The sequence below is a fragment of the Psychrobacter sp. 4Bb genome, from assembly GCF_002836735.1.
Taxonomy (GTDB): Bacteria; Pseudomonadota; Gammaproteobacteria; order Pseudomonadales; family Moraxellaceae; genus Psychrobacter.
The window spans coordinates 1-57671 of sequence record NZ_PJAS01000057.1 but is presented as its reverse complement, the minus strand read 5'-3'; the positions used below and the strand labels follow the sequence as shown (position 1 = coordinate 57671).

Below are 57671 nucleotides of genomic sequence, written 5' to 3'. Positions count from 1 at the left end.
GTTTGCGTATCTGTTTGACGGAACTCTGCAACCATTTTTAATGCATCACGAGTACTCGTACCTGCTGCTAATGCACGCTCGCCAGCCAAGGCAACGGTTGGGCCATCGGCCATTGGGTCAGAAAACGGCAAGCCAACTTCGATCATATCGGCGCCGTGTTTCACTAAGTCATGCAACAGACCTACAGTAGTGGTCGGATTAGGATCGCCTGCCATGACATAAGGAATCAGGGCTTTTTTGTTTTGTGATTTTAAGGTTTCAAAGGTACTTTCAATTCTGGTCATAGTGGTCTCTTAATTGTTATAAACTGGCTTGTTTGACCTTTCATTTAATAATCTATATTGAACAATAAAAGGTCAAATAATTTTTCTTATAAAGAAGAATCTAGTAACTTATAAATTTGATAACTTATAAAGATACTCGTTACTACAACTCAATCCCTTCAGCCTTCATCACTGAATGCAGATCCTTGTCACCGCGACCTGACATATTAACGATAATCGTCTGATCAGGAGTCATGGTTTTAGCCAGTTTCAATGCATAAGCGACAGCATGAGCAGTTTCAAGCGCAGGGATAATACCTTCTTTGCGAGTTGCTTCATGGAAGCCTTCTAGCGCTTCTTTATCCGTACAGCCAACATACTCAACACGCTTCATGTCTTTTAGGAAGCTATGCTCTGGACCGACACCAGGATAATCAAGACCCGCTGAGATAGAATGCGTCTCTTGAATCTGACCATCATCATCTGCCATTAGGTAAGTACGGTTACCATGTAGCACGCCGATACGACCAGCAGCCAATGGTGCTGAATGACGACCTGAATCGATACCATCGCCTGTTGCCTCAACGCCGTACATCTTAACTTCAGTATCGTTCAAGAAGTCAAAGAACAAACCAATCGCGTTTGAGCCACCGCCAACACAGGCAACCAAGGCATCAGGCATTTTACCTGTTTTTTCTAGATGCTGAATACGCGCTTCTTTGCCAATAATCGCTTGAAAATCACGAACCAATAGCGGATAAGGATGCGGGCCTGCCACAGTACCAATAATATAGTACGTGCTATCTACATTGGTCACCCAGTCACGCATGGCTTCATTCATTGCGTCTTTGAGCGTGCGTGAGCCAGAAGTGACGGGCACAACTGTTGCGCCAAGCAAGCGCATACGATAGACGTTCATTTTTTGACGCTCGACATCGTCAGCACCCATATAGACGATACACTCTAGCCCTAAGCGTGCCGCAATGGTTGCCGTCGCTACACCATGTTGTCCTGCACCAGTCTCAGCGATGATACGTTTTTTACCACACATTTTGGCAAGCAGTGCCTGACCAATGGTGTTATTTACTTTATGCGCGCCTGTATGGTTTAGATCTTCACGTTTGAAGTAAATTTGCGCACCGCCAATCTCATCACTCAAACGCTTAGCATGATACAACGGCGTTGGACGACCGACATAATTGACCAAATCGTTGTGATACTCTTCCCAGAATGCTGGGTCTGCTTTTACTTTGGTATAAAGCGTTTCTAGCTCTTCTAGGGCAGCCATTAGCGTCTCAGAGACAAAACGCCCCCCATGTACACCGAAATGACCGCGTGCATCAGGATACTGGTTAAAGTCCTGTACATTTTCAGGATTGGTAAAAGTATTAACCGATTGTGCGGTAGCAGATAAATCTTTGTTCTCGACATGACTCATGATAATTCCTACTGTAATAAGTGGTATTTTTTAGATAACTTTAGATAAATAGAGAGAAAATAATAAAAGGGATAACAATCTAATAAGATTCAAGCAGAAAAATCGGAATAACGATCAACTAAGCAGATTACGTATAGCGAATAGCTTGATACAAACTCACTTAGATGGCGCCAGTGACCGTAGCGTTTTGCCATCGATCGCGCTTGACCGCTTTCATAAAGGCACGCATTTTGGCAGCGTCTTTTTTACCTTTATCAACCTCAATACCACCGCTCACATCGACGCCATAAATAGGCAAATCTAATGTAGCGGCAACATTGTCGGCATCAAGTCCACCGGCCAAAACGATCGGCAGTGCGCTGTCATGTGGAATGAGACTCCAATCAAAACGTGCGCCTGTACCGCCATACTTATGCTGATGATAAGCATCCAGTAAAATACTACTGGCACCTGCGGTCGCAAATTGAGCAATCTGGGCGCGAACGCTATCGAGACTGTCTTGCTCTGTATTGATACGCAATGCTTTGATCCAACGTTTATTGACCATACCTGCCAGCTGTTGGCATTGCTCAGGCGTTTCATCACCATGGAACTGGATAATATCAAAAGAGACGTTGCTTGCTAAGTTAATCAGCTCATCTTTGGGCATATTGACTACCAGTGCCACCACGCTGACAAAAACAGGTACGGCAGCGCTCAGAGTTTGTGCCTGCGCTATCGTGACCGCACGTGGACTTGGTGGATAAAACACCAAACCCACTGCATCTGCACCTAACTGTGCTGCAGTCTGTATATCACTAAGCTGAGTAAACCCGCAAAACTTAACGTGCATTTTGTGACCTTGCGTTTCATGGTACTGAACATGACACCGATTATAGCGGCATCAGATAGGTTCAAGCTAAAGATAAGTTGTTAGATGTGATGAGGTTTTGTTAACCAAACGGCAAAGCCATTGCATCCAAAAACTTATCCTAGCATACTTTTATCCTTAGTTTTGTTTATGATTGCGATTGATTAATATAGGGATACTTTGATGTCTAAGACTGCACAGACAGCCGCTACTGATACTGATACTGATACTGATACTGATACTGACGACAATGCTACTAGCAAAAATCCACCGCATTACTTGATGTGGTTTCGTCGTGACCTACGTATCCATGACAATACTGCTTTAGCAGCGCTTTGCGAACGTGCAAAAGAAGACAACGCCTCAGTGTCTGCCGTATTCTTTTTGACACCTGAGCAGTGGCAAGCACACGATACATCCCTTGTACAAGTCGATCATATTGCTCGCACGCTCCCTATTCTAGCGAAGGAATTACAATCAAAACTGAACATCACTTTAACAGTACAGCTCTGCCCAAGCTTTGCTGACTGTATAGAGGCGCTCACGACTTTATGCAATGACAATGAAATCAGCTGCATCATGGCCAATCACGAGTACGAAGGCAATGAGATTGATCGTGATGAACAGTTAAGCAACCAACTTGCAAAAGGCGATATCGAGTTCGTCCGCTGGCATGACCAATGCATTTTGCCACCGCAAAGTATCACGACCAATGATGGCGATAGCATGTATAAAGTCTTTACCCCATTTTATAAAAAATGGCGACATACGTTGGACGTCAGCACCATTCAAATGCATGAAGCATCCGCAGTGGATAGCGATTATAAAATCAAACTACCATCATCGCAAACGTTTGCCAATACAATCGACGATATCAAAGCACTAAATGAAAAGATGCTCAGTGACTATCAGCAGACATTAGAAAAGAAAGAGTCATTACAGCATATCGATATGATAGCTCAGCTTGACCAAGCAAGAGACGCCTATCCTGCAGGTGAGTCGGCCGCTTGCCAGCGTCTAGAGGCATTCGTCGATAATGATATTAATGATTATGATGTGAGCCGTGATGTCCCCCATCTGCATGCAACCAGTCAGCTATCGGCTTACCTCACCATAGGCTCTATCAGTCCTAGATTATGCTATCTACAGGCGAGCAAAGCACAAGAAAATCTACACGGTAATGACGGTGATAATGAAGACATCAATCGCTGGATAAGTGAGCTTGCGTGGCGAGACTTTTATCGCCATGTGCTAGTAGAAAAACCAAATCTGATCCGTCATAAGGCTTATAAAGAAGAGACCGACAATAAGGTTAATTGGTCATATGACAATGATGATTTTGAGACATGGTGCACTGGTAAGACAGGCGTACCGCTCGTAGATGCAGCAATGCGTTGTCTAAATGCGACGGGATTTATGCATAATCGCCTGCGAATGGTCACCGCGATGTTTTTGACGAAGGATTTATTGATTGATTGGCGCTTAGGTGAGCGCTACTTTATGCAGCAGCTCATAGATGGCGATTTTGCCTCCAATAACGGCGGCTGGCAGTGGAGCGCCTCAACAGGTACTGACTCAGCGCCCTACTTCCGTATTATGAATCCCTTTAGCCAAGCCAATACGCACGATCCTAAAGCTCTGTTCATTAAAACTTGGCTACCAGAATTAAAAGATATTCCTAACAGTATCTTGCACAACGAAGATAAGATGCGTAAAGAATTGGCAAAAGGTGGCAAGTTTTCTGATGTTGACTACCCTGCACCGATGGTCGAACATAAATCGGTACGCAAGTTGGCTATTGCTGAGTTTAAAAAAGAAGCTTAAGTTCAAGAAAACAAATAGCAGACTAGCCATTGGTAGTGACTGGCAATTGACACGCGCCTGCGCCCTGAGTGGTAACCGTCACTACCGCTCCTGTGAGTGCAAACAGCTGCTGCAACTGGGTTTGCGCATTTTGCAATGCCATATTCATGACATCACCTCGGCAGGCACGTTCAAGCACTTCTTTCTTTGCCATAGTCTGTGCCTGTGCCAATATCTTAGGGTCAACTTGCATCATGCCAAAAGCCCCTGTCTGCCAGTCGTAAATCTCAATATCATCCAGATATACTGAAAATATCTCTGTAGGCGGCAAAGTAATATTGATTTGCGGCATAGTGGCAACTGATGAGTTAGGGGCAACTGATGAGTTAGGGGCAGCTACTTGCTCTTCGTCTGCATTAGCAGGAGCAGGTTGCACCACTTGTACCATCTCAGGTGTCAGTGCACTCAGATCAACGCCTGCCTCTACGCGACCATGAGCGATAAACAATGCCTTTTGCTCATCCTGCCACAGTTTCATCCAGCTCCCAGGTCGCTCGCTCGTAATCACTGTATCAACGCTGAATGCGACGGTATGTAAGCGATTTAACTGCTGAATTTGCGTAACCACCCCTTCGCGAGTAATAGTTTCTATCGGCGCTTCTTCTGGTTTGTTTTGCGCACTATAAATAGCAAAAACAATCGCTGCTAGACCGATAAGTAATATCACCCACGACATTGTAGCAATGGGACGTTTCGCAGGCTTTTGAATGGCATTAGCGTTATTCATATCAGGATTATCCATAGAAGCTACCTTTATAATGTTGCATCGTTTGGTAAGGCTAAGAGCGTTGTAAAAATAGAACAGATGCTTAGTCTATAGATGCGACTATTGTGCAGTAACTTCAAGTAATTGCTACCATTCCTCTACATAACTTTATCTATAAACCTCTACGCAACCACCTCAATAAACTGTTGCCAAAATAAGCAGTACTTTCGCTATAAAATCATATGAATAGTTCAATTATTTATCCCTTATTGAACCCTTTGCGTCACGTTCGGTCTGAAAAGACAAAAAGTCATTGCGTCTTAGGCGAACTTTACCTAACATAGTCAGATTGTATGAATAAAATGTCAGTCTTGAAGCATTTATCAGGGTTTTGACCTGAATATATTGCGTTTTTGGCATATTAATACATCAAATCAAATTTGCCTCTCTTTTATGAGAGTGGTTTTTACTGATGTGCTTTGTATATAAGCAGATTGGTAACTAGGAAATACCCTAGATTATTGCTAAGTGATAAAGGTAAGCTTGCGGCGGCAATGAAACGATTAGCCATACGCTCAACATCCTACTATTTCTTATTTTTTTATCGTTGATAAGGTTACGCTTTATTTATGAAAGCCAGTCAATTTTTATTTGCCACACTAAAAGAAACCCCAAGTGATGCCGACATCGCCTCAAGCCAATTGATGGTGCGTGCTGGTCTTATCCGCAAGATTGCTTCTGGATTGTATATTTGGTTGCCTATGGGTCTGCGCGTCTTGCAAAAGGTCGAACGTATTGTTCGTGAAGAGATGCAAAATGTCGGCGCACAAGAAGTGCTTATGCCGATGACTCAGCCTGCTGAACTTTGGCAGACGACCGGACGTTTTGATGATTATGGTCCTGAGCTATTGCGCTTCAAAGACCGTCATGATCGCGACTTTGTGCTTGGTCCAACGCACGAAGAAGTCATCACCAATCTAGCACAAGGTGAGCTACGTAGTTATAAACAACTACCGATTACTTTCTTTCAGATTCAAGGTAAGTTCCGTGATGAGATTCGTCCACGCTTCGGTGTGATGCGTGCTCGTGAATTCACCATGAAAGATGCTTACTCTTTCCATGTGGATCAAGCCTCATTGGCCAAAACTTACCATGACATGTATGACGCTTATACACGCATCTTTACCCGCTTGGGCTTAGATTTCCGTGCGGTACAAGCAGATACCGGCTCTATCGGTGGCTTTGCTTCACATGAGTTCCATGTATTGGCAGATAGTGGCGAGGACGATATTGCGTTTTCGGACTCATCTGACTATGCAGCCAACGTTGAGCTAGCAGAATCTGTCAGCACCGCTGAGCGTCAACCGCCGAAAATGGAGCGTGAAGACGTTCTGACCGAAGGCATGACCAGCTGTAAAATGGTTGCTGAACACTTGGATATCCCGTTAGAAACGACGGTTAAAACCTTGATCGTTCATGGTCATACTGAGAATGATGAGCCACAACTGATTGCTATCGTGTTGCGTGGCGATCATCAGCTCAATACTATCAAGGCTGAGAAAATCGAAGAAGCCAACGTACCATTGACGTTAGCATCTGACGAAGAGCTAAAAGCGGCAGGCCTACACAAAGGCTATATCGGTGTTAATTTAGATATGCCTGTATTCGTTGATCGTTCGGCAGCGGCGTTGTCAGATTTTGTTTGCGGTGCGAACCAAGTGAACAAACATACTATCGGTATGAACTGGGCGCGTGATACTCGCATTACTCGTATCGTTGATGTGCGCAATGTACAAGAAGGCGACCCTTCTCCTGATGGTAAAGGCAGCCTGAAAATCAAACGCGGTATCGAAGTCGGTCATATCTTCCAGTTGGGTGATAAATACTCACAAGCGATGAACTGTACGGTTTCTGGTGAAGATGGCAAACCTGTTACCTTGATGATGGGCTGTTATGGTATTGGCGTTAGCCGTATCATTGCCGCTGCTATTGAGCAGAACAATGATGAAAACGGTATCATGTGGCCAAAAACACCAACGGTTGATGATTCGATCGCTCCTTTTGAAGTCGCCATCATCCCGATGAAGTCTAAAGAAGAGACGGTCATGCAGACGGCAACCGCCCTGTATGAAGAGTTAAAAGCTCAAGGCATCAACGTACTACTGGACGATCGTAATGAGCGCCCAGGCGTTAAGTTTGCTGATCTTGAGTTGATTGGTATTCCGCATCGTATTGTCGTTTCTGATCGTAACTTGGCGGAAGACAAGTATGAGTACGTCAATCGCCGTGAAGCTGAAAAACAAATGCTGAGCCGTGAAGAAGTCATGGCAAAAGTAAGCGGTAAATAGTCTTATAATTAAAGACTATATAACAAAAAGTGCCTATTTCATCATGTGAGATAGGCGCTTTTTTATGGGCTTAAAAACTATTTAACATTGTATTTTTATTCACATTGTATTTTTAGCGAGAACTTACTGGCGGATTAAACGGCTTGGCTTAGGCAATAGACTGATATCACTAACACGGCAAGGATTGATATCGATACCACCGCGGCGCGTATACCATGCCCGTACCATCAGCTCACTCGGCTGGTAGTATTGGCTCAAATCAGCAAATATCTGCTCAACACACTGCTCATGAAAACCATTGTGCTGACGGAAGCTCAATATATAGCGCAGCATATTTGCATTATTAAAAGGCTTGTCAGTCGTAATCGATACGGCCAACGTACCCCAATCTGGTTGATTGGTCACTGGGCAATTACTACGCAGTAGATTGGAATAAAAGATATACGGCTGCATACCATCACTTGCCACACTTTCGTCGCTCGCCTCTACTTCGTTATTACTCAGCAATGACGCATCAGGATGTTCCGTTAATGCAACTTTATCCGTGCTATCTGCTAATGCCTCATCAATACAAACACCATCAGGCTGAGCAATCAATAACGCTGTTTCGTTACCATTTAAATCATCGTTTAGACCAAATAACGCTACCTGTACGTCTGCTTGTAAACAAGCTGACAAGTCTTTCGCAATCAACGCTTGTACGTCATTCCAACTGGCGAATTCGGTAAAGTTAATACTATTCAAATACAGCTTAAGCGATTTTGATTCTACGATAAACGGTGAGCTAGCAGGAATACTAAAGCGTGCGATAGCCACTTGCGAGATACCTTGCGGGTTCAACCAAGATATCTCAAAAGCCTGCCACCAATCGACACCAACGGTTAGCTTATCGTCTTGCCAACCAATCGCATCACGCCCCATGCTACGCGCAATCGGATATAGCGTCTCTGGGCTATACTCAGTTGGATAGTCTGTGGTTTGCTCACCCAAGATACCGTGAATACTCATCTGTCTTCCTAATATTAAACCGTTTAAAATTTGCTCTAAATAATATGCTTAGCGAATAATACACACTACAAACGTACACGTGAACCGTTACTTAGCAAGCGATAAGCGATGGTATAAAATATCGCACAGAACACAAAAATAGCCGCCATCGAATACCAAACATTGACATCAGAGTAGCCAAGAATACCGTAACGGAATGAGTTGACCATATAGACGATAGGGTTCAGTAACGAAATGTTTTGCCAAAATGGCGATAAATTCTCCATCGAATAAAACACACCGCCAAGATAGGTCAATGGCGTCAATACGAAGCTTGGGATGATAGAGATATCATCAAATGAGCGTGCAAATACCGCATTGATAAAGCCGCCTAATGAAAACAAGATAGACGTGCCAAGTACCGTAAATATGGTCACAAATAAATGCTCGATACCAAGATCGGTAAAAAACAGCGCCACTATCGATACAATCACACCGATAGCCAGTCCACGGAAGATACCACCACTGATATAACCCATCAAAATAGCATGCTTGGATACTGGCGAGACCAAAAGCTCTTCGATACTAGACGTGAACTTAGCACTAAAGAAGCTTGAGACGACGTTAGAGTAACTGTTGGTAATGATCGACATCATGATCAAACCAGGCACGATAAACTGCATGTAAGGCACGCCGCCCATCTCACCCACACGCGAACCAATCATCTTACCAAAAATGACAAAATACAAGCTCATCGTGATAACTGGTGGTAGTAATGTCTGCGGCCAGATACGTAAAATACGGCGCACTTCTTTGAACCAAATAGTACGAAACGCAATCCACTTTTTACTCAATGACATTGTTTTATTATGATCGATTAGTTCCTGACTCATAACCCCGCCTCCTTCATGCTATCTGCACTTTGAATGTTTTTGTCTACCAAGCGCATAAATAACTCTTCTAGTCGGTTGGCTTTATTGCGCATACTTGCCACACTGATACCTTTTTCAGACAACTGATCAAAGACACCGTTTAGTGACTCACCTTCTGTCAAGGTAACTTCTAGCGTTTGCTCATCTGGTTGCGAGACTCCTGTAACTCCTGTCAGAGCCAACTGATCAGTGAGCGGCGTATCCAAATCAAATACAAATGTCTCTACAGACAACTGCGCCAGTAGCTCTTTCATTTCTGTATTGATTCGAATCTCACCATGATCCAAGATCGCAATGCGTTTACACAATTGCTCAGCTTCTTCGAGATAATGAGTCGTCAGAATAATAGTGGTGTTTTCTTCGATATTAATCTGCTGCATGAATTCCCACATTGAGCGGCGTAGCTCGATATCGACACCCGCTGTTGGCTCATCAAGAATCAATAATTTTGGCTTATGAATTAATGCACGGGCAATCATCAAACGGCGTTTCATACCACCAGATAGCTCACGTGATTTACTGTCGCGTTTATCCCATAATCCTAGCGCTGTTAATAGTCTTTTTGCGCGGGGTTTGGCTTCTTTTGCCGGAATACCAAAATAACCCGCTTGTGTAATTAGGATATCTTCGACTTTTTCGAACATATTAAAGTTAAATTCTTGCGGTACAACGCCAAGGTATTGCTTGGCAATCGAAGGGTTCTCTAATAGATCTGTACCAAAAATATGGACGCTACCGGTGGTTGGCTTAAACAATGAGCTGATAATACCAATCATAGTAGATTTACCTGCGCCGTTTGGCCCGAGTAACGCAAAGAATCCACCTTGTGGTACCGTTAAATCAACCCCTTTTAATGCCGAAAACCCATTATCGTAGGTCTTGGATAGGTTTTTTATGGAGAGTGCTGGTGCATCAGACATGAAGACCTCTTTATTTGTTATCAATTTATATAAAATGCGATTTTAGAATAATAGGCCGTGTTGAACATTCGACTATCATTATCATATAGGCAAAAGCCGTATAAGAATGTTCAACACACTCTACTATCTAAAGGTGACAATGTACGGTAATAAACGAACTAATCTCATAAAATGAGGCTACTCATGGCGAATTTCAACTGCCTTATATTCGAAGTAGCGTATTAATAATACTCATCATGAAAAAGCGCCTATCTCATCACTGAAATAGGCGCTTCATAGATAACTATCGTAAAAGCTTGGAAGGTAATCAACAAAGATTAGCTTGCTTCTGCAACCATATAATCTACGGCGTTTTGAACTTCTTCATCAGGAATATCCGCGCCACCTTTAGCAGGCATCGCATTGAAACCATTGATAGCATGGGTATATAGCGTATCTTTACCTTTTGCGATACGTGGGCCCCAAGCGCCAGCATCACCAAAGATAGGAGAGCCTAGCAAGCCTGCTGTATGACAAGTATGGCATACGGCGTTATATACCGCTTTACCGTCACGAGGACCGTCGCCAGCAGCTGGGCCAGATGAGCGTGCCGTTACGTCACAAGCTTCACCATCTTCAAAACAGATATTGGCAACAGGCTGGATACGCGCAATCAGATTAGGATACAAAGCAATTAGCTTCTGTACTTGCGGCGTATCTTGTGGAATTGGCTCTTCATCAGCGGCAGGCGCTGCAGCGGCAGTTTCTTCGCCTTCTGCTGGAGCGGCTTCGTCAGTGGGCGCAGCACCATCTGTAGTATCTGCAGCAGCTTGGGTATCGTCACCTAGCGTTTCAGGAGCAGCTTCTACGACCTCTTGGCCTTCTGCTACGTCTGACGCAGTTACAGGAGTGTCTACAACATCTTCAGCTTGGCTCACCGCGATACTAGCGATTCCTAGAATGGCAGCTGCCGATAACATAACTACTTTTCTCATTCGTCACGTTCTCTTATTACGTATACAAGGACTAGCACGGCTCGGACATTCCGTCTGTCCTCCTTTGACGACCTCTAAGTCTTCAATAGCAGACAGCCATCCCGCGTGCCAGCGCACTTGCAATCGGTGATTATAAATATGAATTCTCCCCAACATTATAAGGGAAAAGGCAGGTAAATTGCCATGCTTGTTTAATGACTTGACTGTTTTTTCTTAAAAAACCTCAATCGCGACTGTCATTTATTGGCTTTATGCTTTTTATTTGTTAGACTAAGCGGTCTTTATTTCTAGACACCTTATGCTAATTATCATGCGCATCTAAGCGTGACAGTCAGACATATCGTTATCGTATGCGCTCGTAGCTCAGTTGGATAGAGTATCGGTCTCCGAAGCCGAGGGTCGTGGGTTCGATTCCCGCCGAGCGCACCAATCATTATGTTCCAACCTCGCTCTATCACTTCCTTAGTACTATTTTAAACTACCTACACTTCAAAATGTTTGCGATTTTTCTGTGCTTGTATACTTCTGAGGCTCTTACCTATAGTCGATTCAGTATAATTTGGATACAAGGAAGCCGAGTGAAAGTACTACAAGTAGTAGACTGAGCGAGACTGAGCGAGACTGACACCGTAGCCAATTTATAGAGGATTGACTATATAGCAAAATTACTCTGCATCTTGCAAATTGGCAGTCAATTGAGCACGGCTAGGTATACGGTGATAATTAATCACTGGCACATCACCCAAACGGCGCTGACCCTCAGCAATCTTTTTATCAATCGTAATCATCGCAATTTTTTTATCTTGTTTGCTAACGAGCAAATGATTTGCCTTACGTGTGACTCGATAATCAGCAAAATGCTGTTTCAATATCGCTGATGTTTTTTGCAGCGCATCATTCGGTGTTGCATTTTTTGATTTTGCGCCGCTATGCTTTTCGCCTGCTTTTGCACCGCGCGATTTTGCCACAAACCATAAAACTGCGATGACAGCGAACAATATGACAAGCCACCAAATTCCGTCTATCATAAGTAAAAATATCCATTATTAGCAAGGGTTGGCTCATGTTAGCAGAATTATCACCAGCGTTAATAGCGGAAGTAAAACTTGCCGCACAACTGTTGTCATCGAAACAGCGTATTTGCATTTTGACTGGGGCTGGTATTTCAGCAGAAAGCGGCATCCCAACGTTTCGAGATAAGCAAACAGGACTGTGGGAGAATTACGGTGTCGAAGACTTGGCAACCCCTGAAGCGTTTACTCGTGATCCCAAGCTAGTATGGTCATGGTATCAATGGCGTCGGCAAATGGTCGCAGACAAAGCACCAAATCCAGCCCATCATGCGTTGGCCCAATGGCAGTATCATGCGCAAACATCCGATCAGCAAGTGACACTCATCACCCAAAATGTCGATGATTTGCACGAGCAAGCTGGTAGCGCAGTGACTCACCTGCATGGTCATCTGTGGCGCAATCGCTGTGGTCAGTGTGAGATACCCTATCAAGATCAATCGAGAGCATCGTACGATAATCAAGGCACCATGAGCTTTGATAAAACACTGCTTAGCTGTCCGCATTGCGACGGTTACATCAGACCAGATATTGTTTGGTTTGGCGAAGCTCTACCTGTACAGGCATGGCAGACCGCCGAAGAAGCTGCAGCTAATTGCGAGGTATTTATCAGTATCGGCACCTCAAGCTTGGTTTATCCTGCTGCTGGATTGGCACAACTAGCCAAACAAAATGGCGCGCAAGTTATTGAGATAAACCCTGACCCAACGCCAAATACTATCGTCGATATCACATTAGCAGAAAAAGCAGGAATCGTTTTGCCACTGCTTATAACAGAGATTACGGCTTTATAATTGCTACTACTTATAGATATTGCTGAATGAATGAGTGATAGACAATAAAAAAGGCTTAACGATTTATATAAATCATTAAGCCCTTGCTACTAATAATAAACTCGTGAAAGTTATTTCAATGCAAGATCCACTCTCGCCAAATAAGTTTCTTTTAACTCATCACTTATAAATGCCGATTTAAAAGAGTTCTTTACTAATGTAATTACATCATCTTCTGTAATTGGTAGGTTCTCATACAGATTGATGAAATTTTGATTCACGTAACCTTTGAAGTACGCAGGGTCGTCTGAGTTAACGCTAATATTCAGACCGTAGTCTAAAAGCTCTTTAATATTGTGCTCTTTATAAGTCTCAAAGACTTTTAGCTCGATATTTGAGTTCGGGCAAACGGTCAGTGGCATCTGCTCATCTTTGAGTCTTTGCATCAACTCTGGGCTTTTTATAGACTGCACACCATGATCGATTCTATTAATATTCAATAAATCTAACGCTTCGTAGATGTACGAGAAGTCTGCTTCTTCGCCTGCATGAGCAACCAACTTAAAGCCTTCTTCTTTGGCTTTTTGGAAGACTTCTTTAAATTTCGATGGTGGGTTACCCAACTCTGATGAATCAAGGCCAACACCGATAATGTCGTCTTTATAATCTAGTGCTTGTTCTAATGTCTTGAACGCTTCTTCTTGCGATAAATGACGCAAGAAACACATGATGATACATGACGTGATACCGTATTTTGCTTTAGCATCGGCGAGCGCTTCTTTGATACCTGTAATGACCGTTTCAAAAGGCACGCCGCGTTCAGTATGCGTCTGCGGATCAAAGAATATCTCTGTGTGAATGACATTATCTTCAACACATTTAAGAATATATTCCCACGTCAAATCATAAAAATCATCTTTGGTGAGTAGAACGTTGGCACCCGCATAGTAGATATCTAAAAAGGTCTGTAGATTGGTGAAGTTATAGGCACTGCGTACATCTTCGATATCTTGATAAGGTATTTCTACGTTATTCTTCTTGGCCAATCTAAACATCAGCTCAGGCTCTAGCGAACCTTCAATATGTAGATGAAGTTCAGCTTTCGGTAATTTCTTTATTAATTCAATCATAGTATTCCAATAATGGTGTTATCAAGACGAGCCCTAGTAAATGTTGCACAGTAGGATAATCAAACTGTATATATAAGGCGTTATCTGTCCCAAAAGAGTTATTTTAACATTAAAAGCATATCGCCTAAAACAAAACCCTTTGACCGTATAGATAAGCCACTTATAAAAGTAGCCTTCTTAACAAAACCGTATAAGGCGCAAACTACTTTAAAAATACCACTGTATCGGACAGCTCATTGCCTTCTGGATCATGCTCTAGATGATAGTATTGACGTAACACCTGCCCCACTTCGTCTAGCAGTTCAGCCAAGCTCTCTTCTGTCTTTTGAGTAGCAATACCAGATACTGCCTTTTCGCACATTGCATTCCATACCGTTGGACTAACGTGAGCGCTGATACCTCGGTCTGCGACAATCTCTAGTTTACGCTCGCATATATTGACATAGATCAAGACGCCCGTGTTTTCTTCCGTATCCCAGACGCGATATTCGCTAAACAAATCAATCGCACGCTCACGGCAGTTCATGCGATAGGCTTCTTGGATAGGCAGATGGTTTTCTACAATTAAGAACACCTCACCACGATGCCCACGCTCGGCTCGTGTCACAGCATCTGTTAGACGCGCCTTAGATTCTGTTGTTAGCCACTTACTATGTAATAAAGGGACGAACAAAACTTGACGCCACCAGCGGGCAAAACTGGGGTTTGAAGCGTTGTCTTCTACCATTATATTATTTCCTCAAGTACGTCGTTTTCGATGGTTATGTAGAGTTTATTTTGTTTGCGTATGTGGAATACTTACCACGAGCCACCTGCACCGCCGCCGCCGAAACCACCGCCGCCACCGCCAAAGCCGCCGCCTCCGAAACCACCACCGCCAAAGCCGCCTCCACTACCGCCGCCCATACCGGGTAAGAAAATCATGCCGCCTCTGCGCCCACCTTTACCGCCGCCGCCTTTTCCACCGCCACCACCGCGTGAGATCAAAAACATCCAGATGAATATCGCCATAATCAGCGTCATAAAGAAACCGCCGCCTAAAGCCATCGAACCTGCAAAAAACCCACCAGCGGTAATGATAGAACCAAATACTCGGCCCAATATATTAGTAATAAAGCTACCAAAAATCATCGCCATGATAAATAAGAAAATAGGTGACGGCAACTCGTCTGAGCTTTGCTGAGCAGTGCGTGCTGCAGCTTGCGCATCAGCACGGGCTAAAACTTCAGGATCAGCGGTCAGACGCGTGTTGAGCGCACCAATGCCAGCCAGTATTCCAGCACCATAGTTGTTTTGTTTGAATAACGGCGTGATATCTTCACGAATGATACGGTTGAGCGCAGCATCTGGCAACACCCCTTCTAGCCCGTAACCCGTTAGGATATACATATCACGGTCATTGACAGCAACGACAATTAGCAAACCATCATCGATAGCTTCATCACCCAATTCCCACTTCTCAGCAACTTGCAATGCATAATCAAATATAGGCACGCCATTGGTAGTTGGTACGATAACCACCGCTGCTTGTGCTAATCCCTGCTGATAGATACTTCGAAGCTGAGCCTCTAGACGTAGCTTCTCTTGGGGATTTAAAATATTGGCCTGATCAACGACTGGTTCATTAAGTATCAACTTGTCAGCGTCAACACCCTCGGCACTGGAGCCTACAGGTGGCTGAGCGGTTGTTTGAGCATTGGCAGTACCATTTGCTGTACTTTGGCTATCTGCGTTTTGATTGATAGCGTCGTTGCCGAGCACCGCTTCATTGATAGCATCGTTATTTAATACGGCATCATTGATTGCTTCGTTAGACTCGCCTGCTTTAGCAACAGCCACTAACTCTTCGACACTACGGTTTTGCAGATCCGAGGTGCTATCTGTCGCCACCGCTGTATCATTGGGTGCAGCGTGCAATGCAGGCACGCTGACGACACCTAACGTAAACAGTAATGCTGATAAGATTGCTTTTGAATTATTCATCTAATCTATACCACCTCAGATAACATCTTTACCAATTGATAGACTCTAACTAATCATTATCAAACCATTAGCTAAATAAACAGAGCTGCCTATGCCGCTCTGTCTTCACGTTCATTCTAAATTTTATTCAGCTGACTTTTCTGTAGAATCGCCAAAATCAACACTTGGTGCGGTTGAAATCGCTTCCTCATTAGCCACACTAAAGTTGGGCTTAATATCCATACCAAATACTTTTGCAGTGATGTTGGTTGGGAACTGACGTACCGTTGTATTGTAACCCTGCACTTCTTGGATATAACGGTTACGAGCCACAGCAATACGGTTCTCAGTGCCTTCTAACTGTGCTTGCAGGTCCTGAAACAGTGCATCTGACTTTAGATCTGGATAACGCTCAGATACTGCCATCAAACGTGACAATGCCCCTGTCATCTGCTCTTGCGCTGCTGCATAACGCTCCATCGCTTCTGGATCATTAAGCACTTCTGGCGTTACCGTGATACCGCCCGCACGTGAGCGAGCTTCTGCCACTTGGGTGAAGACTTCTTGCTCTTGCTCGGCATATTGCTGTACGACTTTGACTAAGTTTGGCACCAAATCAGAACGGCGCTGATACTGGTTAACCACTTCTGACCATGAAGCAGTGACCTGCTCATCTTGTGCTTGCAGGTTGTTGTAGCCACAGCCGCTTAGACCAACTGTAGAAGTTGTCAATAAAGCGGCTAGCAACATCGGCTTCATAATAGATTTACGCGTCATTGTTGATTCTCCTAATAATGATAAATAACAAATATCCAGTACCACGTTTTTAATATTTTTAAGTTTTCTTGGTATTCATACGGCAGTCATGCGCTCTATATATTGTATATCTGCGCATCACTCTATCAGCATGATATCAAAAGAAGTTGTCCTAATGATGGCGTTATATACGGCTTTTTACAATTGACCGTTACCAAAACACAACCGCATAGCGTCAACGATAACGCGTTTTTATCATGATAGATATAGAGCAAAAATCTAGCAGTCTAGAGTAATCAGACTAAATGTTATGAAAGTACAAACAATTATTTATATATTATGCAAATCTTGCTAATGTATCAGCCAAATAAAATACGAATATATCTACCGTCTATAAAGAAATTTCTAGTAATTAGTACAAAAATATGGCAAATTGCAGTTACGTAGCCGTACGGTTTGAATACATTTGGTAGTGGACTTATAGTTTGATTAGTATTAGCGAGTTGTTAATTTCTTAATAAAAACATCAATTAACTGTCAAATTATCGCTTAATACTGTTAATTCGCCATACCAGTCATGTATTTATTCAAGACAGCTCATAGTAAGTTGAATGCCATCATGGTGATGGATATTTAATTATATAACCGCCTGTTTTATCCGCCGGTCAACTTATGACTCATCTGATGTATAACATGATGATAGAAGACCGCAGTAGTTGAGGTTGTAGAATAATAGTAAACGCAGCTGATATTTATATTGTCAGTGATAAGCGCTATGCAAATAGTCCGTATTACTGACGAGATACGCGGGTAAATACAGACAACTACAGTCCATTCTTGGTGGCCAAGCACATGAGACTTAGACAACAAATAAGTCGATGCAGAGACTTTAACTGCTTAACTTAAATAAGTAAGTTAACCAGTTAGTTTACTCCTAGCAAACAGTGCCACCTTGAGACAGTACTAGGAACATAAATATGGAAGGTTTAGTTAACTTAGTAAATGGAATTATTTGGAGCCCAGCGCTGATTTATCTCTGCTTGGGTGCCGGTCTGTTCTATTCCATTATGACGCGCTTTGTACAAGTACGTCTATTCGGTGAGATGATCAAACTCCTATTCACTGGTAAATCTAGTGCACAGGGTATCTCATCATTTCAGGCACTTGCCGTCTCACTCGCCGGTCGTGTGGGTATGGGTAACATCGCTGGGGTAGCTGCTGCTATCGGCTTCGGTGGCCCAGGTGCCGTTTTCTGGATGTGGATCGTAGCCTTCCTAGGCGCATCTACAGCCTATGTCGAATCTACTCTTGCTCAAATTTATAAAGAAAAAGATGTGGTAACTGGCGAATATCGCGGTGGCCCAGCTTATTACTTTGAACGTGCCCTTGGTCAAAAGTGGTACGGCATCCTCTTCGCAATCGCTTCTATTTTATCATGTGGTATGTTCTTACCTGGTGTACAGGCGAACGGTGTTATCAGTGCATTTGCACAGGTAATGGGCGAAGGTACGATCATGAACGTTGCAGGCCTAGAAGTTGGCTCTATGCGTTTGGTCGGCTTGGCTATCATCTTAGTCGTGCTAGGTATCATCATCTTTGGTGGTATTAAGCGTATTGCAACCTTTACTGAGTTTGCAGTACCTTTTATGGCATTAGGTTATATTGCCCTAGCGCTAATCATCATGTTCAGCAACTTCAGCTTGATTCCAGATGTATTTGGTATGATTGTTGGTGATGCATTCACTGCACAAGCAGGTTTTGGTGCTGCTATCGGTTGGGGTGTGAAACGTGGTATCTACTCCAACGAAGCTGGTCAGGGTACAGGCCCTCACGCTGCTGCTGCTGCTGAAGTTGAGCATCCATCACAGCAGGGTTTAGTTCAGGCATTCTCAGTATATGTTGATACATTACTAGTATGTTCTGCTACTGCATTCATGATCTTGTCTACTGGTATGTATAACATTCAAGGTACGCTACCAGATGGTCAGTTCATCGTACAGAACGTCGCCGCTGCTACTGAAATCAATGCTCCTGCTTTCACGCAAATGGCAATGGAATCTGTATACGGTACGTTTGGTAATGTCTTTATCGCAATCGCTGTATTCTTCTTTGCCTTTACGACAATTCTGGCTTACTACTACATCGCTGAAGTAAACGTCGCTTACTTAACACGTTTCCTCGGTCGTAGTGCGAACAGAACTGGTCTATTCCTAGTGAAAGTGCTTATCATGGCGATGGTTGCTTATGGTGGTCTAAACTCAGCTGGTTATATCTGGGCAATCGGTGATATCGGTGTTGGTCTTATGGCTTGGCTTAACATTGTTGGTATTCTTGTCATCTTCATCGTGGCTCGTCCAACACTTACTATGCTTAAAGACTATGAAGCTCAGCGTAAAGCTGGCGTCACTCGCTATAGTTTTGATCCTGCTAAATTCGGTATCAAAAACGCACCGTATTGGGAAGAGCGTCATCTAGCACAGCAAAAAAGCATGAACGCTGATCCATTACGTAAAGATAAAGTGTAAGTCGATTTAGTAAGGTTACTATTTAATCTTATTGAATAAATAAAAAGCCCGAGACTATAGTCTCGGGCTTTTTTGTTTGGATAGTTTTCCACACCACTACAGAATAGCTTACCGAAAAAACATCAAAGCCCACGTTCATAAGAACTGATTTAATACCTTAAAACTGCCCTTTTATTCTCAAAATTAATCTGTATTCGAAATAACATCTGACTGTTATTTTGTATTTTGCCTGTCTTCTTGATAGAGCTCGCTTTAGCATTAAACTACTTTATATTAATTAAGTCGTCGTACCAGTATAGGTAAACCACAGTTCCCCTATTTTTAATTCATAGACATAAAAAAACCTAGCACGATGGCTAGGCTTTCTTTAAATAACTTGTAGATTACGAATCTACGCGTTAATAGACAGCTTATTCAGGCATTAATACTGCATCGATAGTGTGAACCACACCATTGGTTGCCATGATATCTGTACCAGTAATATTTGCTGTGTTACCAGTAGCATCAGTAATTATATTGTCTTCACTGATAGTGATGGTTTTACCATTCGCCGTTTCAATCTCAGTACCGTATGGGATATCAGCCGCTTTAACTTCCATTGCTAGTACATGGTAAGGAAGAACCGTTTTTAGCAAATCTGTATTGGCCAACAACTCTTCTTTAGTCACGCCTAGTTTTTCTAGTACTGGCGCAAATGCATCATCAGTTGGTGCAAATACAGTATGCTTAGTTTCTTCCATTAGCATAGTATCAAGACCAGCAGCCTGTAGCGCAGCGGTTAAGATAGTTAGGTTTCCATTTTCTGCTGCAATTTCAGCGATAGTTTGAGTCGCTTCCATATCCATTTCGGCCATTGGCTCTGCTTCAACAGCTTCTGTCTCAGCAACTGGCTCAACTGCCATTTCTTCAGTGGCTTCTGGTTCAGTTGGCTCTGCAACAGTCTCAGTATCGTTACACGCTGCTAGTGACATGGCTGCGGTTACAACTGCGATAGATAACAAATTCTTCTTTAACATAGGTAATTCCTTTTTGGATAAATAATTGATTAAGGGATTTATTTAAATTAATAACTTTCGATAAATATAATAGCGACTGACAACCAATAGATGTACCGATTACTCAGTCATACTATTTATACCGTTATATTGATAGTTCTCAGTCTAACTGTTTAATTTTTAAATGGTATTTACTTAGGTAGCAACACTGTATCAATCACGTATATAGCATTGTTTGCTTGTATATCAGTTATTGCGACGTTTAAGAAAAAATGGTGGTAGTTAACTACTTTTAGATTTCTGTTTTAAAATTTTAATCTGAACAGAAACTTATATAGATAAAGCTCTAAAGTCTAAAACAGCCGTTGTCTAATAGTGAAATCATCACAAACAATGGCTGCTTAGTCTTATAATAAATACAGTAGGTATGCCTCAGTAAATACTTATTTAGGCAACAATACTCTATCGATTACATGGACAACACCATTGTTGGCAGCGATATCAGTCTTCACGATGTTGGTTGTGCGACCATTCTCATCCATCAATTTGCCTTCTTTGGTTACCATCAACGTATCTTTGCTAGCGGTCATTACGTTACCAGGCTTCACATCTTTGGCATACATAGCCATATCACCAGCGACTACGTGATAACCCAATACTTTGGTCAATAGTGGCTTGTTAGCAAATAGCTGTGCTTTGGTCATACCTGTTTCTTGCAATGCTTGCATAAAGGCGGCATTGGTCGGTGCAAATACCGTATAGTGAGCGTTAGGATCAGACAACATATCGACTAGGCCTGCTGCTTGTACCGCTTCTACCAATACTGAAAAGTCAGGATTGCTTTGCGCAATTTGTACAACATTCATCTTAGCCATACTCTGACTATGCATTGGTGCTTTCATATCGCCCGTCTTTGCTGGCATCATATTATTACAAGCACTTAGACCTGCAATTGAGATAGCCAATGTACCGATGGTGGCAATTTTAGTAAGTTTCATAACATTTTCCTTAATGATTTGAATTTCTTTGACGTTGGTATTGTTTCGACTATGATATTACTGTCTTACAGATCATTCTGCCTGCTAATGCCATTTGCTCACCATACCGTACTGCTAATACCGATACTTTTGGTACCAGTTGCTGCTAATAAATGAGCCTATATTTATAAGTAGGACTTACTAAGACCTTGTATTTCTGAAATTAAATTAACATGTAAGCAATCTTTATCAACCTGACTTTGCGCAATTTTTTGTGGTATGGGTGTAAATTCTGTCTGACTTCTGGGCGTTCCCGTTGGCTTTCATTTACAAAAGAAAAGCTTTATGTAACCCCTTAGCGAAATGATATTCATTTGTGCGTATCTGCTTTATGAAATAGACTCTGATGTCTTACTTTGTTACTTAGCTCTCCTCTTATTTATCTATTGCCAAAGAGGAATATGCAGTATCCCTATGTAGCAAACTTTTCATGCTAAAATAATGCAAATTTGCGGTCCTCTTCGTGAGACTCTGCACGCTACTGGTTTGTTATTCCTTCTTTTTTTAATAATTACGATATAAGCAGCACACCTATGATTCCAACGACGACCTCACCAACCGATTCTCATACCGCTACCGCTTCTAGTTCCTCATCCGCTAATGAATTTATATTAACGCCGCCTGCTGTATTTCCGTTTAAAGAGCAGCAGCTAACCGCACGTGCACGTATCACTGAGCAGATGACATCACGCATTTTGATGTTAGACGGTGCGATGGGTACGCAGATTCAGACCTATAAACTAGAAGAAGCGGATTATCGTGGTGAGCGTTTTGCTGATATTGACCAAGATGTACGCGGCAACAACGACTTGCTGGTACTGACTCAGCCGCACATGATTAAAGATATTCATCACGATCATCTGCTAGCGGGCGCTGATATCATCGAGACGAATACCTTTAACGGTACGCGTCTGTCGATGGCTGACTATGACATGCAGTATTTGGTCCCAGAACTAAATAGGACAGCGGCCAAGATTGCTCGAGAAGCGGCGGATGAATTTACCGCAAAAACGCCTGAGAAACCGCGCTTCGTTGCGGGCGTCGTGGGACCGACGTCACGTACGTGCTCGCTATCGCCTGATGTCAATGATCCTGCGTTTCGTAATATTACCTTTGATGAGTTGGTACTCAACTACCGTGAAGCGACCTTGTGCCTGATAGAAGGCGGTGTCGATATTATTTTGATTGAGACGATCTTTGATACGCTCAATGCCAAAGCGGCGATATTTGCAATCACTGGTGTATTCGATGATATTGGCTTTGAGTTGCCAATCATGATTTCAGGTACGATTACCGACGCGTCAGGTCGCACGCTATCAGGTCAAACGGCTGAAGCGTTTTATAACTCTATCCGCCATGCCAAGCCATTATCTGTTGGCTTTAACTGTGCGCTAGGTGCTGATGCGCTGCGTCCACATATTCAGACATTGTCAAACATCGCTGATACCTTTGTCTCTGCGCATCCAAACGCTGGTCTACCCAATGAGTTTGGTGAGTATGATGAAACCGCTGAAGAAACCGCTGCCCTACTCGAAGGTTTTGCCAAAGCAGGTATCCTAAATATCGTGGGCGGCTGCTGTGGTACGACGCCTGAGCATATCCGTCAAATCGCTAAAGTCGTGGCGAACTATCCACCGCGTGTTATTCCTGAGATAGCCCCTGCCTGCCGCTTGTCAGGACTCGAACCATTTACAATCAACTCTGATAGCTTGTTTGTCAATGTCGGTGAGCGTACCAACGTTACAGGCTCTAAAAAATTCCTACGTTTGATTAAAACTGAAGCCTATACCGAAGCGCTCGATGTCGCTCGCGATCAGGTCGAGGGCGGCGCGCAAATCGTCGATATCAATATGGACGAAGGCATGCTCGACTCCAAGCAGGCGATGATTCATTTTGTCAACTTGGTCTCAGGCGAACCAGATATCAGCCGTGTGCCACTGATGATTGACTCGTCTAAATGGGACATTATCGAAGAAGGTCTTAAACGTACACAGGGTAAGTCGGTCGTCAACTCTATCTCGTTAAAGGAAGGTCATGCTGAGTTCGTTGAGCGTGCCAAATTATGCATGCGTTATGGTGCTGCGATTATCGTCATGGCATTTGATGAAGACGGACAGGCTGACACTTACGAGCGCAAGATTGAAATATCTAAACGCAGCTATGACGTACTGGTCAATGAAGTGGGCTTTCCATCAGAAGACATTATCTTTGACCCAAATATCTTTGCCGTTGCAACGGGTATCACCGAGCATAACAACTACGGTGCTGACTTTATCAATGCCACACGCTGGATTACGGAAAACCTGCCGAACGCCATGGTCTCAGGCGGCGTATCCAACGTCTCGTTTAGTTTCCGTGGTAACCCAATCCGTGAAGCGATCAACTCCGTATTTTTATACCACGCGATCAAAAACGGTCTGACCATGGGTATCGTCAACCCAGCCATGCTTGAGCTGTACGATGATATTCCAAAGGAAGCCCGTGACGCTATCGAAGACGTCATGCTCAACCGCAATCAAGGTGAGACTGGTCAAGATGCGACTGAACGTCTGATGACCGTCGCTGAAAACTACCAAGATGGCGGCAAGAAAAAAGACAGTACTGTCGATATGAGCTGGCGCGAAGGTACGGTAGAAGAACGCATTGCCCACGCACTGGTCAAAGGCGTGACCACCTTTATCGAAGCGGATACCAAAGAAGCATGGGAGAAGTACCCTAAACCGCTAGAAGTCATCGAAGGGCCACTCATGGACGGTATGAATATCGTCGGTGACCTATTCGGTGCCGGTAAAATGTTCCTACCGCAAGTCGTGAAATCTGCCCGCGTGATGAAGCAATCCGTCGCATGGCTAAACCCATATATCGAAGCGGAAAAAGTCGAAGGCGAAGTCAAAGGTAAAATCCTAATGGCAACTGTCAAAGGCGACGTGCATGATATCGGCAAAAACATCGTCGGCGTGGTGCTTGGTTGTAACGGCTATGACATTGTCGATCTGGGCGTTATGGTGCCATGTGAAAAAATCCTCGATACTGCCATCGCAGAAAAAGTCGATATCATCGGTCTATCTGGTCTGATTACCCCAAGTCTCGATGAGATGGTCTATGTCGCCAAGCAAATGCAAGAGCGCGGCATGACACTACCATTGATGATCGGCGGTGCAACGACGTCGAAAGCGCATACTGCCGTCAAGGTCGAGCCGCAATATCAAAACGATGGCGTCATCTATGTATCGGATGCTTCGCGCTCAGTCGGTGTGGTGACCAAATTACTATCAAAAGAACACCGTCAAGCGCTCATCGATGAGACACGCGAAGAGTATGTCAAAGTGCGTGAGCGTCTGGCTAAGCGTCAACCAAAAGCTGCCAAAGTCACCTATGCCGAATCAGTCAAGATTGGCTTTCAGTATGATTGGGAAACCTATGTGCCACCAGTGCCAAATAAACTAGGACAAGTGATATTGGATGACTATCCAATCGCGAATCTGCTGCCTTATATTGACTGGACACCATTCTTCATCTCTTGGGGTCTGACCGGTAAATACCCGAAAATATTGCAAGATGATGTGGTTGGTGAAGCGGCTCGCGATTTGTTTGAAAATGCAGAAGAGCTACTACAAAAGATGATTGATGAAAAATCAATCGTAGCGAAAGGTGTGTTTAAACTGATGCCAGCGCGCCGTACTGGCGCAGATACCGTCACTGTATATGACAATGACCCACAAAATGGTGGTAAACCGACCTACCAGTTTGAGCACTTACGTCAGCAAAGCGACAAGGCAAGCGGCAAGCCTAACTTTAGCTTGGCAGACTTTATCTCACCATCAGACACCCACACTGATCACTTGGGCGGCTTTACTGTTTCTATCGTCGGTACAGAAGCACTGGCTGAGCAATACAAAGCAGCAGGCGATGACTATAATGCCATTATGGTACAGGCGCTGTCTGACCGCTTAGCTGAAGCATTTGCCGAACATTTACATGAGCTAATACGTAAAGAGTACTGGGGCTACCAACCAACCGAATCACTTACCAATGATGAGATGATTAAAGAAAAATACGTCGGTATCCGCCCTGCACCTGGCTACCCTGCTTGCCCTGAGCATACGGAAAAAGGTAAATTGTTTGACTGGCTCGGTACGGTAGAGGCAATCGGTACGACTTTGACCGAAAGCTATGCGATGTGGCCTGCGTCATCGGTCAGCGGATTCTATTACTCGCATCCTGACAGTGAATACTTCAACGTCGGAAAAATCAGTCGTGATCAGTTAGAGAGTTATGCTGAGCGTAAAGGCTGGGATATGAAAACTGCTGAGAAGTGGTTAAATCCAAATTTATAGTCGATTGGCTAATAAAGTTATAGAAACCTGATAGTTATTTTTTGGCTTACTTATTTAATATGGGTAAGCCATTTTTTATGGCGCATCCTTTATTTGTTATCAGCAAACTTATCGCTACGTTCATAGCAAAATACTTTTATCATTTACTGACAAGAACCATGCTAGATTATTGTCTACTTTATTATTTTGAGACAGGCTATGAATCAGATTGCATTACTTTCTAGTTGGATTGGCAAAACTTTTGCAATTTGGGCATTGGTCAGTGCTGTTTTGGGATTTATTTTTCCTGAATTTTTTGCCTCGTTGGCTTTTTTAATCGTTCCCATACTTGGCATCATTATGTTTGGGATGGGCATGACACTCAAAACGGAAGATTTCCTAGAAATTGTCAAACGCCCCAAGCCTGTACTGGTAGGGCTATTAGCACAGTTCACGCTCATGCCTTTGATCGCTTACCTATTAACGGTCATCTTCAACCTTGATCCTTTAATAGCAGTCGGTGTTATTTTGGTTGGTTGTTGCCCTGGCGGTACTTCTAGTAACGTGATTACGTTCTTGGCAAAAGGCGATGTGGCGCTGAGTGTGGCGATTACCTCTATCTCCACCCTACTTGCGCCTTTTTTGACCCCAATTCTATTAAACGTATTCGCCGGTCAGCTGATCGATATCGATTTGGCCAGTATGATGATGACCATTACTAAGATTGTCATTTTACCGATACTGCTAGGCGTCGTCTTTCATAAGTTTTTGGGTAAAAAGATCGAGTTCGTTACCGAGGTATTACCGATGGTGTCGGTATTGGGTATCTCTATTATCATCGCGGCGGTGGTTGCCGTGTCTAAAGCAACCATCTTAGATAGCGGTGCTATCGTCTTTATCGTGGTTGCCTTGCACAATATGACGGGTTACACCTTGGGATATGTAATCGCTCGCTTGTCTGGCTTTACAGAGAAACAGCGCCGCGCCATTATGGTGGAAGTGGGCATGCAAAACTCTGGTCTGGGCGCTGCCCTTGCAGCGACTTATTTCAACCCTATCGCCGCCTTACCTAGTGCGATATTTAGTGTGTGGCATAACTTTAGTGGTGCGTTGGTTGCGAATATTTTTGCTAAGAGAGATGGTGATTAACCAGCGGTAAATTCAGTCGTGAACAATTAGAAATTTATACTGAGTGTGAAAATTAGAATATAAAAAATGGTTGAAACCCAATTTGTAGTAACTAACTTTCTTACGTTTAAATCGATTTCAAAAAACATATGTAGCTATGACGTTTAAATATACCGTCTCCTTTATCTTTTTCATTCAGTAGAAATGCAGTCAATAAAGGAGACGACGTTTAATTATATATCTGCCAATTTTTAAAATAGATACTTTTATTGTTCACTATCTTCCAGCAACAGTATCTCGAAAAAACACTTCAAATCTTCAATACTTTGACCTTTTCGCTAATAAATTTACTTTATACAGCTTCTTTTCGCTTTTATACTCTTTTTATTTCATAACCAACCTCTCCATTTTACTCATTTAGAAAATACTTTTTGGATTGGATTAACTGAAAAATGTTTGTTATATTCGTAAATGGTGATTTATATATTCTTTAATTAACATAATAAGGAGATGCAAGGCACTGACTTTCAGCTGAGTAAGATTTTATATTTTTAAATCAAGGAGAGATAAAAATGAAATCATTTAAACTAGCATTATTAGCCATAACAACTGCACTCATTTTACAAGGATGTGGTGAAGACTCTGATTCTGATGAATCACCAACATCGCCGCCTGATCAACCAGATATCACACAACCTGATCAGCCGGATATCGATACCGAAATCGTTGGAATGTGGAGTAGCGACGATGCTGGTAACGACTTATCAGTGATTGTCTTTACAGATGACGGTAATTATGTACAGACTCAAGTCAATGCCAGTCGCTCAAAGAGTGACCCTGAAAATGGTATGGAGTCAGGAACGTATAGCATTGATAGTAAAACAGGTAAACTCACCGCTACACCTATTTTTGACAAGAACGGTAACGCTGGATTATCAGACGCTCCCAATCCCTCTGCTAAAGTAGTGAATGGCAAGCTTATCCTCGAAGTCGATGAAAACGACAATGGTATCATTGATAGTAATGAAATCTACAGATTCTCAGAGGTCAAACCTGAAGGCATCTTAGGATCTTGGAGCTTTGATAATGCCGATGAAGATGAACTAGTCGGAGTGGCTTTCTTAGAAAACAATACTTATATCTATGTGCAAGTGGATGACACTGGTTTAACCAGCAATCCCGAAAATGGCATGGAATGGGGTACTTATGCTATCAACACTACGACTAAAGCGTTAACAACCACACAGTTTTATGACGACAATGATGGAGTTGGATTATCAGAATCGCGTACCCGTTACGCGCGTGTGACTGGTGACACCGATCTTACCATTGAGGTTGATAACAATCAAAACGGGGTAATAGACTATAACGAGAAGTTTATGTTCTCAAGAAACGGGTCTAGTACCGTTGTAGACTCCAAAATGCTCTCAGGGCTGTGGCAAATGAAGCAGGGTAACGAAGAGCTAGTAAGCTTATCCTTTTTAGACGATGGCACTTATGTACAAACCCAAGTGACTGGCCCTACTTCATCAAGAAATGAAGACAATGGTATTGAGTGGGGTAAATACTCTTTAAAAGCCAATGATGAATTGGTCATTGATAAAATTATTTATGACGCTAACGACGATTCTGGTTTGTCAGATGATGTGCTAAGAACGGTGCAAGTCTCTGGTGATACACTGACGTTAGGTGTAGACGATAACGATAATAAGGTCATAGACGATGATGAGTCCTTTACGTTTGTTAAGGCCAAGTCTGAAAACGAGTTAGGCATTTGGAAAGCAAGGGCTGGTGAGGTTAATGACGAGCTTGTACTGGTCGGATTCTTAGACAATCAGACCTTTTTTCACATAGAAGTAGATGAAAATCCACCTTTTGAAGATGGTACTGTACCACTCTCTGGTATGGACTGGAATCTCTATACTCTAGGTAACAATGGTCTATTTACCCTTGGACAGTCACTGTATACTAGTACTGGTGGTGATGATTTATCATTTTTTTATCAGATGAATGTTAAAGTCGCAGGTGACACACTCACCTTCAACGGCTATGAAGATCAGATGGAAGTACAAAATGACGATGGTGAAACGGTAATTTTTGATCGCCAGTAACTGTCAAAAATAAAAGTGCAAAAATAAAGTTCAGCTTATCAATGGATAGTCTGAACTTTATGTTGATCTAGTCATTTTTTGATTTACTCCGACGACACCGCTCAGAACAATAGATCACCTGCTCCCAGTCTTTCTCCCACTTCTTACGCCACGTAAATGGGCGCTGGCAGACGGGGCAAGTTTTTTGCGGTAGGTTTACTTTTTTATGTGCCATTATTTGCTCCCATCTACTTCTAACTACTTGTATTGTGGTGACATCTTACTTTTGATGATCCAGTCCTTCGTACTTTTTAACACGGCGACATTGGTCTGAGCAATAGACCATGCTCTCCCAGTTTTTATCAAGCTTCTTAGTCCAACTAAATTCGCGCTCGCAGACAGGGCAAAGTTTTTTGCGGACATTCTTCTTTTTGTGCGCCATACTTTTTTATCCTCAGATTTATCTTATTTTTGAATTAAGTATTAGAATTTCGATATGCGTTTAATACACTAACGACCCCATATCGGTGAGCGTACGACTCCACCATTTTGACCGCTAATGGCATAGCTGATATTACCTGACAGCGAATGGATAACTAGACTACCACCATTTTGGCTTGCTACTTGCCCGCCCACATTCAAACGGCGAGTTGGATAGACGGCATAATTGCCAGAGGGAGATAGACGTGCGGGTTCATCAAGCCCTGTTTCTGCCAAGTTGACCACTTGCCCAGTCATCAAGGTCATGACAGCCGCCTTGCGACCATTTAGATAAGCCATACGCTGACCATCTAAGCTAAGCTGAGGACTGGCCACATACCCATTTGTTGATACAGTTGTCGCATTGCCCGTAGCGAAGTCATAACGATAAATTCGCGGTCGTCCAGCACGGACTTTATCACTGGTATAGACAAAGCTCTTGCCATCGGCAGCATAACTGGGCTGTACCTCTGTACTCGGCAGAGTCGTTAACTGCTGGGTATTACCATCACTCAGACGCATCTTATAGATATCAGCATTACCACCGACAGTAGAGCTATAAAGCAAATCTTGACCATCGGGTGAAAATGACACTGACATATTGCTGCCTTCAGCATTTACCACTAGGTTGCGCGTATTGCTACTACGATCATAAATATAAATTTTGGGATGCTCACGCGGGGCTTGTTTGCTATAGGCAAGCAGTTGTCCGTCTGCCGACCATGCTGGCGCATAGATATAGCCATTAAGCTGATCGATGAGCTGACGATCGCTACCGTCAGGACGGATACTATAGAGTGACGATACTTTTGCCGTACCTACGCCCTGCTCTTCTATATAGGCAATATATCCTCGGCGATCAATCACTGGCATACGTGCAGTCATTGGATTGGTCTCGACTGTACTGGTTGGCTTTTTTACTGAGGTATTATGTAATGTCTGGCAACCGGTAAGTACAGCAAATACGCCGATGGCAATAGGTGCTTTTATCATTAGTCTATCTATGCTTGATTTAGATAGATTCTCTTTACACATGGTTGTTTTATTTATGGCAGTTTTCAGCATAGCGTCATATCCAACAGAGCTTGATGATAAAAGTCTTATAAATATCTAAGAAAGCGATCGTTATCGACATAAATTCAGAGCCATCACCATCAATTTAAAAAATCAAAGATATTACAGAAACATTACTCTAGTGTAACCTAAACTGGACTAAATTTTGGATAAAAAAATGCCCCACTTGATAGCGAGGCATTTTGCGTTTCAAAAAGAGCAACTTCACATGAGTAACTTCAAACGAGCAACTCTAATTACTTAAGTTCACGAACCAGTCAAACTGTTCACTCAATCATTAAGCTACTTCGCAACGGCTTTAAAATAAGCGACTTGATCATCGTTTTTAATGGTCAAAATAGGCACATTGTTGGCATTCTTACTAAGGCTGTACTTACCTTTTACAGTGGCTAATGCAGCAGTATCAAAGCTGGCTTGCGGTTCAGGACATGCCATCATAGTACTAATGCCGTTTTTAATCTCGACTTCACCATTTGCAACGCTATATCCAGCACCCATGTTATTACAGGTATTCATAAATGCCACGTAATCTCTACCGTTATCATTCATAAAATTTAACGTTAATGGCTTGGCTGGGTCAAAAAACAGCTGCGTTACTTTATCACCATTGCTATGTTTGGCATCAACGAGCTGCCAGTTGTGCGCTTGCAAGACATCTGCAGTGATTGGTTGGTTAACTGGCGCAGGCAAATTCGTCGTCTGACAACCTGCGGCAAGTGTGCCAACTGCCAATGTCGCGGCCATCATTACTTTAGTCATGTTCTTCATATCAACTCCTCGCTTTATTGCATCCGATACTTTTACTAAACATCCTATCTGCATGAGTGATTAGCGCTAATAAACAGGCGATAAGCTCTAATAAACATAGTAAAAGCTCAGATTTATTATGATTCATTTATTGTTTTATTTAATGCTCTAAACAATGACAATATTGTGCATGACTCACAGGGAAGTGTCATCATAAACTGGGTAGTTATTCGGAATGTATTTTGTACTACTTTGCAAATATCTGACTACTTGCTCTTGCCAGTACCTAAATGAGCTGCTAACTATAATCCGCTAACTCTATCCATCCGTATCAACGATGATTATTGATGATAGCTAGTGATGGTAACTATTGACGATAATTAGGGATTATTCACAGCTTGCTGTCGTTGCAATGCCGCATAACCATCTAAACGCTTACGCTCAGTATCATCAAATAACTGCTGTTCAAGCTGATTTATCTGAATTTGCGCTTGGGCTACATCGACACCTTGGCTTAATAGGAGATTTTTTTGAGTTTCATACTGGGTGAAGCGTTGGTCAAAATTAGCGTCTTCTTGATCTACTTGTGCCAGCCTTTCTGCTGCTGGTGCGCCTACTAGCTCTCGGCGCATATTATATAACTCCTCGGGCGTTGCACCGCGAGCTTTCATCTGTTCAGTGCGAGTCATCAACTCGCTAATATTGGCTTGTTGCATGATATTGCTTTTAGTAGCATTCTCTGGCAATCGACTAATATAGTCCTGACGGGCAGCTTGTTTCTGTGCGTCAGACATTTGCTTATTTTGGTCAATTCTGACCATCTCTATACTATAACTATCGTAATCATCCTCTGCGCCAAAAAATGCTGTAATAGTTTGCTTATCAAAGTACTGCTGTCGTAGATTAGCGATATCTTGTTTTTGTTGGGCAACTGCGTTCAAATCCAGCTCGCCACTTTTGGTCGCCTGTAATTGCAGATTACCATAGCGCTTTTCTATCTCAGGAAGTGCTTTAAGGTAAGCAACATATTGATTAAAAATAGTGACCGCTTGGCTAGCGGCAGGCTCTGGTGTGTGATGGCGAATATAACTCTCCACACGGGCAAATATAGTCGCTTCTTCTTCCTCACCTAGGGCGGATAAAAAATAATCAAACAAACGCCGCAGACCTTCAGTGACGACCAACTGTTTATTTTCATCGATGATAATTTCACCATCAATTTGGGTGCCCTTTAATGAGCGTGGTAAATTTTCTAATCCTGTGACAAATTGAGACTGGCTGGGTGTCATTGTCGCTTTTACGACTTGTCCCGCAGCCAACTCAATTATCACTGACTCGCTACTCTCATTATCAGAGACGGACGGTTTGGTTGAAGTTGAATTTACATCATTACTAGGCTTGAACCACAAAATAACCGCCGCTGTGGCAATGATAACCACGGCGATGATAGCAATTGTTGCATAGGCTGGACGGCGGTTATTTGACATAAACGATATTTCTCAATCAATGAGCATTATTATTTTGTAGTTCAGCTTATAGGTTGGCGTTTTTCAGACGGTTTACCTGGGTACGATAGATAGATTTTGGCTCAGACTCTCCCCATGCCGTCAGACCCAAGACTTGATCGGCGGAATCCAAATGATTCATTCTATAATTATCACGAATCACATAACCAAGACGACTTGAGCAAGCAGATACCAATCCATCATTAGACTCACCTGCAAACGGTACGCCCGTTGCGGCCAATAGATAATCGCTAGGGTCAAGTGCACTCGTTATTTGCCCAACGCCGCTAAATGAATAGTATTTGATGCCATTGACCGCAGTACTAGTCGGTTGACCACAATAGTTTTTTGGCATTGCTGCAGGAAATTTGGCATTGAACTTAGCAGCACCATCGGTCGATAGAGCCACGAGCGCTTGCCAGCCATCTTGTTGTTGAATTTGATTGAAACTTATACCAGAACCAATATCTGTAAAGCCACCAATCAGATTAAACACGCCTGATACTAGCTGGGTGGTGACATTAGATGGCTGTCCAGAAGTATTATTTGGCTCAAGGACATTTTTAACAAAATCAGCGGTTTTTGACCCTTGCTCTGGACTTGATACTGCGGTTACTGAGGCCACGTACTTTGGCGCGACGCCAGCGACATAACGGATATCTATACCGCCCTGACTGTGTCCAAATAAATTGACTTTAGACTCACCTGAAATGGCAGCAATGGTCTTGACCTGCTGTAGCAATTGCTCACCTCGAACTTCGCTGTTATTGACCGCTGACGTTTTGGTGGTATATACCTCTGAGCCACCTTTCATCAAGTCTTCTGGAATCCCGTTGAAATAATCAATGACTCCAAATAACGTCGTGAAGCCGCCAAGTCCGTGTGCTAAGACGACTGGATATTGAGTTTTAGTGTAACTAGAAGTGAAATATTTACTGTCCACCAACTTGCAACCGTTAGCATTGGCACAATTATAGTATTGTCCTGCAGCTTGAGCAGAAGTGGTTTGTATGGTCATTAGAAGTACACCAGCACTGATTGAACCCAGTATCGGTAACAATGTCTTTGGTGTGAGAGCTGCACGAATGTACAAAGAAAGCGTCATAACAACATCCTTGTTATCATTGATTTGGTTATTTTTACTGCACAACTACAGTAAAAATTGCTGCTAATTCCGTTAGCAGGCAAAATTACATTACTTATATATCCTGCAACATTCAACTAATTTGTCAAAATATGAATATATTAGTCTGACTAATGAGTCATATAAGCCCTTACCAAGCTGTAAAGCAATTATTATCAATGATAATGATAGGTACACTATCACTTAACGTAAAAGTGTCACTAGTACGTTTATGGTATAATCTATCTACAATGAACCCATAATTATAAGATATACGATGATGACTAAAAAATCCCTTATCCAGTCTCCAGAAGCCATAGAAAAAATGCGTGTGGCCGGTAAACTCGCTAGTGATGTCCTTGTCATGCTCGACGAGCATGTCAAAGTGGGCGTCAGTACCGAAGCACTCAATCAGATCGCCCATGACTATATTGTTAATGTGCAGCAGGCTATCCCTGCCCCACTTAACTATAATGGTTTTCCAAAATCTATCTGTACCTCAGTCAACCATGTTGTCTGTCACGGTATCCCAACTGAAAGCAAGCTGCTAAAAGATGGGGATATTATCAACATCGATGTGACTGTTATCAAAGATGGTTACTATGGCGATACCTCAAAAATGTGGATCGTCGGCAACGGCTCTATCATGGCACAGCGTATTTGCAAAGTGGCACAAGACGCCCTTTATGCAGGTATGAGCGTGGTCAAAAACGGTGCACGCCTAGGTGATGTTGGCGCTGCTATTCAGGCCGTTGTCGAGCCTGAGCGTTTTAGTATCGTTCGCGAGTTCTGTGGTCATGGTATCAGTGATGAATTCCACCACGAGCCACAAGTCATGCACTATGGCAAAAAAGGCACTGGTTTTGAGCTAAAAACAGGCATGACGTTTACCATTGAGCCTATGATTAACCAAGGCACGTGGCAAACTAAGATCTTGCCAGATGAGTGGACAGCGATTACTAAAGACCGCAAATTGTCTGCTCAATGGGAGCACACCATGGTCGTAACAGATAATGGTTGTGAGGTGTTTACCACTCGCCCCGAAGAAGATTTAAGTTTTTTGACGCAGTAGTACAATCAAAGATCGCTTAGGCGGTCTTTTTTTTGGTCTTTAATTAGGGCGTGTTTGATATTCAACCATGGCACTGACAGAGACTATTTTTTAGACAGTTCGACGTTAAAAATAGTAAATTTAGCCATTCTAACCGTCTATTTTTAACAATGAAATGGCAAAAAATAGCCCTGTCTCCTTCTATTAATATTGGAGCTGAGGCTAAAACTGCCCCATACTGCTTTGTAAACCTAGTTAAGGCACAAGCATTACCGTCGTTTTACGCCTTGTCTAGAACAGTTTTAGCAATCAGCAGTGCCTATTTGTGAATATCAAACACGCCCTAGTCCATATTGAGTATTGTGCTTATAGGCGCTTTGTCTTTATACTCAGATGACCTGATAACTTCTATTGATATATTTATCAGCACCTATATTGATATATGCTATTCGTGACTTTTATTAGCCATCAGCACATTAGATGCCCAATAGCGCTCAGCTCAAACGTTCTATTTCTAAACTCTTAACTGGATAACACTCATGTTTAATTGTGATATCGCCTCTGTTGATTTGACGCCTTTACCGATACTACCAAGTGAAGTGGCGACAGACTCATCCCCACTGTCAGCCAAAAATGTGACAGACAAGAACCTACTTGGCATTCCTGAATGGTTGGCCCAGATCAACGACGATATCAGCCGCTCACTAGAACGCGGCACCAATATTCGCCAACTGGTTGCAGCACGCGCTTGCGCTATCGACAGCCTATTGATTGCATTATTCAAATGGTTTGAGTTAGATAAGACTGATTTGGCATTTTTTGCGACTGGTGGCTACGGGCGCGGTGAACTATCGCTCTACTCAGACATCGATATTTTGCTCCTGTCTCCTGGTGAAATAGGTGCTGATGCCAGTAGTAAAATCGACAAACTGGTCGCTCTACTATGGGATATAGGACTAGAGCCTGCGCTTTCTGTACGTAGCGTCAATGATGCGCTAGAGGCTGCGCTTGATCATACGATTGCCAGTGCTCAGCTAGAGGCTCGACTCCTAATCGGCAATGAAACATTGCAAGACATGCCTGCTCAAATCGTCAATAAACAGTGGTCTCCTCGCGCCTTTTTTGATGTAAAAATGGAAGAATCCAAAGCGCGTTATTTGCAGCACAATGCCACCGAGTACAACCTTGAGCCCAATATCAAAACAGCACCGGGCGGACTACGTGATATCCATATCATCGGCTGGGTCACTAAGCGTTATTTTCGCGTGAGCAAGCTATATGATTTAGTGCAACAGAACTTTTTGACTGAAAAAGAGTTTGATGAGTTGAGCTTTGCCGAAGGGTATTTATGGCAGATTCGTCATTACTTGCATGTACTGACGGGCCGTAATGAAAACAAGTTGTTATTCGATTATCAGCGTGAGATTGCTCAGTTAATGGGCTACGAGACCCAGCCTGACGACCAGCCTAACGCTGCGGTCGAACGGTTTATGCGCGACTATTATCGCTGTGCTATGCAGATATCAACACTGTCTGAGATGCTGACCAATCATTATTATGAAACGATCATAGAGCCGCAGCTGCCTGACGATGAACGTCCAAAAAAACAGCCTATAAATGCGCGATTCAATCGTATTGGCAACCAGATTGCCATTGCGCATCATCGAGTGTTTGCACAGCACCCAGACTCTATCTTAGAGATGTTTTTATTGATGGGTCAGCATGGCATCGATAAAGTTCGCACCCATACCCTGCGCGCACTCAAAATTGCCGCACGCGGCATCGATCAGATATATAGAGACAACCCTACTCACAAAGCGTTGTTTTTATCGAATTTAAAAGAACAGAACTACCTATTTCATCGTCTACGTACCATGAATCGCTATGGAGTATTGGGTAACTATATTCCTGCTTTTGCGCAAGTCACTGGCCTCATGCAATATGACTTGTTTCATCGATATACTGTAGATGCGCATACCTTGTTTTTGATTAGAATTTTGCACCGATTTACAGATCCAACCTTCCATGAAGAGTTCCCTCTAGTCAGCTCTATCTTTCAGCGTATCGAGCGTAAAGAGATTTTGGTACTGGCAGCGATGTTCCATGATATTGCTAAAGGCCGTGGCGGTGACCATAGTGAGCTTGGTCAAACTGAATCGATTGAGTTTTGCTTATCGCATGGTATGAGCTTGGCAGATGCGAACTTAGTAGGCTGGCTCACGCGCTATCACCTTCTTATGTCGATTACTGCACAGAAAAAAGATATCTCAGACCCTGAAGTGGTGACTATTTTCTCTGATCTCATCGGTAACGTGACTCATCTAAACCATCTGTATGTACTGACGGTGGCTGATATGAATGCGACCAACCCACAGCTATGGAACAGCTGGCGGGCGACCCTCATGAAACAGCTATACTCACAAACTCGGCGTATCTTGCGCGCTGATATCGACGCGCCTACCAATCGTCAAGATATGATTAGTGCTACACGTAAGCAAGCGTTGACGATGCTAGATAATGTCAATAACCAGCATATGAACCGCGATGAAGTATTGCGTCTGTGGGACGACTTGGGCGATGAGTATTTCTTGCGAGAGATTGCAGAAGATATCTTATGGCATACCGAAGCTATTTTGAATCACCCACCGATTGGATTGGCCTCTAATGCTGACAGTCCACCGTTGGTCGTTTTGCGTGAGCATCGCGAATTGGCACTTGATGCGGTACAGGTCTTTGTCTACACCCAAGATCAGATGAATTTGTTTGCCGTTACCATGGCAGTATTTGATCAGATGAATCTAGATGTTTTAGATGCACGCATTATCACAGCGACCCGTGACTTTGCTTTGGATTCTTATGTATTGCTAGATCCTAGTGGCACATTGCTGGTCGATGAGGAGAGCCAACAAGAGCTAAAACAACGCTTAATTGATTCGTTCAAAGACCCTACTGTACTTAAACTGACGAACAAGCGTATGCCGCGTCAGTTAAAACACTTTGAAGTAAAAACGGTGATTAACTTTGAGTTCAATGAAGCCTCAGATCAGCACATCTTGAGCTTAGAAACGCTTGATCAGCCAGGGCTATTGGCGCGAGTTGGGCAAGTTTTCTTGCAAGAGCAAATCGAAGTACATGCTGCGCGTATTACTACTCTAGGTGAGCGTGCTGAGGATATGTTTTCTATCAGTGATCAAAACGATAAGCCACTCTCACCTGATAGACTGGAAGCATTAAAGGAAGCGCTATTAGCCAGTCTTACCGTTCAGAAAGAGCATAATAGCGTAATATATTTTTGATACGGCTAGATAGTTTTGGTTAGCCATTATTTTGAATATTAACTAGCAAAAGTAGTCTGATAGTCATCATAGAAGTACGTTTTATAACGTACTTCTATAAGTTATCTCGCTGGCATGTTCGTTCAATTCATCGTCAGCAAGATCTGGCGGCAAAACACCTACTTCAGGTGGCTGCTGCCCCATGATTAATCGTCCAGCATCGACTTCTTTTTGTAGCAGACATTGCAAGCTTGCTAGGTGAAACTGTCCGTCTAGATAATCATCTAACGCTTCCAAAGAGATAGGCGACTTGGCATGTACATCAGGATACAGGCTATCCTCTGCCAGAATAATCATCTCATTGAGCGCCTCTTCGCGCATTAGCTCGTCGTTGTCTATTTTGCGCTGGAGTTTGTTTTCCAATTGGCCTTTAGCAGCAAGTGCGCTGACAAAAAATATGGTCTGTATTACAAACAAAGAAACGTACTGCCATAGCGGTAATGAGATACCAAATATATTATTGAGCAGCATCAAGGCCATTGCCACTACCACGTAGCCGACCAATTGCCACAACAGCCACATAATGAGGCTGTTTTCACCATACCAAAACATTTTCTTTTCTTGACGCTCAATCAGTTGTTGGCGCGCTTGCCACCAGCTCTGTTCACGCTCTTTGAGCAGTTTATACAGGTTAGAGCGCTGTAAATTGTTATCAAGTTTTTCATTATTGATATCTTTAGCGATGAGATCATCATTATTTAACACACTAGACATATCAAACTATCCTTAAGACGATCTACCACGTTTGTGATGTAGTCATTTTTTATATTGTTATAGGTTATAAATTATGAAAGGTCCAAAAGACTTTTGAGCGACTACCTATTTGGTAGTCATATGATGAATAGCTTACGCTTGGTAAATGCCTATTCACGATATAAGAAGAAAAGGACAAAAAATTAGAGAAGTGCTACACTGCTCTAATGTAAATTTTCTTTATAACTTTATTATTAATTGTCTATTATAGTTATCACACTTATGAATCACAACTTAAAGCATCTACATCCTTATCCATTCGCAAAGATGGCAACCTTGCTTGCCGATAGCAAGCCTGCCAACGGTTACAGTGAAATTAAGCTCGGTATTGGTGAGCCAAAACATGAGCCTCCTGCATTTGTGCTGGACGTCCTACGCGAAAACTTGGACAAAATAAGTCGTTATCCAACAACAAACGGTATGTTTGAGCTCCGTCAAACTATCGCCCACTGGTTAGAGAAGCGGTTTTTTCTTAATCACGTCGATGCCAATACTCAAGTATTACCAGTAATGGGCACACGAGAAGCGATTTTTAGCTTTGTACAAGCAGTTGTTGATCATGAGGTAGCTGACACAGAGAGCAATGCTCCAGCGTCTAACACATCGCCTACAGTTGTTATGCCCAACCCGTTTTATCAGATATATGAAGGCGCAGCGATACTGGCACAGGCAACACCTTACTTTGTCCCTTGTACATCAGATAATGACTACAAAGGTGACTATCGCGCGGTACCAAAAGACGTTTGGATGCGCACACAGCTCTTGTTTGTCTGTAGCCCAAACAATCCAACAGGCGCGGTCATGACAATGGATGATTGGGAATACCTTATTCGTCTGTCAGATCAGTACGGTTTCATCATCGCCAGTGACGAGTGTTATAGCGAACTGTATTTTGGTACAGCACCGATTGGACTGCTCCAAGCTTGTGCGGCCCTTGGTCGCCGTGATTTCAAAAACTGTATCGTGTTCCACTCTCTATCCAAACGTTCAAACTTACCGGGTTTGCGCTCTGGATTTGTGGCTGGTGATGCCAAAATTTTGCAGGCTTATTTGCAATATCGTACTTACCAAGGTTGTGCGATGCCGATACCTCATCAGCTGGCCTCTATCGCTGCGTGGCAAGACGAAAAACACGTCGCTCATAATCGAGCGCTATATCAAGAAAAGTTTGCCCTATGGATGTCTGAGCTTGGTGAGTTGCTAGAGTTACGTATGCCTGATGCTGGGTTCTACTTCTGGGTCAAAGTACCTGAACAGTTCGATGGTGATGATGAAATCTTTGTCAAAGCGTTGTATGAGCAAGCCAATATTCATGCATTGGCAGGACGTTATTTGTCACGTGAAGTTGATGGTCATAATCCTGGACAAGGTTATGTGCGTATCGCTCTGGTCGCGAGTGTCGATGAGAGCCGAGAAGCAATCAGTCGTATCCGCAAATTATTAGGTGCTTAGAGCTAATTAGAAAAATCTAATGTAGCTGGGATAAATGACGCAGTAGCAAAAAGCCTTCAATAACCCTATTTATATTGTGGTTATTGAAGGCTTTTTGTTTTATTAATGCTATAGTAAAGTCTCTACCGAAAATATGCCATCAAGGATGATGCCATGCCCCATCTTGATTTTAGCCAACCGCCCTTTGATGTATTGAGCTTAGCCGAGCGTCAAAGCATTAGAAAAAACACCCAGATACGCTACCTTGCCAAAAACGAAAGCTTGCCTGCAGAAGAATTGCAATGTCTGTATGTGGTCATCAAAGGGCAAATCGAGCAATCACTAGATGGTGAGTTTGTCGCGTCCTATGTAGGTAGCAATCATGCTGACGGTCTGAACAATAATGATTGGTTTGATAGTCGCCGCCTACCTGAGTCACTTGCCAAGGATAATCAGCTAGAGCCTGAAAGTACGGCCATACAGCCCTATCAATTCCGAGCTAATGAAGAGACGTTACTGCTCCAAGTCGCTGGCACCGCTATTGATAAAATCAGTGCACAAAATCATTTGGTACGCCAAATGCTATCAGACAAACTGCCTGAACGATTAAAAGCATTGCGCCAACGACGTCATAATAAAACGCTAGATCCTGCCAGCTATACCAACCAACAAGAAGTACAGCAAATCATGCTGCAACCAGTGATAGATGTTCATCTATTGCCAGTGCATATCGTCGATGCCAATGATAGCTTGTACGAAGCGGCCCGCATCATGACCAAAGCTGGATTAAAACATGTACTGGTCCAACCGCTACATGGCTTAGATAGTTTGGATGGCTTAGATGACTTAGATAGTTCAAATGATTTAGATAGCTCACAAACAGCGCAACTTGAGACAAGATTACTCTTAGGGATTCTGACCGATACTGATATTTGTCGCGCTGTAAGTGATAAACAAGATCCTGCTACTACTCTTTGCCAGCGCTATGCAAATTTTAATCTCCGTACCATCAAAGCCAGTGATGAGATTGGCGATGCGCTGCTGACCATGACTCGCTATCGTATTCATAGGCTGCCAGTCATTGATAAGAGTGGCGATGTCGTCGGTGTGCTTGGGCAAAGTGATATGCTCGCGCACATTGGCCATCACTCACAGCTGATTAGTATTCAAATCGAACAGGCACAAGATCTATCGAGCCTAGATACTGCTGTTGAGCTGATCGGTCGCTATATTCGTGCACAGCATCATAATGGTGTCAAAATCGGCAATATCAGTCGTATGGTACAGACGCTAAATGCGCAGGTATTTACCAAACTATGGCAGCTAATCGTACCTGATGAAGTGATGGCCAATACTTGCCTAATCGTTATGGGTTCAGAAGGGCGCGGTGAGCAAATCATGCGTACCGATCAAGACAATGCGCTCATCATTCGTGATGGCTATACGCATCCTGACCTAGCACAGTTCGCTGATACTTTTAATAGCCATTTAGCAACGCTTGGCTACCCACTGTGTGATGGTAATATCATGATGACCAATCCTATGTGGCGACAACCGCTCAAGCAATTCACTGCGCAAATTGGCCTATGGTTTAGGAACTCTGACCCGATGCATGGTATTTACTTGTCTGCGATACTAGATGGTGAATACGTCTGCGGCGATGAGTCACTGCTCACACAAGTACGTCAGCACTTAGAACTTGCTCATCAACAAGCAGATCCTATGTTTGTCAGGCAGTTTGCGCGGGCAGCGCTACAGTTTGGCGATGTTAATCAATGGTGGCAAAAGTTTGTCCCTTTACTAGGCGGCAAATCAGCATCGTCCGACATTGACCTAAAAAAAGCCGGTATCTTTCCATTGGTTCATGGCATACGTACCTTAGCATTAGAAAACAATGTGCTCGATGTGCCTAGTACCAAGGCGCGTTTAAAGGGCTTGGTACAGGTTGATGCTATGACCCAAGAACGCGCTGATACTCTACTAGAAGCGCTAGAGTTTTTTATGGCGCAGCGCTTATCTGTGGCGCTCTCAACCGACGATAAGCATGCACGGCAAGTAGATCCAACGACTTTGACTGCACTTGAACGTGACCTACTCAAAGAGTGTCTGGCCGTGGTCAAAAGTTTTAAGAATCAATTGCGTCAACACTATCAACTAGAAATCGCATAAATGTGGCAGTCTTAGTACAGAGACTTAATAAATACAAAAAGGTCTCAAGTAAGAAAACAACATAGATGGATGAACGACTAATATGAGCTGGTTACAGCAGTTATCTTGCGCTTGGCAAAAGACGCAATTACAGCGTCCAGAGCTGGCCTCAATGTTTACGACACCTTCGGCTGAGCAGTGGGTGGCGATTGATTGCGAGATGACAGGGCTGAACCCCAAGAAGCATCACCTGCTGTCTGTGGCAGTGATACATATTAATGGCAATACCATCGACACAGGTAATGGCATGCATTTGGTTTGCAGACCTCCTGTCATGCCAGACCGCGACACTATTGTCATTCATGGCCTACGTACCGCCGATGTTGAACATGGCATGAGTTACGATGACATGTTGGCAATGCTGCTACCATTCATAAACAACCGACCAATCGTTGGATTCTGCACACAGCTAGACATGGCTTTTTTGAATCCATTGGTCAAACGCTATATGGGAACCTCGCTACCAAACGAAGTCATAGATTTGCGTCATCTGTACAGTCGGCGTATCAGTGGTCACACACAAGGGCTTTCTGGACAAGCCCAACATCTGAATCGCATATTAGCCCATTACAATATTCCTGAACTGGGCGCGCATGATGCTTATAACGATGCTGTTATGACGGCGATGGCTTTTTTGCATGTGCGTTAGCAGCAAGTCATGCTCGCAATTCAATAGATAGTTATCTAAATAAGGGCGTCATTATCGCTAGGGCGTGTCCTCATTTTGAAAATGGTGATAAAAATGAAGTAAATGGTAGTCAAACAAGGAAAGGAGTACAGATAATATCGAGATATTAGCCAGCTACTTGACGCAGTTTGGCAAAGATTTAGCCATTTTTAGCCCATTTAAATTTTATTGTTCAGATTGATGACACGCCCTAAAATTGTACTGCTGACATCGTGTGCGGAAACAGCAACTCATGTTACCATAGGCTGTTTTTGCCACCTGATGAAAGATACTCATGCGATACCCTTCTAAACGCCGTCATTACTCTACTGCTGCAACCAAAATCACCACGCTTTGTCGTTATTTACGACCGCTTAACCAACCTAATAAACGTCTACCTAGGTTAGCGTTATTGGCAGCAGTTATAGTCACACCGATACATGCACAAGCCGTGTTGCCAGCAGCCATTCAAAAAGCCTTGACGCGTGCCGACTTGACAGAAGCGGATATCAGTATCGTGATTACACCTGTGGGTGACAAAACTGCCAGCCGTCTGCCTACCCCTATTCAAATCATTGATAGTGATGAACCTGACAGCCAATCTGCAGCTACTATAATATCTGAACACCCAGTTACGAACGTCTCTACGGCTACAATTAGCAGCGACCCGAGCCATCAGAGCGCATTAATGACCATAGAGCAGCGCACTATTGAGAAGCACGAGCAAAAAATACATGCTTATACCGATGATCCTTATACTTATCAGAGCGTAGAGAGCATTCCAACAGTTATCCCTGATGAATCTCAGCATACGCTTGATCAGAATGCCAAAGCCCAAGACACAGCTAGCAACAACAAAACCTCTATAAAGATTTCATTTTCGCCTTTGCTGGATCACCAGTCCGACATCCCTCGGACGCCTGCCAGCACCATGAAACTCGTGCCTAGCTTTATCGCTTTGGACACTTTAGGGGCAGATTTTGTGTGGCATACACGGGTTTATCACACAGGTATTGTCATCGGCAACCGTCTACATGGTGACTTGATTATTCAAGGTAGTGGCGACCCGAAAATGACCCACGAGCGCTTGAAGCAGTTACTGTATAAAGTTCAAGCATCCGGTATTCGTCATATCGATGGTGACATCATCATCGACAGCGCAGTTTTTAACAATGTTAGTAAAGACCCTGCCGCCTTTGATAACTCACCTCTACGTCCCTATAACGCTAGCCCTGATGGGTTTTTGGTTAACTTTAGCACCATTGGTATCAAAACTTACCCTCAAGATAACGGCCAAGCAAGTGTGACCTATAAGCCACGGTTAGCCGACTATCAGCTACCTGCTACAATCAATACCCGTGCAGCCAGTTGTGGGCAGGCAAGCTATAGCCTAGCGCCGCAGTGGCAAAACACGCAGCTTGTGTTAAATGCCAGTCTGCCAGAGAGCTGCGGCGAGCATATCTTTTATGTGGCGTATCCCAATGCCAAAGAGTTTGCGGCACACGTCATCGCTGCCAAATGGCAAGCGTTGGGGAATACTTTGAGTGGGCAGGTCATCTCGCAAGAAACCTCTTACGATGTGACCAAGACAACAAAACGAGCGCACGGGCTTACGGCTATCGCGATGTCGCCTCTACCTATGGTCAGCTATCCGTCGTTGAATTTAACCGAGCAGATTCATGACATTAACCACTTCTCAAACAATGTCATGGCTGAGCAAGTGGCGCTATCTATAGGCGCTTACGATAAAGGAAGGCTGACTCATCTAATACCTTCTAGCACAACTGCGACTAGTCCAAGCAGTCATGAAGTCAAAGCTAGTAATGAGATGGATAATAAAGTAGCGGCTGTTAAATCTAATGGTAAAAAGGCGGATAGCTTATATCAGTTTGGTAAGCCTACTACGACAGACTATCCAGCAGCCTTACAAACCATCAATCAATGGTGGCAAACCAATCTCAGTACACCGCCGCCCCATTTGACCAATGGCTCAGGACTTTGCCGCGAGTGTACTATCACCGCCGCCAACCTAAGCGAGCTACTGACTTATGCTTATAGCCGACCAAATTTTGAAGCCTATGTTGACTCGTTAGGGGTCGCTGGGGTTAGTGGCACTATTGCCGCCCACAGCGATCGCTTGCCTGAATCAGTAGCAACTGGTCGCGCATGGATAAAGACTGGCACGTTAAATAACGTCACTTCAATGGCAGGTTACGTCAAAGGACTGTCAGGACAGGATTACGTTGTCGTCGGTATAATTAATACTGATCAAGCATTAAATCCTTATGTAGCGCGACCTGTATTAGATGCCATGCTCGACTGGACAGCACAGCGCTGACACTTAACGCTTTAAGTCGATTTATTATCAATACTCTATTTTTTACCTTTATAAAGGTTAGCTTATGTCACGCCAGACAACCAGTCTCAACAAACCCCAGACACTTGTACAAGTGCAGCCTAAACTGGCTCGATATGTTGGTTTTTTTGCGATTGGATACACGCTTGCCAGTACCATATTTATGATGATACAGACCAAACTTGCGCTCAATCCGCAATTGGTCATGGTGGTTTCTATTATCGTGGGTGCTTATATCGCTGTCAGTAAATTTATCAAACATCAGAAGCGAGCATTAGCTCGAGATGAGATTAATAAATTGATGTTTGGTGGGGTTGTGATTGTCTGGATGCTGACGGTCATTTATTTTTCAGCCATCTGGTTTTGGCTGTTTGATACGATAAGCCGTGAGGTATTGTTTGAGATGGCGATGCAGCGTCCACTACCCCTGCTTTCATCACTGATGCTAATGCTGGTTCTCACTCTAGTCAGTGCACGAATCAGCCTATGGTCTATCAATCGATTATTAGACCCTATACGCAAATCAACGTAAGTACAAACCATCATCTACAAGGTGCTACAAAGTTTTCCCCTGCTAATGCGTAAAATCCGTTAGGCTAAGTTTAGGGCGTGTCATTATTTTAAGAATAGTACTAAAAATGAGACAAAGTAAGGCGCGCCCTAGTAAGTAAAGTTTTAGCGATGACTTGTTTTACCTTTATAATAGGAGCGAACATTATGGACATGATCTTTTTTGACAGCATAGACAAGCTTGGTCGTATTGTTTTGACAACTGTTATGGTCTACGTGTTGATCGTGACAGTTACCAAAATCTCTGGCAAACGCTCGACGTCGCAGCTCAATAACTTCGATTGGATCGTAACGGTCATGATCGGCTCGTTAGGTGCCAGTACGATTTTGCTCAAAGACATTCCCTTTGTGGAAGGGGTTTCGTCGATTTTAGTGCTGTACCTATTACAATTTGTGGTGACCAAATATGCGGCTATTTCACCGCAATTTAGTAACTTTATTTTATCAGAGCCGCGTATCGTTTTTTATCAAGGGCAGTTTTTGCCAGATGCCATGCGTGATGAGCGTTTGACGCGTCAAGAAATCGAATGTGCCATGCGTTCTGAAGGGATTAATAGTTTTGATGATGTCGAAGCCATTGTCTTTGAGTCTGATGCAAAGCTGACTGTCATTCCAAAGCCAACCCAAAGTGATAAAAGCGACGATGATCAAAGCGCAAGTAGCAACGTATCAGAGACGATTAACCCTCTGATGTAAATTGCAGACAATAAAGAACGAACGATACAACTATTAAGAACACACCCTAGTAAGCTTGAATTCAATTATCGAGATGGTAAGCATTATGAAAGTAAGGATTTTGACCGTTGGCAATAAAATGCCTAGCTGGGTACAGACGGGTTTTGACGAATATTACAAACGCATTCAACCGATGCTCAGCACAGAAATTGTCGAAATTGCGGCAGCCAAGCGGGCAAAAAACCCTTCAGATGCTAATTTGGCACAGTACCGTGAGCAAGAAGGTCAGGCTATATTAGCCGTTCATAATGCATCAAGCCGCGAGCAATTTTGGGTATTAGATGTCAAAGGCAAGATGATTTCTACAGAAGGACTGGCTGATAAGCTCGCTGATGGCATGCTACAAGGCGATGATATTGCCTTGGTCATCGGCGGCGCAGATGGCGTCTCACCAGAAGTATTGGCAAAGGCCGATGCAAAATTATCACTATCAGCACTGACATTGCCGCATCCGCTAGTACGCGTCGTACTTATGGAACAATTGTATCGCGCGATGAGTATCAATAATAACCACCCTTATCACCGTGGTAATTAAATAAAATACTAAGCTATTTTTTTGATTTAAAACATCAACCCTAAAATAGATTGAAAAACTGGCGCACGCCCTAATAAATGCAACATGAAATATCCAAAACGTGCGACACCCAACGCCTCTAAGACCTCTCATCAACGTGATGACCATCATAGTGTGCAGACGCCTATCACAGCGGCTGCCGCATGGGAAAATACGTCTGATGTAGCGACGAATACATCTAAGCTACCAGCGCTCTTTATCTCGCATGGCGCGCCTACGCTTGCGATTGAGCAGTCTGCGACGACCAGTGCACTGGCACGTATTGGTCAAAACCTACCTCAGCCACGTGCCATCGTCATTATGTCAGCGCATTGGCAGTCAGCAAAGCTAGAGATTAGCAGTAATCCACAGCCAAAGACGTGGCATGACTTTTCAGGGTTTTCGCCTGAACTTTATGACATTCAGTATCCTGCTACAGGCCAGCCAGCACTGGCTGAGACACTTGCACAGCAGCTGACCGCACGTGGCATCACTTGTAGTGTCAATCCAGTACGTGCCTGTGATCATGGTGTGTGGGCGCCGCTCAGACATCTGTATCCAGAAGCCGATGTGCCTATCGTACAGATATCACTACCACAGCATTATGACAGTATTGCCTGCTATCAATTAGGCGCACAATTGGCACATCTACGTGATGAGCAAATTCTCGTCATTGGCTCAGGTAACATTACGCACAATTTGCAAGCATTGCGCTGGGAAGCTGACAGCATCGATCAAGCAGCCAAAACGTTTAAGCAATGGTTGTTGCAGCAGCTCAAAATAGACATTCCCACGGCGCTCGACTGGCAGCAGTACCCAGACTACAAGGACATTCATCCAAGTGATGAGCACTTGCTACCGCTGTTTTTTGCATTAGGTACTGGTCAGCGCGTTTCTGTCGTTCATCAAAGTATGGCCCATCATAGCTTGGGTATGGACATCTATCGCTTTGATTGAGTGCTATCAATCCAAACTATAGCTTAACCCTAATTCTCAAAAGCGTGTTTGGTAAATAAACCTGCACGCTCCATCTCGCCCGCCACGCTGAATAATGTCGCTTCATCATTCATGCGCCCAATTAATTGCATGCCAATCGGTAGGCCTTTTTTGCTCATACCAACGGGTACTGACATTGCGGGTAACCCTGTAACATTACCCAATAACGTAAAACCCATCTTACCTAATACAGGTGCGCTGAGCTTTTCTATCATGCCTGAGCTAAAGGCATATCTACCCATATTAAAACCTTTATTAAGCACCTCGGCGCTACGCATCATCATCTCATCCATACGACTCGGCGGTAGCACACCATGCTTTACCGCAGGCGTGGGTACAGTCGGGCACAAAATCATATCGTAGTCTTCTAGCAATAGACCCGTCTGATACTGACTATGATGCCAGCCATGTTTCGCATGTGCCAAATCAACCGCTGATAATGAGCGCCCAAGCAGTGCCATATTATAAGTTTGCGGCTCTAGGTTTTTGACGTGGTCAACCCCAAACTCACGCTCGATATTATCAATCGTAAAAGCAGTATGCGCGCAGACCACAACGATAAAGTCATGCCAAAACTGCTCAATGTTGATGTTTGGCTCGGCTGGTACTACTTCATGACCCATAGACTCTAATTGCTTAGCCGTTTGCTCAAGTACCGCCAGCACCTCTTTGTCCACTGTCGTATTGGCTATCAAAGGCTGCTGATGCAAAGCAATTTTTAGCTTTCGCGGTGCACGCATTGCCGCTTGCAGAAACGTACCGTCTGGCGGAGCAATAACGTAAGGGGCACCAATCTCTGCTCCACTAGTGGCATCTAGCATCGCCGCACTATCGCGCACTGATCGCGTAATCACATGGTCAGCCACTGCCCCCTCCCAGCCTTCACCAAGATTAGGGCCCATTGGATTACGTCCGCGGCTTGGCTTTAACCCAAACGTACCGCACCAAGCAGATGGGAAACGTATCGAGCCGCCACCGTCACCACCGCCTGCCATCGGGACAATACCGCTCGCAACTGCTGCTGCACTACCACCTGACGAGCCGCCAGAACTGTAGCCTTTTTTAAAAGGATTATGAGTAGCACCATGCGCTTTTGGCTCAGTCGTGATAATCAGACCAAACTCAGGCGTGTTAGTCTTGCCGAAGGTATTAACACCTGTCGCCTTCATCCGTTTGACGATTTCGCTGTCTTTTTCTGAAATAATATTGACGCTGCGACTGCCCATCGTAATCGGCTCGTCGGCAAAACTAAATGATAAATCTTTTAGTAAATACGGCACGCCAGTAAATACACCTGAAGGCAAACCTGCCTGCGCGGCATTGTAAGCGCGCTCATCAAAACGATGCACGATGGCATTTAGCTTAGGGTTGATTTGATTGGCTTGATGGACAGCAGCATCTAGCAATTCTTTCGCGCTGACCTCACCTGAATTGACCAATGCCGCTAAGGCGAGCCCATCATACTGAGTATATTCTTTAAACATAACTAACCTTCCCTAGTTTGATAGTGTTTAATAAGATTAAATTTTACATTCTTAATTATAGTTACACATAAAAAAAGTCAAACAACTTTGCTCGACTTTTCTATTATTCAAAAATTTATTTCAATTCGAACTGAACAAACCTATTCCACTCTTCAATTGCATTGTTTATAGATTTTTGATGATTTTTAATTCCCTGGTTTTGTTCTTCAACAAAGTCGTTAATACAAATTTGATATTTATTAACGTCATCGACAAACCTATTGTACTGGGCTTCGGATGTAAAATTGTAGGGCTTACTAGGCTTAGAGCAGTACATATGCTTTTGGAACGTATCAGCAAACGCTATATCGTAGATACCTAAAGACATAATGATAATAATGGATACCAATTTCTTCATAAAACCTTCCTATATATTCAGCAGGTGCAGTTAATACTTTTGATACTTATTCTAATATGAACAATTAAAGATAACTAATTAAAACCAGTTTTTAAGGATAGTATTTATCTACATCAACAGCTCACGTTTGCCACTTTTGCCCATCGAGCTGACCAATCCAGCTTCTTCCATAGAATCGACAATACGCGCGGCACGGTTATAGCCGATGCTGAATTTACGCTGAATGCTTGAAGCAGAAACCTTACGTGTTTCCATGATGAAGGCCACGGCATCATTATATAAATCATCATCTTCACCAGAGGCATTGGCTGTACTACCACCGCCTGGGCTAGACAATTCAAAATTGCCTGCCATATTATCAATATAATCAGGGGCGCCGCGCTCACGCCACGCATCACAGACACGGTTAACTTCTTCGTCACTAACGTAAGCACCATGTACACGATCTGGCTCGATTTGCCCTGGCCCCAAGAACAACATATCACCGTTACCTAGCATGTCCTCAGCACCGCCACTATCTAGAATCGTACGTGAATCGACTTTTGAGTTGACTCGTAGTGCCGCACGCACTGGGATATTGGCTTTAATCAGACCAGTAATGACATCGACTGATGGACGCTGAGTCGCTAGCATTAAATGAATACCGGCAGCACGCGATTTTTGCGCCAAACGTGTGATGAGCTCTTCGGCTTGTTTACCAACTTGCATAATCATATCAGCAAACTCATCCGCGACAATGACAATCATGGGTAGTGTTTTTAGCTTGGGTGCTTGGCTAATACTTACGCTGTCATTTGGACGCCATAGAGGATCGAGCATTGGATTACCTGATTTTTCAGCAGCAATGACCTTTTTATTAAACTCATTAAGCTTACGCACTTTGAGTAAACTCATCAGTTGATAGCGACGTTCCATCTCTGCCACGCACCATGACAAGCTACTGGCCGCTTCCGTCATATCTGTGACTACTGGCGTTAGCAAATGCGGAATATCATTATAGTTAGCAAGCTCAAGCTGCTTTGGATCAATCAAGATAAGACGCAGCTCATTGGGTGTATATTTGAGTAGCATCGATAGTAGCATTGAGTTGACCAATACTGATTTACCAGAACCTGTGGTACCAGCGACTAGCATATGCGGCGCACGCGCAAGGTCGGTAATGATTGGGTTACCACCAATGTCTTTACCCATTGCCATGCTAATCTGCGCTTTCGGGTCTTTGAACGTTTCTGTATTGAGCAGTTCAATCAAGCGTACCATTTCACGTTTCTTGTTAGGCACTTCGATACCGATATACGGTTTACCCGGAATCACTTCTACCACACGCAAAGAAGCCATCGATAGTGAGCGCGCTAAATCACGCGAGATACCTGTGACTTTACTAGCCTTCACCCCAGCAGCCAACTCTACTTCAAAACGGGTGACGACAGGCCCTGGAATAGCATTAACCACAGAGGCTTTTACGTTAAATTCTTGTAGTTTAATTTCTAACAATTCAGACAGTTTTTCAAGCTCAGCCACAGTATAGCTAGGCTTACGATCAGGATCTGGCTTATCCAATATAGACACTTCTGGAATAGGCGTCAGGCTGCTGCGATAAGCTGCCGTTTGCATCGAGCGTGACTTTTGACTAAAAGCTGCATCATCACTAATATGAGGCATGACCGGTACATTAATGTCGTCATCACTGTCGTCCTCTGGCATCATATCAGTGATATGGTTGCTGCTATCGCCCTCTGGGACAGCAAAACTAACAGATGGTTGCGCGGGCGTTTTAGGCTCAGGCTGTATATTCGAGACTGGACTGGTCGCTTCCACCGTTGGCGCTGCTTTTGGATTGGCAGGAGGCGTATTGGTTGGTGTCATGTCTGACACATCTGGCACATCTGGCACATCTGGCAATGCAGGCTCAGTCTCTACTGTTACCGGAGCAACTTCAGGCTCAGGGGCTACTGCTGTTTTTTCAGTATGTGGCAACTCTACAGGCGTATCAGACAGTTGATTGGCTGACTCCTGTGCAAAGCTAATAGGCTCTTCTAAGATAGGTTCTGGGTTTTTCTCTTGTACTATTGGCTCAGCTGCTATGATTTCCTGAACAGGCTTAGAGTCTTCATACGTTCCTACAACAGATTCAGTAGGTTCTGATATGTTAGCATGCTCTGCCAACCATGCTTCTGCCAACTTATCTACTTCCTCAGTCTCATGTGTCGTAGAGATTTTAGGATCAGCAGGTTCAATGACTGGCTGACTGGCTAAATTACTGCTCACTGACTCATCAACTGATGGCTGAGCTAGTGATTCTTTATCATGTATATCTGGTTGATCAACCGCTTCCATCGTTGTAGTGGTCACAACAGTAGCAGGTACTGATTTCTCTAACGATGCTGTACTACTAGTACCCGCTTGGGAATAGTTAGGTACAGGCATAGCCGAGCTGTCCATGCTATTGGCATTATAAACCATTTGCTCACTTGCGAGTAAATCATCGACAGTATTGGCATCATTCCACGCAAAGCTTGGCTCAACTTTGCGAGCAACAGGTGTATTTGAGGCTAATGGCTGGGCTGTATTATTGACCGTATTATCAGTAGAGTTATTAAGCGAGCCTGTATCGGTAACTACATGCTCACCTTTTGAGCTATTAGGTGTCGCTGCTGCTTTTGCTGCGATGACGGAGGCTTTGACACTATCTGCCAACCCTGATGTTGCCAAAAAGTCTGACAATACACTACCGAAACGTCCACTACTGCTGACGTCTTGAGTACCGCTAGTATTTTCAGCAGATTGCAACTCAAGTGGTAGCTGCTCATGCTCTACTTTTTTATCTACCGATTCTTCTAAGTTCTGGGTATCATCTTGTAATTTAGTGCTCGGTTCAGTAACGTCGATAGCATTCTGACTTTTTACACCTGAGCCAAGCCATGATAATGCACGAACCTTTTGATATATCGTCATCCAATGGATATTAAAGGCAAACGTAGCGGTAATCACAACGAATACTGCTAAGAAAACCACACTCCCCCACTGCGATAGCAGCTGTGCCAAACGCGCTTGTAGTTCTAGCCCGATGATGCCACCAGCGACGCCTTCGAGGCCGATTGCGTCAGGGTTTGTGACTTGCTGAACTAGAGAGACCAATTGTGCAAATAATGCGCTAGCACTTAATAGTAAAAACACATAAGCGACCAATCGCATGAGCCAAAACGTTGGCTTGTTTTCCCACCAAATCAAGATAGATTCATAAACCACAAATGCCAAAAACCACCAAGCACCAAACCCAAAAAAGCTATAAAGCAAATCGGATAACCATGCGCCTGCCTCGCCGCCCATATTATTAATCGTGGTCATATCACTACTGATGTGCGACCAGCTAGGATCGTTGCCTGTATAAGTCATCAAAATGACAAACAGATAAACGGCCAGTATTAACCCAAGGAGGGTAAACATTCCCTTTTTTAAATACTCAATAAGCGGTGCTGATATCACGTAAGATCTGCCTTGTTATTAATACTAAATGGTCGCCAATGCATGACTAAGCCTAATCATGCTGACATAAAGTGTTGACATAAATGTACCGAGCGAAGTGTTTGTTTGGCATGTGCCGATCATAGAGCCTTTAAACAACCGTTATCGCTTGGCTCCTACTACACTTGGCATAACTTCTTATAATAACAAATACATAGGTGCAGTGGCGACAGTCTTATCAAGAAAGCGTGTAAGAAAGTAAATCAGTAGACACTTTGCGTAAGAAAACAGCTGGTTAGCGAAACACGAGTGGCAAAATATGGCTAACTGTATTGCCTAAATTCTATAAAATAGTCTCCGTTTTCGCGCTTATGTTCCAAAGCTCTTTATTCTTTGATTCTAATGATACCTGTGTTTGTTTTAGCAAACTTGCACTTTGTGTACTGTGCCCTTATGTTATTATCACACAGCAATTAGAAGAAGCATATTCGTAGTCATTTTTGATATTCCTCTTTTATTATATTTATAACTTACATTTTTAATTCGTATATTTAGCAAGGAACAACTCATGGCAACTGACACTACTGCTCCACGTCACGAAAAGCTCATTATTTTAGGCTCAGGCCCTGCTGGCTACTCTGCCGCAGTCTATGCAGCACGCGCTAACCTTAAGCCAGTTATGGTTACTGGTATGGAAGTCGGTGGACAATTAACCACCACTACTGAGGTCGACAACTGGCCAGGCGATGCGCATGATTTGACAGGTCCTGCATTGATGGAACGTATGAAAGCGCATGCGGAACGTTTCGGTACTGAATTGGTCTACGATCATATCAACGAAGTAAACCTAAACGAGCGTCCTTTTCAATTAACAGGTAACAACGGTAGCTATACTTGTGACGCGCTCATTATCTCAACTGGCGCCTCTGCACAGTACTTGGGACTAGAATCAGAGACTAAATTCAGAGGGCTTGGTGTATCAGCCTGCGCCACTTGTGATGGTTTCTTTTATAAAAACCAAAAAGTTGCGGTAATTGGTGGTGGTAATACAGCGGTTGAAGAAGCTTTGTACTTATCTAATATTGCGTCTGAAGTGACCTTAGTTCATCGCCGTGACAGCTTACGCTCTGAAAAAATTCTGCAAGACAAGCTGTTTGAAAAAGCCAAAAATGGCAATGTCAAAATCGAATGGAACCATCAAGTGAAAGAAGTGGTCGGTGATGACATGGGCGTCAATGGCGTCATCATCGAATCAATGATTGATGGCAGCACCAAACAACTAGACACAATGGGTATGTTTGTCGCTATTGGTCATAAGCCAAATACTGACTTGTTCAAAGGTCAATTAGACATGAAAGATGGCTATCTGATTGTTAATAGTGGCTTGAATGGTAATGCTACTCAAACCAGTATTGAAGGTGTGTTTGCCGCAGGTGACGTAGCAGATCACGTTTACCGTCAAGCCATCACTTCTGCTGGCACTGGCTGTATGGCTGCGCTAGATGCTGAAAAGTACTTGGACGCACTGGGCGAAACCGTCGCTCGTGATCACACTTACGATTCAACCCTAACTGCAGATAAAGAAGCCTAAATGGGCAACTTTACTCAACAGCACGATAAACACATTATGCCTGAGACTTTAAAAAGTCTTGGGCGTTATGACTTTCCCGATCCCATTTCTATCGATCCTGATGGTATTGGCATCGTCGCTATGGGTGGTGACTTAGCGCCTGAAACGCTGATATCAGCCTACGCTCAGGGGCTATTTCCTTGGTTTAACGAAGATGAGCCTATTGCTTGGTGGTGTCCCGAGCCGCGTTGTGTGATTGTCCCCTCTGCCTATCAACCGAGTAAGTCTCTACGTAAGCAAGCAAATCGCGAACGTTGGCAAGTGACGCTTAATCAAGCTTTTGACGATGTCATACATGCCTGTAGCTTACCGCGTAGCGTTGGCCTTAATGACAATCAGCCTGAAGGTGAGCATACTTGGATTCATGATGAGATGATCGAAGCTTATACCAAATTGCATGCGCAAGGCTTTGCTCATAGCATTGAAGTTTGGGACGAGACAGGACAATTGATTGGCGGATTATACGGGTTAAAGATAAACGGCATCTATTTTGGTGAATCAATGTTTCATCGAGCGTCTAATGCGTCAAAGCTAGCGTTTTGGGGTCTGATGCGCCTGTGTGAGCAAAGTGATGTCGCACTCGTCGACTGTCAGTTACCGAACGATCATTTGATGAGCTTAGGTGCGACTACTTTACCGCGTGCTGATTTCCTAGCTCAGTTAGACAACTTAATAGGCAGCCAGTCTGTGCCATGGCAAAAGCACTCTCATAAACCGTTATCCGTATCGCTACTGGATAGCGAATCGCCGTGGCAACTAGAGTTATGATTATCATAGAGAAAAAATAAGAGGTTATTATGGCACTTGATACATCGTTTCTATTGATTGGTGAGCTAGCAGCAAAAGCCAATACGACCAAAGATACGGTTCGCCATTACGAGCAATTAGGCCTGCTAAAATCTCGCAAGCGTCAGGCAGGCTCCCGTCTATATACCGAATTTCATCCAGAATGTATCGAACGCATAGAGCTGATCAAAAGCGCACAAGCTATTGGCTTTACGCTTACTGAAATCAAAAACAGCTTAAATGATTATTATGATGGTCACTTGGATATTGATTCGCAGCTCATACTCACTCAGCAAAAATTAGAACAAGTTAAAAAACAGCAAGCCAATATTAGTATAATGGTGGAGCTGCTCAGCGAACGCTTAGATATTTTAGGTCGAATGAAAGCCGATAGTGATTATCAGCTTGATGTGGAAGTCTGTAAAAAGAAAATTCCTTTGCAATAAAGCTTAAATCTTAGTTAACTCTGCTTTTATATCGTAGCTGTTGTAGCTACTTTTATTATCGTCGTTTATTTTTATTAAGCTTTACTCTCTTCATTAAATATAAGTGTGCTGCATGATTAATGCATCGATTGCTGGTTCATGTGGCACTTTATAATATCCTTTGCGTCTATGAATGATGCTAAATGCTTGTTGCTCGTATAACGCTATCGCCGCTGCATTATCGGCACGTACTTCTAACAAAAGACTTTCGACCTGATTAAGCTGTAACAGCTCATGCAGTTTATTTAATACCTGTGAAGCAATGCCCTGACGTTGGTACTTTGGATCAGTTCCGATACGCAACACCTCTGCTTGCTCAAAAGTCGTTTGATATAAGCAATAGCCAACTATCTCACGATGAGAGACGCTCTCTTCTTTGGCTTGATCGTAAGCAATCAGCAGACGAATGCTGTCCTGCTCAAGCAACTCTGTCAACGTTTTCTGATTCCAAGCATCATCTGGTTGCACCATTGCTTCTATATCGGCAACAGTTTGAATGACGTTTTCGGAATTTACTGCATTCGTTGGTAATACTTCTATCGCAAACATGACGTTCCTTTTATACTTATCATTTAATCAGTCTCATCATTTGGTTGTACTTAGATTATATAAGTAAGTGACCAAATTATTTATTTTTTATCGCAAAAAAAAGACCACCCTAAATAGGATGGCCTTTTTTATGACTAATTCATAAGCTCATTGCTGAGACTTAAGGATTAGTTCAATACGTTAGCAACAACACCAGCGCCTACAGTACGGCCGCCTTCACGAATAGCG

General features: G+C 43.4%; 45 protein-coding genes, 1 tRNA gene and 1 pseudogene (1 of these 47 running past the window's edge). 21 read left to right on the top strand and 26 right to left on the bottom strand.

Translation table 11 applies throughout. The annotated features are described in order from the left end of the window. The 3 genes and pseudogenes from trpA to CXF60_RS05650 all read right to left on the bottom strand — a co-directional run. Positions 1–284: the 5' portion of a tryptophan synthase subunit alpha gene (gene trpA / locus CXF60_RS05660; protein WP_102091139.1), read on the bottom strand. 541 nt of this gene lie to the left of the window's left edge; only the first 284 of its 825 coding nucleotides appear in the window; its start codon is at positions 282–284; the stop codon falls past the left edge of the window. Between the two features lie 142 nt (positions 285–426). Then, positions 427–1701, bottom strand: a complete 1275-nt coding sequence (gene trpB, locus CXF60_RS05655) for a tryptophan synthase subunit beta (RefSeq protein ID WP_102091138.1) — start codon at positions 1699–1701, stop codon at positions 427–429. Positions 1702–1861: 160 nt separating this feature from the next. Then, positions 1862–2539: pseudogene (locus CXF60_RS05650) on the bottom strand (phosphoribosylanthranilate isomerase); the annotation flags it as partial. Between the two features lie 195 nt (positions 2540–2734). Between CXF60_RS05650 and CXF60_RS05645 the strand changes: the two are divergent. After that, a complete protein-coding gene (locus CXF60_RS05645; protein WP_102091136.1) occupies positions 2735–4375 on the top strand; it encodes a cryptochrome/photolyase family protein in 1641 nt (546 codons plus the stop codon). Between the two features lie 22 nt (positions 4376–4397). Here CXF60_RS05645 and CXF60_RS05640 read toward each other — a convergent pair whose 3' ends face one another. After that, the gene (locus tag CXF60_RS05640) at positions 4398–5156 is read right to left on the bottom strand and encodes a DUF4230 domain-containing protein (protein ID WP_102091135.1); all 759 of its coding nucleotides are present in this window, start codon (positions 5154–5156) and stop codon (positions 4398–4400) included. Between the two features lie 593 nt (positions 5157–5749). Here CXF60_RS05640 and CXF60_RS05635 point away from each other — a divergent pair. Continuing rightward, positions 5750–7468 carry a proline--tRNA ligase gene (locus tag CXF60_RS05635; RefSeq protein WP_102091134.1) on the top strand — a complete coding sequence of 573 codons (1719 nt, stop codon included), beginning with the start codon at positions 5750–5752 and terminating at the stop codon, positions 7466–7468. A gap of 123 nt (positions 7469–7591) precedes the next feature. Here CXF60_RS05635 and queF read toward each other — a convergent pair whose 3' ends face one another. The 4 genes from queF to CXF60_RS05615 all read right to left on the bottom strand — a co-directional run bounded on the left by queF (position 7592) and on the right by CXF60_RS05615 (position 11281). Then, entirely contained in the window at positions 7592–8476 is an 885-nt protein-coding gene (queF, locus tag CXF60_RS05630) for an NADPH-dependent 7-cyano-7-deazaguanine reductase QueF (RefSeq protein WP_102091133.1), read from the bottom strand. A gap of 65 nt (positions 8477–8541) precedes the next feature. Beyond that, entirely contained in the window at positions 8542–9315 is a 774-nt protein-coding gene (locus tag CXF60_RS05625) for an ABC transporter permease (protein ID WP_102091147.1), read from the bottom strand. A gap of 29 nt (positions 9316–9344) precedes the next feature. Further along, the gene (locus CXF60_RS05620; protein WP_102091132.1) at positions 9345–10307 is read right to left on the bottom strand and encodes an ABC transporter ATP-binding protein; all 963 of its coding nucleotides are present in this window, start codon (positions 10305–10307) and stop codon (positions 9345–9347) included. A 317-nt stretch (positions 10308–10624) separates the two neighbouring features. Continuing rightward, positions 10625–11281, bottom strand: coding sequence for a c-type cytochrome (locus tag CXF60_RS05615; RefSeq protein WP_101204943.1), 657 nt, complete (start codon positions 11279–11281; stop codon positions 10625–10627). A gap of 352 nt (positions 11282–11633) precedes the next feature. On the opposite strand from CXF60_RS05615, the gene CXF60_RS05610 reads away from it, so the two are divergent. Continuing rightward, positions 11634–11710, top strand: a tRNA-Arg gene (locus CXF60_RS05610). 236 nt (positions 11711–11946) lie between these two features. On the opposite strand, the gene CXF60_RS05605 is transcribed toward CXF60_RS05610, so the two are convergent. Continuing rightward, the gene (locus CXF60_RS05605) at positions 11947–12309 is read right to left on the bottom strand and encodes a hypothetical protein (RefSeq protein WP_102091131.1); all 363 of its coding nucleotides are present in this window, start codon (positions 12307–12309) and stop codon (positions 11947–11949) included. Positions 12310–12344: 35 nt separating this feature from the next. On the opposite strand from CXF60_RS05605, the gene CXF60_RS05600 reads away from it, so the two are divergent. After that, the gene (locus CXF60_RS05600) at positions 12345–13145 is read left to right on the top strand and encodes an SIR2 family NAD-dependent protein deacylase (RefSeq protein ID WP_102091130.1); all 801 of its coding nucleotides are present in this window, start codon (positions 12345–12347) and stop codon (positions 13143–13145) included. A 110-nt stretch (positions 13146–13255) separates the two neighbouring features. On the opposite strand, the gene CXF60_RS05595 is transcribed toward CXF60_RS05600, so the two are convergent. From CXF60_RS05595 to CXF60_RS05580, 4 genes are all read right to left on the bottom strand, one after another. Next, positions 13256–14254: an adenosine deaminase gene (locus CXF60_RS05595; RefSeq protein WP_102091129.1), complete on the bottom strand. Its 999-nt coding sequence runs from the start codon at positions 14252–14254 to the stop codon at positions 13256–13258. Positions 14255–14456: 202 nt separating this feature from the next. Beyond that, a complete protein-coding gene (locus CXF60_RS05590; protein WP_102078696.1) occupies positions 14457–14981 on the bottom strand; it encodes a TPM domain-containing protein in 525 nt (174 codons plus the stop codon). A gap of 71 nt (positions 14982–15052) precedes the next feature. Next, positions 15053–16237, bottom strand: coding sequence for a TPM domain-containing protein (locus CXF60_RS05585; RefSeq protein WP_102091128.1), 1185 nt, complete (start codon positions 16235–16237; stop codon positions 15053–15055). Positions 16238–16360: 123 nt separating this feature from the next. Then, on the bottom strand, positions 16361–16993 hold the full coding sequence (locus CXF60_RS05580; protein WP_102091127.1) for a LemA family protein: 633 nt from the start codon (positions 16991–16993) through the stop codon (positions 16361–16363). Between the two features lie 956 nt (positions 16994–17949). Here CXF60_RS05580 and CXF60_RS05575 point away from each other — a divergent pair. Continuing rightward, positions 17950–19497, top strand: coding sequence for an alanine/glycine:cation symporter family protein (locus tag CXF60_RS05575; protein ID WP_101204950.1), 1548 nt, complete (start codon positions 17950–17952; stop codon positions 19495–19497). Positions 19498–19907: 410 nt separating this feature from the next. Here the strand turns inward: CXF60_RS05575 and CXF60_RS05570 are convergent, their stop codons facing one another. Together CXF60_RS05570 and CXF60_RS05565 are read right to left on the bottom strand one after the other, a co-directional pair. Further along, positions 19908–20513: a fasciclin domain-containing protein gene (locus tag CXF60_RS05570; protein ID WP_102091126.1), complete on the bottom strand. Its 606-nt coding sequence runs from the start codon at positions 20511–20513 to the stop codon at positions 19908–19910. 422 nt (positions 20514–20935) lie between these two features. After that, entirely contained in the window at positions 20936–21490 is a 555-nt protein-coding gene (locus CXF60_RS05565) for a fasciclin domain-containing protein (RefSeq protein WP_057758533.1), read from the bottom strand. 572 nt (positions 21491–22062) lie between these two features. On the opposite strand from CXF60_RS05565, the gene metH reads away from it, so the two are divergent. The 3 genes from metH to CXF60_RS05550 all read left to right on the top strand — a co-directional run bounded on the left by metH (position 22063) and on the right by CXF60_RS05550 (position 29084). Then, a complete protein-coding gene (gene metH / locus CXF60_RS05560) occupies positions 22063–25866 on the top strand; it encodes a methionine synthase (RefSeq protein WP_102091125.1) in 3804 nt (1267 codons plus the stop codon). Positions 25867–26064: 198 nt separating this feature from the next. After that, a complete protein-coding gene (locus CXF60_RS05555) occupies positions 26065–26994 on the top strand; it encodes a bile acid:sodium symporter family protein (RefSeq protein WP_102091124.1) in 930 nt (309 codons plus the stop codon). 551 nt (positions 26995–27545) lie between these two features. Then, positions 27546–29084, top strand: a complete 1539-nt coding sequence (locus CXF60_RS05550; RefSeq protein ID WP_102091123.1) for a hypothetical protein — start codon at positions 27546–27548, stop codon at positions 29082–29084. Between the two features lie 67 nt (positions 29085–29151). Here CXF60_RS05550 and CXF60_RS05545 read toward each other — a convergent pair whose 3' ends face one another. The 6 genes from CXF60_RS05545 to CXF60_RS05520 form a co-directional block, all read right to left on the bottom strand. Then, a complete protein-coding gene (locus tag CXF60_RS05545; RefSeq protein WP_101204956.1) occupies positions 29152–29298 on the bottom strand; it encodes a DUF2256 domain-containing protein in 147 nt (48 codons plus the stop codon). 45 nt (positions 29299–29343) lie between these two features. Next, positions 29344–29505 (bottom strand): DUF2256 domain-containing protein, encoded by a 162-nt coding sequence (locus CXF60_RS05540; RefSeq protein WP_082624551.1) that lies wholly within the window; start codon positions 29503–29505, stop codon positions 29344–29346. Positions 29506–29573: 68 nt separating this feature from the next. Beyond that, entirely contained in the window at positions 29574–30536 is a 963-nt protein-coding gene (locus CXF60_RS05535; RefSeq protein WP_228707050.1) for a Xaa-Pro aminopeptidase, read from the bottom strand. Between the two features lie 363 nt (positions 30537–30899). Continuing rightward, entirely contained in the window at positions 30900–31385 is a 486-nt protein-coding gene (locus CXF60_RS05530) for an META domain-containing protein (protein WP_102091121.1), read from the bottom strand. A gap of 359 nt (positions 31386–31744) precedes the next feature. Continuing rightward, complete coding sequence (locus CXF60_RS05525; protein WP_102091120.1) at positions 31745–32851, bottom strand: lipase secretion chaperone; 1107 nt, start codon at positions 32849–32851, stop codon at positions 31745–31747. A 46-nt stretch (positions 32852–32897) separates the two neighbouring features. Next, positions 32898–33974, bottom strand: a complete 1077-nt coding sequence (locus CXF60_RS05520) for an esterase/lipase family protein (RefSeq protein WP_102091119.1) — start codon at positions 33972–33974, stop codon at positions 32898–32900. A gap of 298 nt (positions 33975–34272) precedes the next feature. Between CXF60_RS05520 and map the strand changes: the two genes are divergently transcribed. After that, positions 34273–35064 (top strand): type I methionyl aminopeptidase, encoded by a 792-nt coding sequence (map, locus tag CXF60_RS05515; protein ID WP_371548431.1) that lies wholly within the window; start codon positions 34273–34275, stop codon positions 35062–35064. Between the two features lie 518 nt (positions 35065–35582). Further along, the gene (gene glnD / locus CXF60_RS05510; RefSeq protein WP_102091118.1) at positions 35583–38339 is read left to right on the top strand and encodes a [protein-PII] uridylyltransferase; all 2757 of its coding nucleotides are present in this window, start codon (positions 35583–35585) and stop codon (positions 38337–38339) included. An 81-nt stretch (positions 38340–38420) separates the two neighbouring features. Here glnD and CXF60_RS05505 read toward each other — a convergent pair whose 3' ends face one another. Then, positions 38421–39092 (bottom strand): hypothetical protein, encoded by a 672-nt coding sequence (locus CXF60_RS05505; protein ID WP_102091117.1) that lies wholly within the window; start codon positions 39090–39092, stop codon positions 38421–38423. Between the two features lie 261 nt (positions 39093–39353). On the opposite strand from CXF60_RS05505, the gene dapC reads away from it, so the two are divergent. From dapC to CXF60_RS05465, 8 genes are all read left to right on the top strand, one after another. Beyond that, positions 39354–40583 (top strand): succinyldiaminopimelate transaminase, encoded by a 1230-nt coding sequence (dapC, locus tag CXF60_RS05500; RefSeq protein ID WP_102091116.1) that lies wholly within the window; start codon positions 39354–39356, stop codon positions 40581–40583. A gap of 153 nt (positions 40584–40736) precedes the next feature. Beyond that, the gene (locus CXF60_RS05495; protein ID WP_102091115.1) at positions 40737–42731 is read left to right on the top strand and encodes a DUF294 nucleotidyltransferase-like domain-containing protein; all 1995 of its coding nucleotides are present in this window, start codon (positions 40737–40739) and stop codon (positions 42729–42731) included. Between the two features lie 82 nt (positions 42732–42813). Then, positions 42814–43419, top strand: a complete 606-nt coding sequence (locus CXF60_RS05490) for a 3'-5' exonuclease (RefSeq protein WP_102091114.1) — start codon at positions 42814–42816, stop codon at positions 43417–43419. A 313-nt stretch (positions 43420–43732) separates the two neighbouring features. Next, positions 43733–45775, top strand: a complete 2043-nt coding sequence (locus tag CXF60_RS05485) for a D-alanyl-D-alanine carboxypeptidase/D-alanyl-D-alanine-endopeptidase (RefSeq protein WP_102091113.1) — start codon at positions 43733–43735, stop codon at positions 45773–45775. A gap of 64 nt (positions 45776–45839) precedes the next feature. Then, complete coding sequence (locus CXF60_RS05480; RefSeq protein WP_057758504.1) at positions 45840–46325, top strand: ABZJ_00895 family protein; 486 nt, start codon at positions 45840–45842, stop codon at positions 46323–46325. Positions 46326–46510: 185 nt separating this feature from the next. Next, positions 46511–47059 carry a DUF421 domain-containing protein gene (locus CXF60_RS05475; RefSeq protein ID WP_102091112.1) on the top strand — a complete coding sequence of 183 codons (549 nt, stop codon included), beginning with the start codon at positions 46511–46513 and terminating at the stop codon, positions 47057–47059. Positions 47060–47144: 85 nt separating this feature from the next. Continuing rightward, a complete protein-coding gene (rlmH, locus tag CXF60_RS05470; RefSeq protein ID WP_102091111.1) occupies positions 47145–47633 on the top strand; it encodes a 23S rRNA (pseudouridine(1915)-N(3))-methyltransferase RlmH in 489 nt (162 codons plus the stop codon). 84 nt (positions 47634–47717) lie between these two features. Continuing rightward, a complete protein-coding gene (locus CXF60_RS05465; protein WP_102091110.1) occupies positions 47718–48608 on the top strand; it encodes a DODA-type extradiol aromatic ring-opening family dioxygenase in 891 nt (296 codons plus the stop codon). A 29-nt stretch (positions 48609–48637) separates the two neighbouring features. Here the strand turns inward: CXF60_RS05465 and CXF60_RS05460 are convergent, their stop codons facing one another. From CXF60_RS05460 to CXF60_RS05450, 3 genes are all read right to left on the bottom strand, one after another. Next, complete coding sequence (locus CXF60_RS05460) at positions 48638–50131, bottom strand: amidase (RefSeq protein WP_102091109.1); 1494 nt, start codon at positions 50129–50131, stop codon at positions 48638–48640. Between the two features lie 115 nt (positions 50132–50246). After that, on the bottom strand, positions 50247–50528 hold the full coding sequence (locus CXF60_RS05455; protein WP_102091108.1) for a hypothetical protein: 282 nt from the start codon (positions 50526–50528) through the stop codon (positions 50247–50249). A 108-nt stretch (positions 50529–50636) separates the two neighbouring features. Next, the gene (locus CXF60_RS05450) at positions 50637–54014 is read right to left on the bottom strand and encodes a DNA translocase FtsK (protein ID WP_180958092.1); all 3378 of its coding nucleotides are present in this window, start codon (positions 54012–54014) and stop codon (positions 50637–50639) included. 547 nt (positions 54015–54561) lie between these two features. Between CXF60_RS05450 and trxB the strand changes: the two genes are divergently transcribed. From trxB to CXF60_RS05435, 3 genes are read left to right on the top strand one after another with little or no spacing between them, the layout of a single operon-like run. Continuing rightward, entirely contained in the window at positions 54562–55584 is a 1023-nt protein-coding gene (trxB, locus tag CXF60_RS05445) for a thioredoxin-disulfide reductase (protein WP_102091107.1), read from the top strand. Continuing rightward, positions 55585–56391 (top strand): leucyl/phenylalanyl-tRNA--protein transferase, encoded by an 807-nt coding sequence (gene aat, locus CXF60_RS05440; RefSeq protein ID WP_102091106.1) that lies wholly within the window; start codon positions 55585–55587, stop codon positions 56389–56391. A gap of 29 nt (positions 56392–56420) precedes the next feature. Further along, positions 56421–56855, top strand: coding sequence for a MerR family transcriptional regulator (locus CXF60_RS05435; protein WP_102078510.1), 435 nt, complete (start codon positions 56421–56423; stop codon positions 56853–56855). A 93-nt stretch (positions 56856–56948) separates the two neighbouring features. Here CXF60_RS05435 and rimI read toward each other — a convergent pair whose 3' ends face one another. Further along, positions 56949–57443: a ribosomal protein S18-alanine N-acetyltransferase gene (gene rimI, locus CXF60_RS05430; protein WP_102091105.1), complete on the bottom strand. Its 495-nt coding sequence runs from the start codon at positions 57441–57443 to the stop codon at positions 56949–56951. Positions 57444–57671: the final 228 nt, after the last annotated feature.

Coding starts and splice junctions, on each gene's coding strand:
- trpB (WP_102091138.1), bottom strand. CDS start 1,701: ATGAGTCATGTCGAGAACAAAGATTTATCTGCTACCGCACAATCGGTT.
- CXF60_RS05645 (WP_102091136.1), top strand. CDS start 2,735: ATGTCTAAGACTGCACAGACAGCCGCTACTGATACTGATACTGATACT.
- CXF60_RS05640 (WP_102091135.1), bottom strand. CDS start 5,156: ATGGATAATCCTGATATGAATAACGCTAATGCCATTCAAAAGCCTGCG.
- CXF60_RS05635 (WP_102091134.1), top strand. CDS start 5,750: ATGAAAGCCAGTCAATTTTTATTTGCCACACTAAAAGAAACCCCAAGT.
- queF (WP_102091133.1), bottom strand. CDS start 8,476: ATGAGTATTCACGGTATCTTGGGTGAGCAAACCACAGACTATCCAACT.
- CXF60_RS05625 (WP_102091147.1), bottom strand. CDS start 9,315: ATGTCATTGAGTAAAAAGTGGATTGCGTTTCGTACTATTTGGTTCAAA.
- CXF60_RS05620 (WP_102091132.1), bottom strand. CDS start 10,307: ATGTCTGATGCACCAGCACTCTCCATAAAAAACCTATCCAAGACCTAC.
- CXF60_RS05615 (WP_101204943.1), bottom strand. CDS start 11,281: ATGAGAAAAGTAGTTATGTTATCGGCAGCTGCCATTCTAGGAATCGCT.
- CXF60_RS05605 (WP_102091131.1), bottom strand. CDS start 12,309: ATGATAGACGGAATTTGGTGGCTTGTCATATTGTTCGCTGTCATCGCA.
- CXF60_RS05600 (WP_102091130.1), top strand. CDS start 12,345: ATGTTAGCAGAATTATCACCAGCGTTAATAGCGGAAGTAAAACTTGCC.
- CXF60_RS05595 (WP_102091129.1), bottom strand. CDS start 14,254: ATGATTGAATTAATAAAGAAATTACCGAAAGCTGAACTTCATCTACAT.
- CXF60_RS05590 (WP_102078696.1), bottom strand. CDS start 14,981: ATGGTAGAAGACAACGCTTCAAACCCCAGTTTTGCCCGCTGGTGGCGT.
- CXF60_RS05585 (WP_102091128.1), bottom strand. CDS start 16,237: ATGAATAATTCAAAAGCAATCTTATCAGCATTACTGTTTACGTTAGGT.
- CXF60_RS05580 (WP_102091127.1), bottom strand. CDS start 16,993: ATGACGCGTAAATCTATTATGAAGCCGATGTTGCTAGCCGCTTTATTG.
- CXF60_RS05575 (WP_101204950.1), top strand. CDS start 17,950: ATGGAAGGTTTAGTTAACTTAGTAAATGGAATTATTTGGAGCCCAGCG.
- CXF60_RS05570 (WP_102091126.1), bottom strand. CDS start 20,513: ATGTTAAAGAAGAATTTGTTATCTATCGCAGTTGTAACCGCAGCCATG.
- CXF60_RS05565 (WP_057758533.1), bottom strand. CDS start 21,490: ATGAAACTTACTAAAATTGCCACCATCGGTACATTGGCTATCTCAATT.
- metH (WP_102091125.1), top strand. CDS start 22,063: ATGATTCCAACGACGACCTCACCAACCGATTCTCATACCGCTACCGCT.
- CXF60_RS05555 (WP_102091124.1), top strand. CDS start 26,065: ATGAATCAGATTGCATTACTTTCTAGTTGGATTGGCAAAACTTTTGCA.
- CXF60_RS05550 (WP_102091123.1), top strand. CDS start 27,546: ATGAAATCATTTAAACTAGCATTATTAGCCATAACAACTGCACTCATT.
- CXF60_RS05545 (WP_101204956.1), bottom strand. CDS start 29,298: ATGGCACATAAAAAAGTAAACCTACCGCAAAAAACTTGCCCCGTCTGC.
- CXF60_RS05540 (WP_082624551.1), bottom strand. CDS start 29,505: ATGGCGCACAAAAAGAAGAATGTCCGCAAAAAACTTTGCCCTGTCTGC.
- CXF60_RS05535 (WP_228707050.1), bottom strand. CDS start 30,536: ATGATAAAAGCACCTATTGCCATCGGCGTATTTGCTGTACTTACCGGT.
- CXF60_RS05530 (WP_102091121.1), bottom strand. CDS start 31,385: ATGAAGAACATGACTAAAGTAATGATGGCCGCGACATTGGCAGTTGGC.
- CXF60_RS05525 (WP_102091120.1), bottom strand. CDS start 32,851: ATGTCAAATAACCGCCGTCCAGCCTATGCAACAATTGCTATCATCGCC.
- CXF60_RS05520 (WP_102091119.1), bottom strand. CDS start 33,974: ATGACGCTTTCTTTGTACATTCGTGCAGCTCTCACACCAAAGACATTG.
- map (WP_371548431.1), top strand. CDS start 34,273: ATGACTAAAAAATCCCTTATCCAGTCTCCAGAAGCCATAGAAAAAATG.
- glnD (WP_102091118.1), top strand. CDS start 35,583: ATGTTTAATTGTGATATCGCCTCTGTTGATTTGACGCCTTTACCGATA.
- CXF60_RS05505 (WP_102091117.1), bottom strand. CDS start 39,092: ATGTCTAGTGTGTTAAATAATGATGATCTCATCGCTAAAGATATCAAT.
- dapC (WP_102091116.1), top strand. CDS start 39,354: ATGAATCACAACTTAAAGCATCTACATCCTTATCCATTCGCAAAGATG.
- CXF60_RS05495 (WP_102091115.1), top strand. CDS start 40,737: ATGCCCCATCTTGATTTTAGCCAACCGCCCTTTGATGTATTGAGCTTA.
- CXF60_RS05490 (WP_102091114.1), top strand. CDS start 42,814: ATGAGCTGGTTACAGCAGTTATCTTGCGCTTGGCAAAAGACGCAATTA.
- CXF60_RS05485 (WP_102091113.1), top strand. CDS start 43,733: ATGCGATACCCTTCTAAACGCCGTCATTACTCTACTGCTGCAACCAAA.
- CXF60_RS05480 (WP_057758504.1), top strand. CDS start 45,840: ATGTCACGCCAGACAACCAGTCTCAACAAACCCCAGACACTTGTACAA.
- CXF60_RS05475 (WP_102091112.1), top strand. CDS start 46,511: ATGGACATGATCTTTTTTGACAGCATAGACAAGCTTGGTCGTATTGTT.
- rlmH (WP_102091111.1), top strand. CDS start 47,145: ATGAAAGTAAGGATTTTGACCGTTGGCAATAAAATGCCTAGCTGGGTA.
- CXF60_RS05465 (WP_102091110.1), top strand. CDS start 47,718: ATGAAATATCCAAAACGTGCGACACCCAACGCCTCTAAGACCTCTCAT.
- CXF60_RS05460 (WP_102091109.1), bottom strand. CDS start 50,131: ATGTTTAAAGAATATACTCAGTATGATGGGCTCGCCTTAGCGGCATTG.
- CXF60_RS05455 (WP_102091108.1), bottom strand. CDS start 50,528: ATGAAGAAATTGGTATCCATTATTATCATTATGTCTTTAGGTATCTAC.
- trxB (WP_102091107.1), top strand. CDS start 54,562: ATGGCAACTGACACTACTGCTCCACGTCACGAAAAGCTCATTATTTTA.
- aat (WP_102091106.1), top strand. CDS start 55,585: ATGGGCAACTTTACTCAACAGCACGATAAACACATTATGCCTGAGACT.
- CXF60_RS05435 (WP_102078510.1), top strand. CDS start 56,421: ATGGCACTTGATACATCGTTTCTATTGATTGGTGAGCTAGCAGCAAAA.
- rimI (WP_102091105.1), bottom strand. CDS start 57,443: ATGTTTGCGATAGAAGTATTACCAACGAATGCAGTAAATTCCGAAAAC.